The organism is Kitasatospora sp. NPDC024654, assembly GCF_055559155.1.
In genome coordinates this window covers 1-56,480 of record NZ_JBVHLF010000033.1, presented here as the reverse complement: position 1 = coordinate 56,480, position 56,480 = coordinate 1, and the positions used below count along the sequence as shown (strand labels likewise).

General features: G+C 70.6%; 53 protein-coding genes and 6 pseudogenes (1 of these 59 running past the window's edge). 34 read left to right on the top strand and 25 right to left on the bottom strand.

The window, feature by feature from the left end:
* The 8 genes in view from ACZ38L_RS20575 to ACZ38L_RS20540 are tightly spaced (at most 58 nt apart) and all read left to right on the top strand, a layout consistent with a single transcriptional unit that may run on beyond the window.
* Positions 1-1,011: the 3' portion of a Rieske 2Fe-2S domain-containing protein gene (locus tag ACZ38L_RS20575; RefSeq protein ID WP_465695341.1), read on the top strand. 201 nt of this gene lie to the left of the window's left edge; only the last 1,011 of its 1,212 coding nucleotides appear in the window; its start codon lies beyond the left edge, outside the window; the stop codon is at positions 1,009-1,011.
* A gap of 58 nt (positions 1,012-1,069) precedes the next feature.
* Positions 1,070-1,519: a cupin domain-containing protein gene (locus tag ACZ38L_RS20570; protein ID WP_465695339.1), complete on the top strand. Its 450-nt coding sequence runs from the start codon at positions 1,070-1,072 to the stop codon at positions 1,517-1,519.
* Positions 1,516-2,718, top strand: coding sequence for a GTP cyclohydrolase II (locus tag ACZ38L_RS20565; protein ID WP_465695337.1), 1,203 nt, complete (start codon positions 1,516-1,518; stop codon positions 2,716-2,718). Before ACZ38L_RS20570 ends, ACZ38L_RS20565 begins: the two co-directional genes overlap by 4 nt.
* Complete coding sequence (locus ACZ38L_RS20560; RefSeq protein WP_465695334.1) at positions 2,715-3,380, top strand: DUF6939 family protein; 666 nt, start codon at positions 2,715-2,717, stop codon at positions 3,378-3,380. The genes ACZ38L_RS20565 and ACZ38L_RS20560 overlap by 4 nt, the downstream gene beginning before the upstream one ends.
* A 14-nt stretch (positions 3,381-3,394) precedes the next feature.
* On the top strand, positions 3,395-4,777 hold the full coding sequence (locus ACZ38L_RS20555; protein WP_465695332.1) for a phenylacetate--CoA ligase family protein: 1,383 nt from the start codon (positions 3,395-3,397) through the stop codon (positions 4,775-4,777).
* The gene (locus ACZ38L_RS20550; RefSeq protein ID WP_465695330.1) at positions 4,764-6,326 is read left to right on the top strand and encodes a hypothetical protein; all 1,563 of its coding nucleotides are present in this window, start codon (positions 4,764-4,766) and stop codon (positions 6,324-6,326) included. Before ACZ38L_RS20555 ends, ACZ38L_RS20550 begins: the two co-directional genes overlap by 14 nt.
* Positions 6,323-8,062 (top strand): Ldh family oxidoreductase, encoded by a 1,740-nt coding sequence (locus ACZ38L_RS20545; protein WP_465695328.1) that lies wholly within the window; start codon positions 6,323-6,325, stop codon positions 8,060-8,062. Before ACZ38L_RS20550 ends, ACZ38L_RS20545 begins: the two co-directional genes overlap by 4 nt.
* Positions 8,044-8,823 carry an HpcH/HpaI aldolase family protein gene (locus ACZ38L_RS20540; protein ID WP_465695326.1) on the top strand — a complete coding sequence of 260 codons (780 nt, stop codon included), beginning with the start codon at positions 8,044-8,046 and terminating at the stop codon, positions 8,821-8,823. The genes ACZ38L_RS20545 and ACZ38L_RS20540 overlap by 19 nt, the downstream gene beginning before the upstream one ends.
* An 87-nt stretch (positions 8,824-8,910) precedes the next feature.
* On the opposite strand, the gene ACZ38L_RS20535 is transcribed toward ACZ38L_RS20540, so the two are convergent.
* The gene (locus ACZ38L_RS20535; RefSeq protein WP_465695324.1) at positions 8,911-10,281 is read right to left on the bottom strand and encodes a phenylacetate--CoA ligase family protein; all 1,371 of its coding nucleotides are present in this window, start codon (positions 10,279-10,281) and stop codon (positions 8,911-8,913) included.
* Positions 10,282-10,352: 71 nt separating this feature from the next.
* Between ACZ38L_RS20535 and ACZ38L_RS20530 the strand changes: the two genes are divergently transcribed.
* Both ACZ38L_RS20530 and ACZ38L_RS20525 read left to right on the top strand, forming a co-directional pair.
* On the top strand, positions 10,353-11,357 hold the full coding sequence (locus tag ACZ38L_RS20530) for a JmjC domain-containing protein (RefSeq protein ID WP_465695322.1): 1,005 nt from the start codon (positions 10,353-10,355) through the stop codon (positions 11,355-11,357).
* A 629-nt stretch (positions 11,358-11,986) separates the two neighbouring features.
* On the top strand, positions 11,987-13,693 hold the full coding sequence (locus ACZ38L_RS20525; protein WP_465695320.1) for a proline--tRNA ligase: 1,707 nt from the start codon (positions 11,987-11,989) through the stop codon (positions 13,691-13,693).
* A gap of 20 nt (positions 13,694-13,713) precedes the next feature.
* Here ACZ38L_RS20525 and ACZ38L_RS20520 read toward each other — a convergent pair whose 3' ends face one another.
* Positions 13,714-14,022, bottom strand: a complete 309-nt coding sequence (locus tag ACZ38L_RS20520; RefSeq protein ID WP_465695318.1) for a PIG-L family deacetylase — start codon at positions 14,020-14,022, stop codon at positions 13,714-13,716.
* The gene (locus tag ACZ38L_RS20515) at positions 14,019-14,165 is read right to left on the bottom strand and encodes a hypothetical protein (protein ID WP_465695316.1); all 147 of its coding nucleotides are present in this window, start codon (positions 14,163-14,165) and stop codon (positions 14,019-14,021) included. The genes ACZ38L_RS20520 and ACZ38L_RS20515 overlap by 4 nt, the downstream gene beginning before the upstream one ends.
* Positions 14,166-14,375: 210 nt before the next feature.
* Here ACZ38L_RS20515 and ACZ38L_RS20510 point away from each other — a divergent pair, with 210 nt between their 5' ends.
* Together ACZ38L_RS20510 and ACZ38L_RS20505 are read left to right on the top strand one after the other, a co-directional pair.
* Positions 14,376-14,681, top strand: coding sequence for a hypothetical protein (locus tag ACZ38L_RS20510; protein WP_465695314.1), 306 nt, complete (start codon positions 14,376-14,378; stop codon positions 14,679-14,681).
* A 32-nt stretch (positions 14,682-14,713) separates the two neighbouring features.
* Positions 14,714-15,031, top strand: a complete 318-nt coding sequence (locus ACZ38L_RS20505; RefSeq protein ID WP_465695312.1) for a hypothetical protein — start codon at positions 14,714-14,716, stop codon at positions 15,029-15,031.
* Positions 15,032-15,193: 162 nt separating this feature from the next.
* On the opposite strand, the gene ACZ38L_RS20500 is transcribed toward ACZ38L_RS20505, so the two are convergent.
* Together ACZ38L_RS20500 and ACZ38L_RS20495 are read right to left on the bottom strand one after the other, a co-directional pair.
* Entirely contained in the window at positions 15,194-16,069 is an 876-nt protein-coding gene (locus ACZ38L_RS20500) for an ABC transporter permease subunit (RefSeq protein ID WP_465695310.1), read from the bottom strand.
* Positions 16,070-16,432: 363 nt separating this feature from the next.
* Positions 16,433-16,918 carry a MarR family winged helix-turn-helix transcriptional regulator gene (locus tag ACZ38L_RS20495; protein ID WP_465695307.1) on the bottom strand — a complete coding sequence of 162 codons (486 nt, stop codon included), beginning with the start codon at positions 16,916-16,918 and terminating at the stop codon, positions 16,433-16,435.
* A 98-nt stretch (positions 16,919-17,016) separates the two neighbouring features.
* Here ACZ38L_RS20495 and ACZ38L_RS20490 point away from each other — a divergent pair, with 98 nt between their 5' ends.
* The 3 genes from ACZ38L_RS20490 (at position 17,017) to ACZ38L_RS20480 (ending at position 19,017) form a co-directional block, all read left to right on the top strand.
* Positions 17,017-17,391, top strand: coding sequence for a cupin domain-containing protein (locus ACZ38L_RS20490; protein WP_465695303.1), 375 nt, complete (start codon positions 17,017-17,019; stop codon positions 17,389-17,391).
* Positions 17,392-17,467: 76 nt separating this feature from the next.
* Positions 17,468-18,055, top strand: a complete 588-nt coding sequence (locus ACZ38L_RS20485; RefSeq protein WP_465695300.1) for a nuclear transport factor 2 family protein — start codon at positions 17,468-17,470, stop codon at positions 18,053-18,055.
* Between the two features lie 656 nt (positions 18,056-18,711).
* Positions 18,712-19,017 carry a hypothetical protein gene (locus ACZ38L_RS20480; RefSeq protein ID WP_465695298.1) on the top strand — a complete coding sequence of 102 codons (306 nt, stop codon included), beginning with the start codon at positions 18,712-18,714 and terminating at the stop codon, positions 19,015-19,017.
* Positions 19,018-19,196: 179 nt separating this feature from the next.
* Here the strand turns inward: ACZ38L_RS20480 and ACZ38L_RS20475 are convergent, their stop codons facing one another.
* On the bottom strand, positions 19,197-20,171 hold the full coding sequence (locus tag ACZ38L_RS20475) for a GlxA family transcriptional regulator (protein WP_465695294.1): 975 nt from the start codon (positions 20,169-20,171) through the stop codon (positions 19,197-19,199).
* Positions 20,172-20,214: 43 nt separating this feature from the next.
* On the opposite strand from ACZ38L_RS20475, the gene ACZ38L_RS20470 reads away from it, so the two are divergent.
* Both ACZ38L_RS20470 and uppS read left to right on the top strand, forming a co-directional pair.
* The gene (locus tag ACZ38L_RS20470) at positions 20,215-21,249 is read left to right on the top strand and encodes an alpha/beta hydrolase (RefSeq protein ID WP_465695291.1); all 1,035 of its coding nucleotides are present in this window, start codon (positions 20,215-20,217) and stop codon (positions 21,247-21,249) included.
* A gap of 729 nt (positions 21,250-21,978) precedes the next feature.
* Entirely contained in the window at positions 21,979-23,595 is a 1,617-nt protein-coding gene (gene uppS, locus ACZ38L_RS20465; protein WP_465695287.1) for a polyprenyl diphosphate synthase, read from the top strand.
* Between the two features lie 20 nt (positions 23,596-23,615).
* On the opposite strand, the gene ACZ38L_RS20460 is transcribed toward uppS, so the two are convergent.
* Positions 23,616-24,245, bottom strand: coding sequence for a hypothetical protein (locus ACZ38L_RS20460; RefSeq protein WP_465695285.1), 630 nt, complete (start codon positions 24,243-24,245; stop codon positions 23,616-23,618).
* A 479-nt stretch (positions 24,246-24,724) separates the two neighbouring features.
* A complete protein-coding gene (locus tag ACZ38L_RS20455) occupies positions 24,725-25,318 on the bottom strand; it encodes a choice-of-anchor C family protein (RefSeq protein WP_465695281.1) in 594 nt (197 codons plus the stop codon).
* A 282-nt stretch (positions 25,319-25,600) separates the two neighbouring features.
* On the opposite strand from ACZ38L_RS20455, the pseudogene ACZ38L_RS20450 reads away from it, so the two are divergent.
* Positions 25,601-25,966 (top strand): annotated as a pseudogene (locus ACZ38L_RS20450) (hypothetical protein); the annotation flags it as partial.
* 53 nt (positions 25,967-26,019) lie between these two features.
* On the opposite strand, the pseudogene ACZ38L_RS20445 reads toward ACZ38L_RS20450, so the two are convergent.
* The 6 genes and pseudogenes from ACZ38L_RS20445 to ACZ38L_RS20420 all read right to left on the bottom strand — a co-directional run.
* Positions 26,020-26,265: pseudogene (locus ACZ38L_RS20445) on the bottom strand (beta family protein); the annotation flags it as partial.
* Between the two features lie 329 nt (positions 26,266-26,594).
* Positions 26,595-27,131 carry a hypothetical protein gene (locus ACZ38L_RS20440; RefSeq protein WP_465695278.1) on the bottom strand — a complete coding sequence of 179 codons (537 nt, stop codon included), beginning with the start codon at positions 27,129-27,131 and terminating at the stop codon, positions 26,595-26,597.
* A 481-nt stretch (positions 27,132-27,612) separates the two neighbouring features.
* Complete coding sequence (locus tag ACZ38L_RS20435; RefSeq protein ID WP_465695274.1) at positions 27,613-28,587, bottom strand: AI-2E family transporter; 975 nt, start codon at positions 28,585-28,587, stop codon at positions 27,613-27,615.
* Positions 28,588-28,888: 301 nt separating this feature from the next.
* Entirely contained in the window at positions 28,889-29,095 is a 207-nt protein-coding gene (locus ACZ38L_RS20430; protein ID WP_465695270.1) for a hypothetical protein, read from the bottom strand.
* Between the two features lie 215 nt (positions 29,096-29,310).
* Positions 29,311-29,466, bottom strand: a complete 156-nt coding sequence (locus ACZ38L_RS20425; protein ID WP_465695265.1) for a DUF6131 family protein — start codon at positions 29,464-29,466, stop codon at positions 29,311-29,313.
* Between the two features lie 156 nt (positions 29,467-29,622).
* The gene (locus tag ACZ38L_RS20420) at positions 29,623-30,318 is read right to left on the bottom strand and encodes a TetR/AcrR family transcriptional regulator (RefSeq protein WP_465695261.1); all 696 of its coding nucleotides are present in this window, start codon (positions 30,316-30,318) and stop codon (positions 29,623-29,625) included.
* 244 nt (positions 30,319-30,562) lie between these two features.
* Here ACZ38L_RS20420 and ACZ38L_RS20415 point away from each other — a divergent pair, with 244 nt between their 5' ends.
* Positions 30,563-31,498 carry an ATP-dependent DNA ligase gene (locus ACZ38L_RS20415; RefSeq protein ID WP_465695258.1) on the top strand — a complete coding sequence of 312 codons (936 nt, stop codon included), beginning with the start codon at positions 30,563-30,565 and terminating at the stop codon, positions 31,496-31,498.
* Positions 31,499-31,657: 159 nt separating this feature from the next.
* A complete protein-coding gene (locus ACZ38L_RS20410; protein WP_465695255.1) occupies positions 31,658-31,879 on the top strand; it encodes a hypothetical protein in 222 nt (73 codons plus the stop codon).
* Between the two features lie 842 nt (positions 31,880-32,721).
* Here ACZ38L_RS20410 and ACZ38L_RS20405 read toward each other — a convergent pair.
* From ACZ38L_RS20405 to ACZ38L_RS20390, 4 genes are all read right to left on the bottom strand, one after another.
* Positions 32,722-32,925 (bottom strand): cold-shock protein, encoded by a 204-nt coding sequence (locus tag ACZ38L_RS20405; protein WP_465695251.1) that lies wholly within the window; start codon positions 32,923-32,925, stop codon positions 32,722-32,724.
* Positions 32,926-33,846: 921 nt separating this feature from the next.
* A complete protein-coding gene (locus tag ACZ38L_RS20400) occupies positions 33,847-34,167 on the bottom strand; it encodes a DUF4236 domain-containing protein (protein ID WP_465695425.1) in 321 nt (106 codons plus the stop codon).
* Between the two features lie 369 nt (positions 34,168-34,536).
* On the bottom strand, positions 34,537-35,139 hold the full coding sequence (locus ACZ38L_RS20395; protein WP_465695249.1) for a superoxide dismutase: 603 nt from the start codon (positions 35,137-35,139) through the stop codon (positions 34,537-34,539).
* A gap of 234 nt (positions 35,140-35,373) precedes the next feature.
* On the bottom strand, positions 35,374-35,778 hold the full coding sequence (locus ACZ38L_RS20390; RefSeq protein ID WP_465695421.1) for a Fur family transcriptional regulator: 405 nt from the start codon (positions 35,776-35,778) through the stop codon (positions 35,374-35,376).
* 252 nt (positions 35,779-36,030) lie between these two features.
* Between ACZ38L_RS20390 and nicT the strand changes: the two genes are divergently transcribed.
* The 5 genes and pseudogenes from nicT to ACZ38L_RS20365 all read left to right on the top strand — a co-directional run.
* Positions 36,031-37,104 (top strand): Nickel transporter NicT, encoded by a 1,074-nt coding sequence (gene nicT / locus ACZ38L_RS20385; RefSeq protein ID WP_465695418.1) that lies wholly within the window; start codon positions 36,031-36,033, stop codon positions 37,102-37,104.
* A 300-nt stretch (positions 37,105-37,404) separates the two neighbouring features.
* Positions 37,405-38,463: a tRNA (adenosine(37)-N6)-threonylcarbamoyltransferase complex transferase subunit TsaD gene (gene tsaD / locus ACZ38L_RS20380; RefSeq protein ID WP_465695415.1), complete on the top strand. Its 1,059-nt coding sequence runs from the start codon at positions 37,405-37,407 to the stop codon at positions 38,461-38,463.
* 175 nt (positions 38,464-38,638) lie between these two features.
* Positions 38,639-39,058, top strand: a complete 420-nt coding sequence (locus ACZ38L_RS20375; protein ID WP_465695247.1) for a GNAT family N-acetyltransferase — start codon at positions 38,639-38,641, stop codon at positions 39,056-39,058.
* Between the two features lie 7 nt (positions 39,059-39,065).
* Positions 39,066-39,299: a hypothetical protein gene (locus ACZ38L_RS20370; RefSeq protein ID WP_465695244.1), complete on the top strand. Its 234-nt coding sequence runs from the start codon at positions 39,066-39,068 to the stop codon at positions 39,297-39,299.
* 30 nt (positions 39,300-39,329) lie between these two features.
* Positions 39,330-40,389, top strand: a pseudogene (locus ACZ38L_RS20365) (alanine--tRNA ligase-related protein); the annotation flags it as partial.
* 171 nt (positions 40,390-40,560) lie between these two features.
* Here the strand turns inward: ACZ38L_RS20365 and ACZ38L_RS20360 are convergent.
* Positions 40,561-41,286, bottom strand: a complete 726-nt coding sequence (locus tag ACZ38L_RS20360) for a hypothetical protein (protein WP_465695242.1) — start codon at positions 41,284-41,286, stop codon at positions 40,561-40,563.
* Between the two features lie 556 nt (positions 41,287-41,842).
* Here ACZ38L_RS20360 and def point away from each other — a divergent pair.
* Positions 41,843-42,510: pseudogene (gene def, locus ACZ38L_RS20355) on the top strand (peptide deformylase).
* On the opposite strand, the gene ACZ38L_RS20350 reads toward def, so the two are convergent.
* The 5 genes from ACZ38L_RS20350 to ACZ38L_RS20330 form a co-directional block, all read right to left on the bottom strand.
* Positions 42,488-43,084, bottom strand: coding sequence for a DUF5134 domain-containing protein (locus ACZ38L_RS20350; protein WP_465695240.1), 597 nt, complete (start codon positions 43,082-43,084; stop codon positions 42,488-42,490). The pseudogene def and the gene ACZ38L_RS20350 overlap by 23 nt on opposite strands.
* 250 nt (positions 43,085-43,334) lie before the next feature.
* A complete protein-coding gene (locus tag ACZ38L_RS20345) occupies positions 43,335-44,315 on the bottom strand; it encodes a cytochrome c oxidase assembly protein (protein WP_465695412.1) in 981 nt (326 codons plus the stop codon).
* Between the two features lie 141 nt (positions 44,316-44,456).
* Complete coding sequence (locus ACZ38L_RS20340; protein ID WP_465695238.1) at positions 44,457-45,107, bottom strand: copper chaperone PCu(A)C; 651 nt, start codon at positions 45,105-45,107, stop codon at positions 44,457-44,459.
* A 136-nt stretch (positions 45,108-45,243) separates the two neighbouring features.
* Positions 45,244-46,029 (bottom strand): ferric reductase-like transmembrane domain-containing protein, encoded by a 786-nt coding sequence (locus ACZ38L_RS20335; RefSeq protein ID WP_465695236.1) that lies wholly within the window; start codon positions 46,027-46,029, stop codon positions 45,244-45,246.
* 567 nt (positions 46,030-46,596) lie between these two features.
* Positions 46,597-47,451: a hypothetical protein gene (locus ACZ38L_RS20330; protein WP_465695233.1), complete on the bottom strand. Its 855-nt coding sequence runs from the start codon at positions 47,449-47,451 to the stop codon at positions 46,597-46,599.
* A 357-nt stretch (positions 47,452-47,808) separates the two neighbouring features.
* Between ACZ38L_RS20330 and ACZ38L_RS20325 the strand changes: the two genes are divergently transcribed.
* Complete coding sequence (locus ACZ38L_RS20325) at positions 47,809-48,018, top strand: cold-shock protein (protein ID WP_465695229.1); 210 nt, start codon at positions 47,809-47,811, stop codon at positions 48,016-48,018.
* Positions 48,019-48,290: 272 nt separating this feature from the next.
* On the opposite strand, the pseudogene ACZ38L_RS20320 reads toward ACZ38L_RS20325, so the two are convergent.
* A pseudogene (locus ACZ38L_RS20320) lies at positions 48,291-49,065 on the bottom strand (helix-turn-helix domain-containing protein); the annotation flags it as partial.
* 144 nt (positions 49,066-49,209) lie between these two features.
* Between ACZ38L_RS20320 and ACZ38L_RS20315 the strand changes: the two are divergent.
* The 7 genes and pseudogenes from ACZ38L_RS20315 to ACZ38L_RS20285 all read left to right on the top strand — a co-directional run.
* A pseudogene (locus tag ACZ38L_RS20315) lies at positions 49,210-50,320 on the top strand (IS3 family transposase); the annotation flags it as partial.
* 126 nt (positions 50,321-50,446) lie between these two features.
* Entirely contained in the window at positions 50,447-51,532 is a 1,086-nt protein-coding gene (locus ACZ38L_RS20310; protein ID WP_465695410.1) for an integrase core domain-containing protein, read from the top strand.
* A 119-nt stretch (positions 51,533-51,651) separates the two neighbouring features.
* Positions 51,652-51,954, top strand: coding sequence for a hypothetical protein (locus ACZ38L_RS20305; protein ID WP_465695226.1), 303 nt, complete (start codon positions 51,652-51,654; stop codon positions 51,952-51,954).
* Positions 51,955-52,022: 68 nt separating this feature from the next.
* Entirely contained in the window at positions 52,023-52,328 is a 306-nt protein-coding gene (locus tag ACZ38L_RS20300; protein WP_465695221.1) for an ArsR/SmtB family transcription factor, read from the top strand.
* 519 nt (positions 52,329-52,847) lie between these two features.
* On the top strand, positions 52,848-53,102 hold the full coding sequence (locus ACZ38L_RS20295; protein WP_465695217.1) for a hypothetical protein: 255 nt from the start codon (positions 52,848-52,850) through the stop codon (positions 53,100-53,102).
* A 1,315-nt stretch (positions 53,103-54,417) separates the two neighbouring features.
* Positions 54,418-55,242: a papain-like cysteine protease family protein gene (locus ACZ38L_RS20290; RefSeq protein WP_465695215.1), complete on the top strand. Its 825-nt coding sequence runs from the start codon at positions 54,418-54,420 to the stop codon at positions 55,240-55,242.
* A gap of 16 nt (positions 55,243-55,258) precedes the next feature.
* Positions 55,259-56,098, top strand: a complete 840-nt coding sequence (locus ACZ38L_RS20285; RefSeq protein ID WP_465695213.1) for a hypothetical protein — start codon at positions 55,259-55,261, stop codon at positions 56,096-56,098.
* Positions 56,099-56,480 lie beyond the last annotated feature (382 nt).

The window sequence follows — 56,480 nt, the reverse complement described above, 5'->3', positions numbered from 1 at the left end:
CGCTGCCCGCACCGCGGCACCTCGCTGGCGTTCGGCATGGTCGAGGAGCGCGGCCTGCGCTGCCCGTACCACGGCTGGCTCTTCGACGGCCGGGGTGCCTGCCTCGACCAGCCGAACGAGGACCCGTCGCTGGGCTTCAAGCACCGGGTCACCCAACCCGCCTACCCCGTGCGCGAGTTGGGCGGCCTGGTGTTCGCCTACCTGGCCCCGGGGACGCCGCCCGAGCTGCCCAGGTTCGACCTCATGGTGGAGAGCGACGTCGAGGTCTCCATCCGCACCGCGGTGATCGACTGCAACTGGCTGCAGATCGTGGAGAACGGCCTGGACCCCGTCCACCTGGAGTGGCTGCACGGCCACTTCGCCAACCACCAGAACCGGCGGTCCGGCCACCAGGGGCTGTACGAGGTCGCCCACCACGAGGAACTCGGCTTCGACACCGACGACCTGGGCATCATCAAGCGCCGCCTGCTGGAGCAGCAGGACCGGTCCGAGGAGGACTGGTCGGTCGGGCAGCTGGTGCTCTTCCCGGCCGCGATGTACGTCAGCAACCGCTACTTCCGCTCGCTGCAGTTCCGGGTCCCGCTGGACGACGTCCGCACCTGGCACATCTGGTACGAGGTGCGCGGCCGGGGCGCGGCAGCGCCGGCCCTCGGCGCCGAGATCCGCTTCCCGGGGCGGCCGGGCGCCGGGCGCAGTTCGGACGACACCGCCGGCGGCACCCGTTACCACGTCTCCGAGGCCGAGATCAAGCACGCCGACGGCTCGTTCAACCTCGACACCATCGACGGCCAGGACGTGATGGCCTGGGTCACCCAGGGTCCGATCGCCGACCGCACCCGCGAGCGGCTCGGCGGCGCCGACCGGGGCATCACCCTGCTGCGCCGGTTGCTCTTCGAGCAGCTGACCGCTGTCGAGCAGGGCCTGCGCCCGCGCTGGTCCGACCTGGGCGCGGACGTCATCGTGATGCCCCGCCGAACGCACAGCCGCCCGATTCTCAGCGAGCTCACCTGAGACCGACCGGTCCCACGTGCCTGTTCAGCCCCTGTCCCGCAACCCGAGGAGTCCCGCCGTGACTCAGCTGTTCCGTCCCGAAGAGCACATCGAGAACGTCCTGGAGGGCGTGCGCCGCACCATGTTCGACGACTCCGGGCTGCGCCTGGAGTCCATCACCGGCGTGCCCGGCGCCAGCGGCCGCACCGCCGCCGGACTGCCGATCGGCGTCGACCGGATCATCATGCAGCCCGGCACCGCCTTCCCGCTGCACGTCCACGAGGGCGCCCACCTGCTGTACGTCCTGAACGGCCTGGGCGCGCTGCACATCGACGGCAAGGACTACGTGCTGCGCACCGGCGACTCGATCTACGTGCCGGCCGACTACCCGCACGGCGTCCAGGGGCCGCTCAACGACGAGGAGTTGGAGTTCCTCGCGTTCGGCGTCCCGCACCACCCGATCGACTCGCACACCCGCATGACCATCGTGCGCGAGCAGGAGGCGGTCATGGAGGTGCTGTCCAAGTGAGCACCCTCCCACTGCCCGTCCCCGACGGCCCGGCCCACCTGCCACTGCGCTGGGACGGCGGCGAAGCCCCGTTCGTCCTGTGGCACTTCGACTTCGGCGGAGGCAACCGCTGGGTGGCGGCCTACACCGGCGAGCTGCACAGCGGCGAGCCGATGCCGCTGCGCATCGAGTCCGCCTGCATCTTCGGCCACGTGCTGCGCTCGGCCCAGTGCGACTGCGGCTACCAGCTGGAGCAGGCCATGGACAGCTTCGCCCGCAGCGGGCGCGGCCTGCTGCTCTACGGCGTCGACCAGGACGCCCGCGGCCTGGGCATCGCCGCGCACTTCGCGATCTACGCGATGCGCCAGCAGGAGAACCTCGACACCGACGCCGTCTACGCGCGCCTGAACGCCCCGGTGGATGCCCGCAGTTACGAGCCCGTGGTGGCGATCCTGCGCCATCTCGGTGTCCCCTCGGTGCAGTTGCTCAGCAACAACCCGCGCCGCGAGGCATTCCTGCGCGAGGCCGGCTTCGAGGTCGAACTCGCCGCGCTGGAAGCCCCGTTGGACATCCACAACATGAGCACCCTGATGCTGGAGAAGGAGGACCTGGGCTACCGATGGTCCTTCGAGACGCACGCGGACTGGCTGCAGCCGCTGCAGGACGGGGTGGCCGGCGAGCCCGAGCGCTCGGTGGCCTGCCTGGCGGTGCCCGGCGGCGGCAGCGCCGGGACCCCGCTGGCCCAGGTCGACAGCGCCGACTGGGACCTCGCCCGGCGCCTCGCGGCCGCCGCCCCCGCGGCGACCCCGGCCGGCACCCCGGTGGTCTACCTCACCGACCTGCCCCGCGCGGACGACCTCGCGGTGTACGCGGGCCTCGGCGCCGCCGCCGTCGTGGTGCCCTTCGCCGACCTGCCCGAGCCGCTGCGCGAGGCGGCCGCCGCCGCCGGTCTGCGGCTGGTCGACTGGGAACGCCGCAACGCCTACCGCGCACCGCGACCGCAGTGGCGCCTGGAGCACCGGCTGCCCGGCCTGGACGTCTACGGCCGCGAGGGGCGCCTGCGCCTGGTCGCCGCCGGTTCCGCCGCGGCGCATCAGGCGGTGCGCGCCGACTGCGAGCGCGAGCCCGCCCGGTACGGCACCCTGACCCGCACCGGCGAAGGCTGGTTCGAGCTGGACCCGGCCCCCGGCGCGCTCGACGCCGTCCTGACGGCGCGATGACCGGCACCACCCGCGCGGTCAGCCGTGCCGAGGGGCTCACGCTGACCGACCGGGACGCGCTGCCGGTCGACACCGCCCTCGCGGCGCCGGACGGCATGCGCCGCTTCGTCACGCTGAACCCTTTCCACTTCGACCCGCACTGGCGCATCCCGGTCCCCGGCCTGGATGCCCTCTCCTGCTCGGTCGAGAGCGTCTGGCAGGCGCTCAAGCTGGTCGACGGCGCCACCGACCTCACCCTGCTGGCGCGCCCGGCCGTCAAACGCCCCGCCGAGGACCAGCGCGGCGCCGGGTTCGACTACCCGGCCTCCACGCTCAGCTACGCGGGCACCACGATCGACCTGGTGACCGCCCGGTACGCCGTCTACCTGCCCACGTACCTGCACCTGCTCGACCGGCTGGTGCCGGACGCGGTGCTGGACGAGCTGCGCGTGGCCCTGGACCAGGGCCGGGACGTCGTCTTCTACGACTGGGACGACAACACCGACATCGAGGACGCCCGGACCTCCTTCAGCCACTCCGCCGTGCTGGCCGCCTGGTTCGGCGGCCGGATCGAGGAGTTCACCGGCCGGCTGGCCCGGTGGCGGGCGCTGCACCCGGACTCGGCGCACTGCCTGCGCGCCGACCTCCCCCTCGACCGCTATCTGCGGTTCCACCAGTACTGAAAGGTTTGCGGGCCATGCATCTCCCCCGACGACTCGCCGGATCCCTGTACTGGCAGGAGCAGCGGCTGCGCGGCAGAGCAGGCGTCAAGGAGCGCCTCCAGTGGCTGCGCGCCAACCAGGAGCGGACGCCCGCCGAGATCGCGGAGCTGCAGTTCGACAAGCTCCGCGCCACCGTCCGGCACGCCTACCGCACCGTCCCGTACTACCGCCGGGTGATGGACGAGCGCGGCATCCGGGACCTGGAGTCGGTGGCAGACCTGCGCAAGCTGCCGCTGCTCACCCGCGATGTGCTGATCAGGGAGCAGGAGCAACTGGTCTCCTCGGAGGCCGACCGCGCCACCCTGCAGACCAACTACTCCTCCGGCTCGACCGGCCGCCGCGCCCAGTTCCAGCAGGACGCCGACTTCCGGATGTGGATGCGCGCCCACCAGCTGCGCACCTACGAGTGGTGCAGCGGCTGGCAGTTGGGAGACCCCTTCGTGCTGCTGTGGGGCTCGGAGATCTACTGGTCGCTCAAGCAGCTGGTCGACCGGGGCGAGAACCTGCTCTCCAACCGCCGGGAGTTCAACACCTTCCGACTCTCCCCGCAGCTGGTCACCTCGGTCACCGACGAACTGGTGCGCTTCCAGCCGACGTTGGTCAGCACCTACTCCAACGCGATGCACCTGATCGCCAAGGAGGCCGAACGGCGCTCGCTGCGGATCCCGGGCCTGCGCGCCGTCCAGGGCACCTCCGAGCCGCTGCCGCCCGCACTGCGCGCCACCATCGCGCGGGTGCTGGAGTGCGACGTGTACGACAAGTACGGCATGCGCGAGACCAACATCGTCTCGCACGAGCAGCCCGGCGGCGGGGCGATGCTGATCCAGGCCGAGAACGTCTTCGTGGAGTTCCTGGACGAGAACGACGAGCCCTGCGCGGACGGACAGACCGGCCGCATGGTGCTCACCACCCTGAACAACAGCTCGATGCCGCTGGTGCGTTACGAGACCAGCGACCTCGCGGCGCCACTGCCGGCGAGCACCGCCACCAGCCTGCCCTACCCCGCGATGACCTCGGTCGCCGGACGGCTGCAGGACCTGATCGTCACCCCGAGCGGCGACCACGTGGACGCGTACCTCTTCTCGTACCTGTTCATGCGCTTCCCCGAGGTGCACTGGTTCCAGGTCGTGCAGAGCGAGCCGCACCGGCTCTCGGTGAAGGTCTACACGCCGCAGGGGCTGAGCCGGCAGACCACCGAGACGCTGACCGAGCGCATCCACCACCACACCGGTTTCCCCTTCGCGATCGACTTCGAGTCGCTGGACCGGATGCCGGAGTCCTCCACGGGCAAGTTCCGGCTCTGCGTCTCCGAGCTCGGCGCGGCCGCCACCGCTGGGAGTCCCCATGCCCGAGCTTGACCCCGCCGGGGTACTGCCCTGGGACGAGGCCGCGCTGCCCTCGCCGCCCACGCCCGCCGCGCCGACCCTCCCCTGGGAGCCCGCGCGCGGCGGCGCCAAAGTGGTGGCGCTCACGGACGCGGCCGAACCGCACCGCGAGGGCTTCGACCTCGGCCGCTTCGCCACCTGGCTGCGCGAGGCGGACGTGCTGGACCAGGGGCCGATCGAGCTGCCCGGCGCGACCGTCACCCTGCCCTACGGCATGCGGATCATCCGCCGCTTCAACGACGTCGTCGCGGGCGCCTGCGAACAGGCCGGCTTCGAGGAGTTCGACTACCCGATGCTGGTACCCGACTCGGTGCTGGAGCCGACCCGGGAGATCATGCCACTGAAGGGCTCGCTGCTCTACGCCGGCAGCGACGAGGACTGGGCGGCCGGGCGCAAGCGGATGGTGCTGACGCCCACCGGCGAGGGCGCGGTCTACACGCACTGGGCGAGGATGGTCCGCAGCCGCCGCGACCTGCCGATCCGCGCCTACCGCAAGGCGCGGTACTTCCGGCCCGCGCGCGCCGGGCGCAGCGTGTTCCGGGCGATCGAGGCCCAGGACATCTACGAGTTCCAGGCCTGCTACGCCGACCGGGCCGGTGCCCTCGAGGGCTTCGAGCAGGCGACAGCGATGGCCCGGCAGGTCGGCGGGCGGCTGCACGTCCCAGTGCTGTGGTCCACTCGCCCGCCGTGGACCAACAACACCCAGGTCTCCGACAGGACCATCGGCGGCGATGTCGCGCTGCCGCACGGCGCGACCCTGCAGGTGGGCTGCCTGTACGACCAGGCCCAGCGGTTCTCCCGGCTCTACGGGGTGGGCTTCCGCGAGGGCGCCGAACAGGTCTACACCCACCATGTGACCGGCGCGCTCACCCGGCGGCTGGTGCTCACCCACCTGATGCTCGGCATGGACAGCGAGGGTGAGCTGCTGCTCCACCCCGACCTGGCACCCGTCCAGGTCGCCCTCACGCTCACCAGCGACGATGCCCAGGAGCTGGCCGACGCACGGGAGTTGGTCACCCGCCTGGCCGCCCGCGGGGTGCGCTGCGAGCTGCGGACCGAGGCGGACCGACGCGCCGTCGGACGGCTGCACAAGCGCTGGCGGCGCCAGGGCGTGCCGCTGCGGGTCTACCTGCAGGCCCGCCGCGGCGCCGGTGACCGCACCCGGGCCGTGGTGGTACGCGCGGACACCCGGGAGGAGGCCGTGCTGCTGCCAACGGAACTGTCCGCGCTGGCCGAGGTGCTGCCGGGCGCGCTGGCGGAGGTCGGCAACGGGTACCTGCGGCGTGCCTGGGGCTTCGCCCAGCGCCAGTGCCGGACCGCCGACAGCGCGAGCGTGCGGCGGATCCTGACCGAACGCGCCGTCGCCGTGGCGCCGTTGGAGGCGAGCGAGGAGGCGGTGGGCGCGGTGTCGCAGTGGCGGCTCGGCGAGGTGCTGGGGTTCCGCCAGGCGCCGCGGCCGGCGCCGTGCGTCGTCACCGGCCGCACCGTGACGACCGTCGCCTACCTCTCCCCGCGCACATGAGCGTGTCGGGGGGCGCCGAGGTCGGCGTCGGCGCGGATGCGGATGTGAGGACGGAGACGGAGACGGCCCGGGTGCGGGTGGTGGTGCTGACCGGCGCGCCGGGGGCGGGCAAGACCGAGACCGGACGGCGCCTGGTGCGCCGCTACCAGGTCCCGGCCGCGCTGATCGACACCGACGCCGTCGCCGACGTCTACCCCTGGCAGGCCGACGAACGGCTCTACGCCGTGCTCGGGCGCAACCTGCGGGCCTGCCTGGACTCCTACCTGGAGTGGGGCGCGCGGGTCGTGGTGCTGAGCGGCGTCATGCTGCCCGGCCGGACGCTGGACCAGTTCGCCGACCTGCTCGCCGATCCCCGCCTGGAGTGGGTCTTCTACGGGCTGCGCGCGCGGCCCGAGCAGTTGGCCGAGCGGATCCTGGCCGACAGCAAGGTGCAGGAGGCGGACGGGCGGCTGTCCTGGAGCCACCTGGACGAGGAGATCGCCACCGTGCCCGGCGTTCGGCAGGTGGAGACCGGCGCGCTGACGGCGGCGCAGGTGGTCGACCTGATCGCCGCGGCCGAGGCCGCCGACCTGCCACCGGGCACGCTCACGGCGCCCGCGCCACCCGGACCGTGGCCGGTGACGCCGGCGGACGCGACGGAGAGCGCAACGGCGGGCGCGGCGGCAGGCGCGCGGTCCGTGACGCCGGTCAGCGCCGCGGACGCGCGGTCGGCGTGCACGGCCGCGCTCGGGCGGGCCGGCTTTCCGCCGCCCGTCGCCGAGCAGGCCGCCGCCGAGCTGGTCGCGGCCGAGGCGGACGGCCAGCCCTCGCACGGCCTGCTGCGCGTCCCCGAGTACGTCGCCGCGGTGGCGGCGGGCGAACTCTGCCCGACCGCCCGCCCCCGGGTGCACCGCACCGGCGAGCGCGCGGTGCTGGTGGACGGCGGCCGGGCGCCGGGCGTCCTGGTGCGCCGGCTGCTGGCCACCGAGCTGGCCCGCGCCGCGCAGGGCGGGCCGGTGGTGGTGGGGCTGCGCGACTCCGGGCACCTGGGACGGCTGGCGCCGCTGGGCCGCGAGGTCGCCGGGCAGGGGCTGGTGCTGCTCGGCTTCGTCAACTTCTGCGGCGCGGGCCGCAAGGTCGCGCCGGCCGGCGGCACCGACGGCCGGTGGGCGACCAACCCGCTGCTGCTGGCCTGTCCCGCGCCGCCAGGCGCGCCGCTGGTGCTGGACATGAGCACCAGCGCGGCCGCCGAGGGCGTCGTCCGCGCGGCGCTGCTGGCCGGCACCGAGGTGCCGCCCGGCCTGCTGATCGGCACCGACGGAGCGCCCGTCACCGACCCCCGGCTGCTCTACACCGAGCCGCCGCGCGCCGCGCTGGCACCGCTGGGCGGTGTCGCCGGGCACAAGGGCCACGCGCTGGCCGCCCTGGTCGAGACGCTGGCGGGCGCGGTGGCCGGCGCCGGGCACGCGGCCGCGCCGCGGGGGCCGGGTAACGGCGGCCTGTTCGTCGCCTTCCGGGTCGACGCGCTGGGACGCTCCGGTGCCGCGGTCGGCGCGGCGGTCAGCGCCCTCGAGCAGCACCTGCTGGCCGGCCCGCGGGTGGACCACGAGCGGGCGCCGCGGCTGCCCGGCCGGGCGGTCCGCCCGCCGCACGCCCCCGACCTGCTCACGCCGCCGGCCGCGCTGTGGCAGCGGATCCGGCAACTTGCCTCCACCGACCCGACGAAAGGGATCGCACCATGTCCCACCCCTTGCTGAGCCCGGTCCCCAGCCTCGCCGAGGCGGTCGACGCGTCGTCCGGCCCGGCGCTCGGCCTCTTCCTGCTGAGCGGCAGCAGCCTGCTCGCCGAACTGTGCGGCACGCTCCCCCTGCAGTGGGTGGTGCTGGACATGGAGGCGTCGGCGATGTCCAAGCAGGACGCGCTGCACATGCTGCAGGCGCTCACCGGGTCGTCCTGCGCGCCGATCGTGCGCGTACCCTACCTGAACCACCATCTGATCGAGCACGCGCTCGACCTGGGCGCCGCCGGGGTCATGGTCCCCAAGGTGGACACCCCGCAGGCGGCCGCGGCCGCCGCCGCGGCCTGCCGCTTCCCGCCGGAGGGGCAACGCGGCATCAACCCGGTGCGGGCGTCGGGCTACTTCGCCGACGTCGCGGGCTATCTTTCGCGCGCCAACGCGCGGACCTCCTGCGTGGTGCAGATCGAGTCCGCGCTGGCGGTCGAGAACGCCGACGCGATCGCGGCCACCCCCGGCGTCGACGCGCTCTTCCTCGGGATGGGCGATCTGGCCTGCGCGCTCGGGCAGCCCGGGGTGATGACCGGACCCGCGATGGACGACGCCCGCGCCGCCGTACTGCGCGCCGCCCGCGCCCACGGCAAGCGGGCCGGGATCTTCGCCTACGCGCCGGAGCTGGCCCGCGCCTACGCCGCCGAGGGCTTCGAGCTGATCGCCTTCGGCAACGAGGTCAAGCTGCTGCGCGACGCGATCCTCTCGGGCATCGACACGCTGGCCTCCTGACGGCCGACGCACGATGGTCCCGACCACGGTCCGGCCGGACCGTGGTCGGGACCATCGGCGTTCCTCCGGTGGTCAGGTGCCCCGGACTCAGGCGCCCCGGACGGTGAACGGGTCGGCCGCGCGCCGGTCCGCGGTGAGCTGGACGTGCAGCTCGCACGCGCCGGCCTCGGCCAGCTCGCGCAGCTCGGGCGAACTCCGCAGGACGACGCCGCGCACCCGCTCACGCAACTCCTCGGTCTGGCGCGGGAACAGGTGTGGGGCGAACGCGGTGACGGCCGTCAGCTCCAGCCGGGCCGGCGCGTCGGGCGTCGCCGGGTGGAACTCCGCCCTGGCACGCGGGGCCGAACCGGGCAACACGTCGTAGGGGGCGATGGCGGCGTGCATCGGCCCGCGCTGCAACTCCGGCAGCGACTCCAGTGCCCCCCGCAGGGCGATCGGGCGAAACGCCGGCAGCCGGCGGCCGGCGTGCTCGACCAGCGGGACGTGCGCGCGCCGGCCGACCAGCGCGACGGACACCTCGCCGGGCTCGCACGGGCTCTCGAAGACCTCGACCAGGTCACCGGTGTCGTACCGGATGAAGGGCTGGTACTGCGAGAACGGGAACAGCTCGGTGAGCACCAGCCGTCCCACGCCCGAGGTCAGCGACTGCTCGCCGTCCAGCGAGACCACCTGCGGCACGACATGGACGTCGAAGTGGAAGAGGCCGCAGCGCTCGCAGCGGGTGGCCCCGCCCACCACCTCCGAGAGGCTGTAGCGGTGCACGATCCGCGCGTCGGGGAAGCAGCCGGCCAGGAAGTCGCGGTGCCCGTCGGTCAGGTAGTCGGCCAGCGCGGTGACGGTGCGCGGGCGCAGCCGCTCCAGCAGTCCGGCCGCCTGGACCGCGTGCGCCAGCACGACCAGGTCGTCCGGGGTGCCGCTGAGCTGGATCAGCGGGTCGACGAGGTCCGGGAAGAGCTGGGGGCGGCGCAGCAGGCCGAGCGCCTTGACCAGGTCGCGCTCCGACAGCAGGCCGAGCGTCACGCTGCGCTCCACCGCCAACGCGCCGATGGAGTTGCCGTGATGGCGCTTGGAGATGGTGGACAGGTGCACGATGGGCCGTGCCTCGTTCGTCCGCTCACGGGCCCGGGCGTTGAGGTTCGACAGCAGCGCGGTGAGCTCCTGGACCTCCTCGGCGCTGCGGTAGCGGGTGAACGGGTGGCCGGTGGTGCCGCTGCTGTGCATCAGGACGGACGGCGTGCGGTCCGGGTGCCCGACCACCGACATCCCGCCCGCCGGCTCGTACTTCCCGACGACGGGCAGTGCGGCCAACTCGGCCACCGTGCTGACCGCCGTCGCCTGCGGGCGGTCGGCCCACAGCTCGCGGTAGTACGGAATCGCGTGGGCGTGCTCGATCGTGCCCGGCACCAGCTTGTTGCGTATGCGGGTCTTGGGGCCCACCACAGCTTCGGTTATCGACATGCAACAATCTTGACAGCTACCATAATAGGCAGTCAATATTAGTCACTATCATCTGTCATATACTTGCTCGCGTGCTGAAGGTCGAAGGCCTGATGCTGATTGGGGACCTCGTGGCGACCTCGACTCCAAGCGGACTGGCCGAACTGATCGACGACGCGCAGCCCTTCCTCCGGGACCACTGGCGCCGCCGGCCCGCCGTACTGCGCTCCGGCCCCCTCCCCACCGGATCGCTCACCCTGGACGAGGCGGACGCCGCACTCAGCGCGGGCGCACTGCACTCCCCGTACGTGGAGATGGTGCGCACCGACCGGATCATCCCGCGCGAGGCGTACTGCACCAGCCGCACCGTCAACCGGGTCGAGTACCCCGGCTACGCCGACGCCACCCGGATCCGCGCGCTGCTGCACGCCGGAACCACTCTGGTGCTGCGCTGCGTCGAGCAATGGCACGCCGGCACCGCGGAGTTCACCCGCCGACTGGGCGAGGACCTGGGCCGCAAGGTGGAGGCGTTCTTCTTCGTCACCCCGCCCGGCGCCCAGGGCCTGCGCCTGCACCGGGACGACGCGGACGTCTTCGTGGTCCAGCTGAACGGCAGCAAGCAGTGGTACGTCCACCAGGGACCCGACAGCCCACAGTGGCGTCCGGGCCCGGCTTCCGACGGCGAACCGCCGGTGGTGTCACCGCTGTTGCGGGCCGGCGAGGTGCTCTACATCCCGCGCGGCTTCGCGCACTACGCCACCGGCGACAGCGGACTCTCGGTACACCTGTCGCTCACCGTCCGGGACATCGCCACCGACGACCTCCAACGGGCCGCCCAGCAGTTGCTGTTCGACGCCGCACCGGCCAACCGGCGACCGCTGGACGATGACTCCCTGCTCGCCGACGCCCGCGCCATGCTCGATCAACTCGCCACCCGGCTGCCCACGTTGACCCCCGAGCAGCTGCTCACCGCCGCCCGCGCCGCACAACGCGCCGAGGCCCTGGCGCAGCTCTCCCCCGGCCTGACCGCCCTCGCCGCCTCCCTCGAAACGTCCCCCCACGAGGCCGGGCCCGACTCCGGTCACGGTGGCTCGTAGCAGGTCCGCGTGCCGGCCGTACTGGAACGGGCCCCCGGAGCTGGAAGGACCACTCTCGCCCTCACCCCGGCATGGGAGTGTCGTGAGTGGTGGTAGCCCAATTCGGCTCTGTTCCGTAGTCGATGGTGACGATGCGTGCTCGCCGCTGGAGCGGGGTGCGGTGGCGGATCCGAATCACCTCGCCATCGCGTGCCACATCCTTGAGGACCGGGGGTAGAAAGCCCGGAGAACACCTTGTTCACAAGGGAGTTGCCATCGAGCAGGCCCCATCGTGGCAGCTGGATGCAGAACGTCACCACGGACTACGGAACAGAGCCGGTAGTCGGCCGGGAAGCGGCGATGGATCTCGTAGGAGACCCTGCCCGCGGCCTCCTTCGTGAGGCGGTCGCTCCCGCCCTCGGCGAGAGCGTCGCAGCAGCGTCGGATGGCTTCGACAGAGCGATCACCGCAGTGCGCTTCACCGGGTGCGCCGGCCATCTGCCTCCGTCTGCGTACCAACGCGGGAGCACTCGGCCCGTGGGCCCTGACCTGGGCTTCCCGTAATGGGCCGAGTCGGGCGCGGCTCCGCCACTAGAATAGAATTCTCTGCGATACCCCACAGCTTCACCGAGAGGACGGTCTCCGGTCCCATGCGCTGGTCCCAGCTGTACGTGCCCACTCTCCGGGAGGACCCGGCGGATGCGGATGCGGTGAGCCACCGCCTGCTGGTGAGGGGAGGGTTCGTCCGGCAACTCATGGCCGGCCACTACTCCCTGCTGCCGCTGGCCGTGCGCGTCCGCGCCAAGATCATGGACATCATCCGCGAGGAGATGACCGCGATCGGCGCCCAGGAGTTCGTCCTGCCCGCCCTGCACCCGGCGGAGATCTGGCAGCGCAGTGGCCGCTGGGAGGCGATGGGCGAGGAGATGTTCCGCCTCAAGGACCGCAAGGGCGCGGACCTGGCGCTCGGCATGACGCACGAGGAGATCTTCACCGTCCTGTCCCAGGAGCTGCGGTCGTACCGGGACCTGCCGCAGATGTGGTACCAGTTCCAGACCAAGTTCCGCGACGAGGCCCGCCCGAAGAGCGGCCTGCTGCGGGTGCGCGAGTTCACGATGAAGGACTCGTACAGCTTCGATGTCGAGGCCGGTGGCCTCGACCGCTCCTTCGACCTGCACAAGGCCGCCTACGAGCGGATCTTCGCGCGCTTGGGCCTGCCTGCCATCGCCGTCCAGGCGTCCAGCGGCAGCATGGGCGGCAGCGCCTCGGTGGAGTTCATGAGCCCCTCGGAGGCCGGCGAGGACCTGGTGGTCCGCTGCCCCGGCTGCGACTACGCCGCCAACACCGAGAAGGCGACCTCCACGCTGCCCACCGTGGCGGACGGCCCCGGCCTGGACACCCCGGAGCGGTTCGACACCCCCGACGCCCGCACGATCGAGGAGCTGGCCCGCCAGCACGACGTGCCCGCGGAACGGCAGATCAAGACGCTGGTGTACGTCGTCGACGACCAGCTGACCCTCGTCCTGGTCCGCGGAGACCACAACCTGGTCGAGCAGAAGCTCATCGACACTCTTGCCGCCACCGTTGTTCGGCCGGCGACCGCCGAGGAGATCAAGGCGGCGCTCGGCGCCTCCCCCGGCAGCCTGGGCGCGGTCGGCGTCACCGAGCTGCCCGTCCTCGCGGACGAAGCCCTGCGCGGCCGTACCGACATGACCACCGGCGCCAACACCGACGGCGTCCACCTGCGCGGTGTGTCGGTCGAGCGGGACATCGCGGTGCGACGCTGGGCGGACCTGCGCGAGGTGAACGCCGGCGAGCCCTGCCCCCAGTGCGGTACGCCGCTGGAGGTCGTGGTCACCATCGAGGTGGGCCACATCTTCAAGCTCGGCCGCAAGTACACCGAGACCCTCGGCGTCTCCGTACTCGGTCGGGACGGCGAGCGCGTCACCCCGATCATGGGCAGCTACGGGATCGGCGTGGAGCGGGCGTTGGCCTCCATCGTGGAGACGCACCACGACGACAAGGGCATCATCTGGCCGGTCGCGGTCGCTCCCTTCGAGGTGGCCGTCGTCGTCCTCGGCAGCGGCGACGAGAAGGTGGCCGAGGCTGCTGAGACGCTGTACCGGCAGCTGCAGAGCGAGCGGGTCGACGTGCTCCTGGACGACCGTAACGAGCGGCCCGGTGTGAAGTTCCGCGACGTCGAACTGATCGGCGTTCCCTACCGGATCACGGTCGGCGCCCGCGGTCTGGCCGACGGCACGGTCGAGGTCACCAGCCGGGCCACCGGCGAGACCCAGTCCGTTCCGGTAGCCGAGGCCGTGGAACACCTCCGCAAGCTGCTGACAGCCGGGGCGTGAGGTACCAGATCCTCAGCTGGTCATCCGATGGAACGCCTCCCTGAGCAACGTTCCCGGACAGTACCGAAGGATCTTCGTGACGCTGCGCGCCTGGGCCTCGTACTGGCCCAGGCGCGCAGCTTCGCTTCCGGGCCATCTCCCACCGGCACCTCCCACGCGGCTGGGTACTCGCTGGTGCGGATGCCCAGGGTCCTGCCGGCACCGCCACGGGTCAGGGTGACGGTGACAGCGGTGCCGCCGGCCCGAGCAGCGCGATGGAGAAGCCCACCGCAGCGCAGGATCTCGTCGTCGGGGTGGGCGACGATCACGAGCAGGCCGGCCGGTGTCATGCCGTCACCTGCACGGCCGGGTCCTCCAGGGCTGCCAGGCCTTCGAGGATGCCGGCATCGCCGATGTTGCCGCTCAGGTGGCGTCGGTCGTTGTCATCCTCGCTCTGCCACGGGACGGCCTGCGACTGTTCCGGTGTCCACACGAGGCCGGCCGAGTCGATGAGCGGGTATCGGTGCTTGCGTCCACTGGCGCTCTTGGCGGCGATCCTGTCGTGTCCGGGGGGCGGCTGCCGGAGCAGTGGCCGTGGCGCGCTGGAAGTTGGGTTCGCTGATGAGGTAGCGCTCGCGGCTCGATCCTGGTCATCGACAAGTCGGCCCCGACGCCCGCCAACCCGGTCAAGAACTGGAGCGCGGTGTACACCGGCACCGACGGGCGGCAGGTACGCCTCGACGAGTACAACTCCCGTACGGCGACTCCTCCGGTGACCGGGGCCGACCCCGCGCTGTCCGCCGAGGAGTTGACCGCCGTGGTGACCAGCAGGTCCTGGGACCGGCTGGCCACGGCCCGTCCGGTCTCCGCCCCGGCATCCGGGAAGGCCTCGCCGAAGGCGCCACAGCCGGCCGACATCCTGGCCAACGCCGACCGGCTGCTGCCCGCCGGTGTGCAGCACGACAACGGCAGCACACCGCAGAACAGCCCCGGCGAGGCGCATATCTGACGGTCACCGCCGCCGGGCGCACCAGCGCGCTGGTGATCACGGTCGACCCCCGACTGGACCAGGGCGCCGGCGATCCCCGGCGGGCCCTCGAGGGCGGCGTCCAGCCCGGCCAGCAGCTGACCCGCGCGGCGAACGGCAGCAGCGTGATCACCTCAACAGCCGCCGTCACCACGGGCAGTGGCGGCCCCGCCATCCGATGGACGGCCGAGGTCATGCTGCCGGACGGCACTGGGGTCACCATCGACGAGACCAACGGCAGCAACGGCTACGACGTGCGGGGAGGCACGCCCGCACTGACCATCGACCAGCTCGCGGCCGTCGCCACGAACCCCAGCTGGCAGCAGCACTGACCACCCGCCCACCACACCCACCCACCGCCCGGGCCGGCCCGGCCGCCGGCATCGACGTCGTCCGGGCCGGGGACGGCCACCCCGGCGCGATGAAGGCCGCCGCCACCACCGCACCGGCGGCGGTCAGGTGCCAGACGTTCGCGCGGCCGGCCCGTGGCAGGGTCAGCCGCGCCGCCGCCGGACCACGGCGATGGTCGCCACGGTCAGCGCCGCCGCCAGGGCCAGGCAGATCCCCGACTCGACCAGTTGCAGCGGCCAGTAGTCCGCGGCGAGGTGCACATCGGTGAACTCCCGGGTGCCCGGCGCCTCGGCCGAGCAGTTCAGCAGCGCCGTCGCGCAGATGTCGTAGGGCAGCCGGTGCCCGTCCGGAGTGAGGAAGCCCTGTGCGAACCCCCAGACGTCGTTGGGCAGTTCGGAGCGGGCGATCAGTTCGGTGCGCCACCCCCACAGGTGCGGGCGCAGGGTGGCCAGCCCGTACTGGAGCAGCCAGACCACCCCGACGGACGCCGCCATCGCCGGCAGTACCCGGCGCAGCAGCGCCCCGGTGAGCGCGCCCGCCGAGAGCGCCAGGAGTACCGACGCCACCAGGACCGGGCCGCCCGAGGAGAAGAAGACCGTGCTGTACCAGGCGATGCCGGACACGTCGTTGGCGGACGGCTGCCAGAGCCAGCGGTAGAGCAGTGCCAGGAGGCCGGAGCCGACCGCGCCGATCAGTGCGGCCGAGAGCAGCTTGGCCATCACCCAGCGGTCCCGGCCGACCGGCTGCGTCAGCACCAGCTTCCAGGTCCCACGCTCCAACTCCTGGGCCAGCAGCGACGCGCCGAGGATGGCGCCGAGACCGGCGGGCAGCAGGAGCAGCAGCGCGCCCACCGCCTTGAGCAGCAGGCCGTAGTGGTCGCGGAAGACCATCACGGCGTTCTGCCGCCCGGGGTCCTGGCAGCTCGCGTTCGTACTGATCTCGGCGCAGCCCGCGATGTGGTGGTCGGCGATGTAGGAGGTCATCTGGGCCCGCAGCACCGGGGCGGCGACCGCCGCCACTCGGCAACTCCGGCTGGTAGGCCCCCGGTCGTCTCCATCAGCCGGGCGACGGCGTGCGAGAGACGGGCGAGGCGGACGGGTGGGGGCCGGGGGTCACCGGGTGCCTGCTTCGAGCTGCTGCCGGCCTGATCGGGACCGGGGTCAGCGACCGGGAGGTGGCCCGGAGTCCCGGGTGACACGGATGTCGGCACACCGCTGACAGCGGACGCTGGCCGCAGGTGGCCGGCGGACCCTGGTCTCCCAGGGACCGGTGGTGTCCAGTGCAAGCTCGACGCCGACCAACTGCGGTGATCGGAGCTGGCATTGGGCGCGGCTCCGTCCGCGTCCGGCTGACTGGCCCCGCCCGGGGCTTCGCCGGTGCGCTCACCACACCGGGCGGAAGGCGAAGGGCTGATCGCCGTGGACGTGGTCGATGTAGGCGCGCAGGTCCTGGTCGAGTGCGGCGAGGCGGTCCGGGCCGATGACCTCGGCGAGTTGCCGTTCGACCTCGGCCCACAGCCGGTCGGCCAGGCGCACGTATTCGTGGCCCCGCTCGGCGAGAGTGAGCGACTGGGCCCGCTTGTCGGCGGGGTGGGGTTGGCATTGGACGTAGTCCCAGTCCAGGAGCTCGGCAACGGCCTTGGAGGCAGCCTCTTTGGTGATGCCCAGGTGGGTGGCGAGGTCGACGGTGGTGACACCCGGGTGGGCGGCGAGATACCGGAAGGTGTAGCCGTGCGCGGGACGTAGTGGTTCGCGTCCGAGTTCGGCCAGGCGACTGTGGAAGTGGTCGGTCATCGCCCGATATGCCATGGCCAGCAGCAGGGGCACCTGCCCCGGGCGGTGCGCGGGGAGATCGGGGTTGGACGGCACGGCGCCTCCTCCAATTGGTCAACCCAGTTGACTTGTCTTCGTGTGCAACCTACCGTGAAGTGGTCAAGCGAATTGACCATATCGCCTGGAGAAGTGCCATGCCCTTGTCCACCCTCGTTGATGCACCGGTCTTCGACCGCGACGGCTTCACCTTCCGTCCGCTGGCCGTGACCTCCCGAGGAAGCGCCGAACTTGCCGTCTCGTCACCGGAGTTGGCACCGGGCGCGCGGAACGAGCCGCACCACGTGGACCGCGAAGAGGTCTTCGTCGTCCTCGACGGGCAGGTGTCGGCCAGCGTGGCGGGCGAGGAGGTGTTCGCCGGGCCGGGCGACGCCGTCATCGTTCCCGCCCACGCTGTCCTGCGGCTCCGCAACGCCTCCACGCAGGCCTCCGCGGCGATCACGGCGGTGACCTCGGCCGGCATGAAGGCGACCGTCGGCGGCGTCACCGTCCCGCCGCCCTGGGCCCAGTGAACCGATCGTCCACGGAGGGAGCACCGCCGCGAGTCCATCCAGCCGCGGCGAGCCCGCCCAGCAGAAAGGTCCGCTCATGGACGACGTCACCGAGGTGGCACAGCTGATCCTGCACGAGCGCCGAGGCCGCGATCGGGGCTGGTGGCAGGACATGGCGGAGTGCCTGGCGGCCGATGCGGCCATCCGCCTCAGCTGGTTTCGCGGCAACGGCGCCGACTTCGTCGCCGCGTCGCGGGAGATGGCCGCCCGCGGCGACAGCGCGACCCACAGTCTGGGCCCACCCGTCGTGGACGTCCTCGGGACCAGGGCCGTGGCGGAGGTGCCCGCCGTCATCCACCTGCGCAGCGCGCTCAATGGCGTGGAGGTGGACCTCGCCTCACACACACGGCTCCTGTACCGCGCCGAGCGGCGCACGGGCCGCTGGGTGATCGTCTCCTTGGACCCCGTCTACGAGCGCGACAACCTGCTCCCGAGCGTCCCGGGCACACACCTGGAGATCGCCCCGGAAGCCCTGGCCCGGGCACGGCCCTCCTACCGGATGCTCACCCACCTGCTCAACGCCAGAGGCTACGCCGTCGCGGACGACCTCTACGGTGACGACCGCCCCGCGCAGGTGCACCGGCTCTACCGGTCCCTCTTCGACTGGCTCGGCCCCAAGAGCTGAGCCACTGTCCGCCCGGGGGTGTGTCGAGCTGCTTCCTGTTCACCTTCGGGCGGCCGTGGATGTTGTGCTGCTTGACCTCTGAGTGCATCGCCTACGGCCGAGTTCGGCAAGTGACCCGAGCTGCGTGCGGCCGCCATGGACCGTCGCCGCTTTCCGTCCGCCAGTGTCCTGGGGGTGCGGCCAAGGGCCTGCTCTCCACCGACAGCCGGCCCGGCCGGCACCACGACCAGTCGGCGGAGTCGGCGCAGCAGGGGCTCCAGGACCTCCGGTGCCAGCTCCCGTCAGCGCGCCCACCGGCACCTCAACTCAACGGGGCGCAGCAGCCAGGCCCGGGTTCAACTGGCGCACCTTCCGCGTCGACCGCCTCACCATTCCGTCGCCCACCGGCCACCGCGTCACCCCGCGCGAACTGCCCGGCAACGACCCGTCTGCCAGGAGCCGCTCCTACCGGCTCCCGCTCACCTCCGCGACGACGTCCGCTTGGTGCAGAAGCTGCTCAGGCCGCAGCTTCTTCCGAACGGCACAGGGCGCTGCCCTGGCCGAGAACCTCATCCGCCCTGGTGGGAGACACCGTGTGAAGGTGCACAGGTGCCGACCTCGTCGGTCGGTTGGGCGCTCTGGCGGAGCCGGCGAGCTCAGCGGCATGATGATCGACCGTGTTGCTGCGACTGGCGCGCCTGACCATGACGAACGCGTTCGCGATACTTCGACTGCTGTCGATGAGCGACCGTGAGGAGGACGTGGAGATCCTGGCCGCGCGTCATCAGATCACCGTGCTGGAACGGAAGTTGAGCGGAGAGTGGGTCCGCTTCGAACCAAGCGACCGGGCGTTCCCGGCCGCACCGTTGCAGGGGCTGCCGGCGCGGGTGCCGCACCGGATGCGGTTGCCGGCGCGGCCCGAGACCGTGCTGCGCCGGCACCGCGGCTGGCCGCCCACTGCCACGCCGCCCGGTCTCAGCTGAGACGCTGCCGACAAAACACCTCGCAGGTCGGCGAGGCCCGTGTGCCCTCGGCGGGTGCACCAGCCCAGGCCGTGCCCGAGGCCATGCGGGAGATGAAACGGGTGCTGGATGGTGAGCTGCGTGGCGTGTACGAGGACCGGTTCATCTCTCGGAAATGGAGGGCGACCAGCCAGTCTCGGTCAGGACCAGGGTTCTGTGAGGGTGGTGCCGGTTGAGCGGAATGCCTTCCGGTAGGCGGAAGGGCTGGTCCCCAGGGTGATCCGCATGTGTTGCCGCAGGTTCGTGCCGCCTCCCAGGCCGGTTTTGGCGGCGATGTCATCCACCGGCAGGTCTGTCGATTCCAGCAGGTGGCGAGCGTGTTTCAACCGGGCGGAGGTGAGCCATTCAGCCGGGGAGAGGCCTGTCTCCTGCCTGAACCGCCTGGTGAACGTCCGCACGCTCAGGTGGCAGTGTGCTGCGAGGTCTTTGAGGGACAGTCGCCTGTCCAGGTGCTCCGTCATCAGGGTTCGGGCCCTGGCCGTCGACGTCCCCGCGTCCTCCGGGACCGGGAGGTCGATGTACTGGGCCTGTCCCCCTTCCCTCATGGGCGCGACGACGTTGTACCGGGCCACTTGATTCGCCACAGAGCTGCCGTGGTCTTCCCGGATCAGGTGCAGGCACAGGTCGATGGCTGCCGCGCCACCGGCGGAGGTCAGGACCCCGCGATCGGCGACGTAGAGCGGATGGGTGTCGAGGCTGACCGTCGGGAAGAGCCGCGTGAACTGATCCGCGTAGCGCCAGTGCGTCGCAGCCCTGTGACCCTCCAGCAATCCGGCAGCCGCGAGAACGAACGCCCCGGTGCACAGGGACACCATCCGAGCCCGACGCCGAGCCGCCCGCAACGCCTCCGCGATACAGGAGTCCACCACACCGTCGTCGAGCAGCTTCGGCGAGCGGGTGCCCGCAACGATCACGGTGTCGGCGTGCTCCAGCAGGGAGAGGTCCCCTTGGGGAGTGACGCCGAATCCGTTCACCGTCGGCACCGCGGAGCCGTCCGGCGTGACGGTCTGCACGTCGTACGCCGCGCCCCCCGCGCGGGAGGCAACCGTGGCAAGCATCTGGGCGGGAATGCTGAGGTCGAACGCGACCACCGGTGCGATGGCGAGAACCGTCACCCGATGAGGAGCTGCAACAGTCATGGCCCGATACTTGCACATAATGGCTCTCGGGCCACTTCTTTCGTACTCGGAGACCGGAGAAGCTGATGACGTTTCCTTTTCCGCACTCCCACACACGAAAGGTGGCGGCCCGGTCATGCCCGTCCCCCCTGTCGATTCCGAGATCCAGTCGCTGCTCGAAACTTCCGACGCAGGAGCTTTCCCCTTCTACGACCTGGATTCCGTCCTTGCCGCATCCGAGCTGTACCTGCCTCTGCGGGAGCACCCCGATACACCCGTCGACGACCGTGTGAAGGTTCGGAACCTGTTCATCCAGGGGCCCGGAGGACAACTGCGTCTGCGCGTCTACCGACCCGACACGGACGACGATCTGCCGGCCATCCTCTACCTGCACGGCGGTGCCTTCACCTACGGTTCTCCTGAGGCCGAGGAGGAGCACGCCCTGCGGTACGCCCGGGACGCCGAAGCCGTCGTCGTCTCCGTCGACTACCGCCTTGCGCCTGAGCACCCCTACCCGGCCGCGGCCGATGACGCCTACGCGGCTCTGACCTGGCTGGCCGGGCACGCGGCGCAGGTCGGCGGCGACCCGGAACGCATCGCCGTCGTAGGAGGAAGCGCCGGCGGCAACATCGCAGCCTCAACCGTCCTGCGCGCCCGCGATCTCGGAGGACCGGATGTGACCTTCCAGCTCCTGATCTACCCGGCCGTGGACAGCAGCATGACCAGTGCCTCGATGCGTGAATCCACCGATACACCGGTCCTCAACCGGGGCGCGGTGGAGCTGGCCTGGCGCCACTACGCCGAAGGCCACGACCGCGCACCCTACGCGTCCCCGCTTCAGGCCGCCGACCTCAGCGGGCTGCCCCCCGCGCTCGTCGTCGTGGCAGAGGTCGACCCGCTGCGCGATGAAGGCCGCCGCTACGCCGAGCGTCTCAGCGCCGCTGGAGTCACCACCGAGCTCATCCAGGCCCCGGGGGCCGTGCACGGGTTCGACCTGCTGTTCCCGAAGGCCCGGGTCAGCGAGCGCAACCTGGCGGACCAGGTGCGGGCCCTTCGCGAAGCACTCCATCCGTAACTGGGCACTTCTTCGCTGGTGACGGCAGAGGCCGCCACCGGGGACCCTGGTGACGGCGGTAGGAGACCGCCGCTTTCGGCAAGAGTGCGACGCTGGCGAGGTTCGCCAGGCTGCGCTTCACGTGTGCCCACAGATACTCGACTGGGTTCACCGGAAACTCGGCGCTCGCGGCGGCCGGCCACCGTGCTTCGCCCGGCCGACCACCGCGAGCGCCACGCAGTCGAGTGCGGGATCAACCGCCTCAGGAGGCGCCGCGCCGCCGCCACGTGGTGTGACAGGCTAGCGGTCCGCTACGAGGCAACCGTCCTCGCAGCAGCCATCAACGAGTGGCCGTGACTCACAGCCGTCACGCGGAGGGCTCCACGTTCCACGCCTCGGGCGGAGCGTGGTCAGCGCGCACGGCGGCACCGAAGGCGTCAACACCACCAGAAAACTGATCGAGCGCCAGATGTACGGCCGATCCGGCTTCCGCCTCCTGCGCCACCGCATCCTGCTCAACTGATCGGCAAGAGCCGCTCGTGATAGAGCCTCATCGAGATCGCGGGCCAGGGCGCGGACGACCTGGTCACTCCTGCAATCGATCTCTCACGGGATCGACACCGGTCGGCCGGCGGCTCGTTGGTGACGGTGGGGCCCCTGCCGTGGGTTGGTGAGGAGGTGTCGCCGCCCGCCGCAATGCCGGGGCTGCGGGTCTCGTGCCGGCAGCGTGGTCGAAGGTGAGGTCCAGAAGTGTTGGAGAACGAGGCGGCGTTCTGCAGTTCGCCCGAACTGCGTGTGTCCTACGAGCTGTGCGCGGCTGAGGTCGGGCAGTTCCTGGCACCGATGTCGACGGCAACAGAGATGCTGCCCGCCGCGATCCGCCCCCACTTCCAGGCCGTGCACGGCTTCACCGTGCGGACCGACCGCATCGCCGACGAGGGAGCACAGGCCGATCGCGAGAAGCGGATCGCCCGATGGCGCTCCGACACCCTGGAGGAACTCCGCTCCGGTCGCAGTGAGCACCCGTTGCGGCGGGCGTTCGTGGACACGGTGTGGCGGCGGGATCTGGACCGTGCGGTGATCGAGGAGTTTCTCGACGCCGTTCAGGCCGACTGCGTCTGCCCGCCCGTGTTCGAGACGTTCGCGGATCAGCGGCGCTATCTGCGGGGAATCGCGGGGACGACCGCCGAGATGTGGGCTGCGCTGCTGGGCGCGAGGGGGCCGGAGGTCTCGTCGCTGTTCTCCGTGCTGGGCGAGGTGTGTCAGCTGGTCGACATCTTCGAGGATCTGCCGGTCGACCTCGCCGCCGGCCGGTGCTACCTGCCGCGCGAGGACATGCGCGGGCTGGGGCTGGAGGTCGGCGACCTCCAGTGTGGCGAGCCGCGGGAGGCGCTGGACGAGTTGCTGGGCGTCCAGCTCGGCCGCTGGCGTGGCCTGCTGGAGCAGGCGGTGCCGGTGACCGGGATGGTGGGTCCCGAGTACCAACCGTTCCTGCACAGCCTGCTCCTGGGGACGCAGTTGCAGTTCGACGAGGTCACGCTCCAACAGGGCCGGGTCTTCGTCGACGGCGTCGAGCCGCTGACGTCGACCGGTGTGGCGCGCCGCCGTCCGGCAGGGCCGGACGTGGGTGCGGTACCGGGCCATGTCGCGGTGATCATGGACGGTAATCGGCGGTGGGCCACGCTGCGGGGCCTGCCGGCCGCCCAGGGCCATCACGCGGGCGAGCGGGCCGCGCTGCGCCTGGTCAACGCCGCCCTGCGGCTGGGAGTGCGGCACCTGAGCATCTACGCGTTCTCCACCGAGAACTGGGACCGTTCCCAGGAGGAACTGGCCGCCCTGTTCGACACCCTGGCCGACGGGATCGCCCAAGGCGCCCAGTGGCTGCACGAACTCGGCGTGCGGGTGCGCTGGTGCGGGCGGCGCGACCGCATCGAGCCCTCGCTCGCCTCCGCCCTGGCGCTGGTGGAGAGCATGACGTCGAACAACGACGTGCTGTCGCTGACCCTCTGCGTCGACTACGGCGGACGCGATGAACTGGCCGCCGCCGCCCGCGCGCTGGCCGCCGAGGCGGTCGCGGGGAGGATCCGGCCCGAGGACATCGGCCCCGCCGACCTGGCCCGGAACCTGTACGTCCCCGGCCTGCCCGACATCGATCTGCTGATCCGCACCTCCGGCGAGCAGCGGATCAGCAACTTCCTGCCCTGGCACCTCGGCTACGCCGAACTGGTCTTCGATCCGACCCCCTGGCCCGACTTCGGCTTGGCACAGTTGCGGGAGGCCGTCACGGCGTACGCTGGCCGCCAGCGCCGCTTCGGCGGCGACCTTCCCGCCCCCGCCCGCCCGATGGAGCCGGCCCAGCCCTCTTGAGCCCGGGGCCGACCCTCACATCACGGCTTCGGCGGGGTGTACACGCCCTCCGCACTCACGTACGCCAACACCGTGTCAGCGGCGAACGCGGGCGCCCCGAAGGTGGCGGTGTACACCTCCAACATCTCGGGGGTGGCACGCAGCGGCACCTCGCTGAGCTGGACCTTCAACGGCTGACCCACCGGCACGCTGTCGGCGGTCAGCAGACCCTCGGCCAGACCGCACCGGACCACCGAGTGGTGCCCGACGTCGACGCCGTTGACCACGCACTTCCCAGACGCCACCCCGTCCTGCAGGACGCTCTCCAAGTCGACCAGCCGGAAGGTGCCGCTCGGCGTACGCACCGCGACCCCGCCATCGAGGACGCCGTCGCCCTGGGCCTTGGGGAGGCTCGTCAGCGAGGGATCGCCCGTACCCGCCCGCACGGGGAACCGCACCGCCGAGCCACGGGAGTCCTCGACCAGCTGAGCCGGAGCCACGGCCTCGACCACGGCCCCGAACCGATCCAGCAGCGCCTGGGCCTGCGCAGTCCAGCGGACCTCGACCCAGCCGTCGGAGACCGTGCCCCACTTGCCGTCGGCGGTGGCACCGGACGCCGTCCCCGTGAACTGGGCCAGCAAAGGGGCGGCCAAGGCCGCGCTCAGAACCATTCGTCGCGTCGTGCTCATCGGTGTGTGCACCACCCTTCCTCAGGCCGCAGGACACGGCCCTATGAAGATCATCTGGCCGCCGGGATACCCGGGCGGCAGAACACGCTGGGAAATGCCCGGGGGGACAGACCACTCAGCCAGGGGGATGTGTCAACCGCTTCGGTGTGTTCCTCGCCACCGGTCGGCCACCCGATCTACCTGGGTGTCCGACCGGCACGGCGAGCATCCCTCCATCAGGGTCTCGCCCCGGTTTGGTCTTGAGCGACGGCGAGCCCCTGGACCAGCGGCTCGGCGCCAGCTTTGCCCTGGCCAGGGGGTCCTGTTCGTGGTCGCTGGACGACTCGGCGACAAGCCCGCTGCGGCCTCGTCCGACTCGTGCCGCGACGCGCCCGACCGGGCCCCGGCCGCCGCGGGGCGAACCGGCTGGGCGAACGTGGTCTCGCACCCCTTGATCCCGCCCAGCCCGCGTGCCGAGTCTGTCAGCCGTTGCCGCAGGTCGGGCAGGGCGCGCAGCGCTCGATCCGGACGTCGTCGACGACCGGCCCGTACGGGCTGTTCGGCGTCGTGCTGGCGAAGGCGATGGTGGTCGCGGAGTTGGTGGCCTGGAAGGTGAACTGCCGGTTGACGTATCCCATGTTCGTGAACGTCTTGCCGGTGACGTCGAAGGAGAAGTCCTGGAAGTCCTGCCCGTCGATGAGGGCCTGACCGGTCTTGAGGGTCGGGGCACCCGCGGGGTTGCCGGCCAGGGCGTAGGTGACGGTGTAGGTCGCGCCCGGGACGGTGGTGAAGGTCTGGGCCACCGCGCCGGGATCGGCGCCGTTGAGGTCGACGGACTGGTCTCCTTCCGCCGCCTGCCAGAAGCCGGCGCCGATCAGGTCGACGGTCCCCGCGGTGACCTGCCACGGTCCGATGGCCTGCCCTGCGGACAGTTCAGCGAAGCTGCCGGCTGTCGCCCTCGGGTACTCGAAGCTGCCATCGTCGAAGCGGCTGACGGTCTGCGCCGAGGCCGTGGCGCCGGCACCGGCGAGCAGGACAGAGGTGGCGGCGATGGCACAGGCGCGCATGGCAAACATGGATTTCCCTCCCGAACGGCTGGCATCACACCGAAGTGATGTGTCCACGAATAAGATAGGTAGATATGAGGTCGAGAAAAAGACTCTGAAATAAAGACGTATAATCACATCTAATACTCTGATCTCGGACTCCCTGGACCCTCCCGAGCTCTTCCCGAGCTCCCCTGTACTGTTCGGAAACTCATCGTTGCTGCTCAGAGTGGGCCTGGCGCGTTGCGACGGCCTGATGGAACCCTGTCCGGACGGTCGTCTCATTGGTGTACCGGGTGACGCGGAAGCCGCTCGGACGACGCCCGAGCCGACCTCGTCCACCGGGCACTGACCGTCACCGACCCTGACATCAGTCAGCGCACCGCGCACGCCATCGCCCTCTACCGTGGTCGCGGCGCGTCCGTCGAGGAGAAGCGCTCCGCAGTCATCGCCCTGGCGGGCATCCTCGAGGAGCGACGTGACCTGATCCGCTCCGAACTCGGCAAGCCCGACGACGGCGCACTGTTCCAGATCGCCGACAAGTTCGAGATCCGTCACCGCGACGCCTCCCAACAGGAGGACTACGACCCGGCGTTCGTCGACTGGATCTTCTGGTGGTACCTGTCCACGGTCGAACTCACCACCACACTTGCCGAACGCCAACAGGTCCGCGGCTGAGCAGCGCGGCCATGGCCGCGTTGTCGCCGGCCCCTGTGGTGCCGGCAGCACGGTCAGGGCCTGCCCCGCTCGGCGATGGATCGGGTGACGGCGGCGAGGTGGTGGGAGGTCTCCCAGGCGCGCCGCTGGCTGGGGCCGCCGGGACCGTCCGCGAGACCAACGGCTCGGATACGGATTTCATCGTCTCCCCAGGACAGGTCGGTGTGACTGTCGCGCCCGACATCGGCCCGGGTGAGTTGGCGGCACAGCCGGAGGGTGTCGACGCCTGCCGTGCCGACGGCTCGCACGACGCGCCAGTGGCGGCCGCTGGTGCAGCGCGGGTTGGCCGGTGCGGCTCACACGCGGGCGGGGACCGGCGGGTCGGGGTGGGTGACGTGACGCCAGGGCAGTGTGCGTGCCCAGGTCAGGACCTCGAGTGCTCGTGGGACGAGGGCGGTGACCGTGTCGGTGTCGGGGAGGTAGCCGGCGTCGAGGAGAAGGTCGGTGTCCTGCGGCTTGAGGCACTGACCAGACGGAAGGTGTGGATGCCGAAGCCTTCCATCACCGTCGGGCCCACGGCGCGTGCAGCCAGCGGGCAAGCATCGCGCGCGGCTTGATGTGGGAGCGCCACCGTTGTCCGGGGTCGCCGTCACTGGTGGTTCGTCGTCCCGGGGGAGCGGGTCGGGCCGTCGTGGTGACCGAGGACGTCGGCGCTGACCGCCTGGTGCCAGCCGTTCAGCAGATGGGCCTGGTCGCGGGCTCGTTCCGCGAGGCGCTCAAGGGCCTGCGGGTCCAGCCGTGGCTCGTCGGCGGCGATGGCGCGCAGTGCCCGCCACAGAGCCGCTTTGCCCTCCACCCCGGTCCGCATCGCCTCCAGCTCGAGCAGGTCGCTGAGCGGGGAGCGATGGAACAGCGTGCCGTTGGGCTTGAGCCGCGCGGCGCGCTCACCCGCGACGCCGAGCCAGGTCCGCCAGTGGCGCACGGGCACACCCAGGCGCTGCATGACGCGTATCAACTCGTCGCGGTCCTGGGCCACGTCGTCGGCCAGGCGGCGCAGCTCGGCGCTACGGCGGCCGTCGGGGTGCGTGTCGGCCATGCGGCGGGCGAGTGCCGCGCCGCCGAAAGCCCCGGTGAGGTGATCGTTGAGGTAGGAGGGCAACGGCTCGGCCAGCTGTTGGGGAGACATCGGGTCCTCCAGGGGTTCTGTGCCGTACACCGGGCCGGACGTGTCTCCTCCATCGTGCGCTTCTCCGCCGGTGTGTGCATGGGTGCGACGGCATCGTCGGCCACACCGGTTTCCGGCCCGTGTCCGTGCTGGCGGCGCGAGTGCGCGGTCTCGCACGGGCTGCCGCGCCGGTGGCATGCTCGCAGCACTGTTGCCGACGGCGATGCGGAGGTGACGCGGGAGTGGAAGCGGTTCATGGCCGGGTGGTCGGCGTGCTGAGGGCCGCGGGTCGCCCGGAGCGCCTGCGCGTGAGGCCCGCGGACGGGCGGCGCCTCGTGACGTCTGAGCTGAGCGACGAGCAGAGCCGCGTTGTCAGGAGGGCGGGTACGTCGATCCACCCCATGCCACGAGACCCCTTGTGCCTCTGGCAGACGGCGACGGCGACGCGGACGTTGGTGCGGGCCGGCCGTGCTGCGTGGGGTCGCCGAGTCGATCGAGTTGCTCAGCACCGCTCGATCCACGGGAACACCACCTCGTCGAGGACCAGGCCGACCGCGGCCGCCGTAGGCACCGCCACCAGCGCGCCGACGATTCCCAGCAGCGCACCGCCGACCACCACGGCCAGGATGGTGACCAGCGGGTGGACCGCGACGGCGTACTTCATCGCCCGCGGCATGATCAGGTAATCCTCGGCGATCCGGAAGCCCACGTAGAACGCCGCAGTGGCAAGGGCCACCGGAAACGACACCGACAGCGCCACCAGGGACACCACGATGCCACCGATGGTGGATCCCACGACCGGTATCAGATCCATCAGGGCTACGAAGAGGCCGAGCACCACCGGGTAGGGAACTCCCCAGGCTTCCAGCCATACGAAGGTGGCGAGGCCCGCGATCCCCGAGGTGGCGAGATTGGCGAGCATGAAGCGTCCGGTGCTCGTCAGCACCTCGTCGACCAGCGCGGTCACACGCCGACGACGACTGCGCGGCACGAAGCGGTGGCCGAAGCTCTTGATCGCGGGCAGTCCGGCGAGGAAGTACACGGTGAGTACGCACACCAGGGCCACGGCGGTGAGGGTGGTCAGCAGCAGCCGCCCCGCGCCCAGCGCCCCGTTCAGCACGGCCGTGGCGCTGCCGCCGCTGACCAGGCGCTTCACCCGCTCAATCAGGTGGAACCGGTCCTCCAGCCGTCCGAGGGTGGACTGGTGGTCATGCAACTGCTGCAGCCAACCCGGCACCGCCCGGGCCAGCGCGCCGGCCTCCTCGGTCACCGGCGGAACGATGAGCGCCACGAAGCCGGCGACCAGAGCGAGCAGGAGGACCACCACGGTGACCACGGCCCACCCGCGCCGCAGTCCTCTGCGAATCAGCCAGGAGATGACCGATTCGAGGCTGATGGCGATGAACAACGCCAACAAGGTCAGGATCAGGACCTCACTGATCCGCAGCACCTCCCGCACCAGCAGATAAGCCAGCACCCCACCCAGACCCAGACCGAACCCGGCAGCGAACCACGAGCGCGGCGGCGTCCTGCCGGCTGCGGGCTGTCCGCCGCGCCCGGGGCGCGATCGGCCCTGGCTCCTCAACGGTTCTCTCATGGGCACGGTGAGCGGCTGCCCGATCCTGAGGAAGACAATCCCGACTCGTCTTCCCGCACGTGCGCCCACGACATATCGAGCACGGTCTCCCCGGCTGATGGACGCGGGCAGCCCTCATCACCGGCCCTGCGCGGTGCCGCGCCTTGTGGTGATCGAGCCCGTAGCGGGTGGGGACGCCTTTTCAGGGAGCGGTTTCGGATTGCCAGACGATGCGTTGGACGGATGCGACGGAGATCCAGGTTTCCTCCGAACCGTCGCCCGGCCGCAGTCGCACCCATCGGCCGGTGACGCGGACCTGGCCGGTCAGATGCGAGACGGCGCTGTCGGGGCCGGAGACCTCGCCTTTGCGACTGTAGACGGTGGCCGTCGCCCAACGCTGCTTTGCCATGAATCCAGCGTCGCGCACGTAGCCCTGCGGTGCACGGTCGGCAGTCGGGGCGTCCGGGCCCGGCCCAGCCAGTTGGATTCAGGGCTGCTCTTGCCATCACGCCACGTTGACGAGCGCCCCGCACCCAGGCCGACGCGCGGCACGCGGAGCGCCGAGCATCGGCCTGGGTGTGGACGGCGTTGTTGTGAAACCTTGGGGGCGTCGATGGCCGATGTCTACCAGTAGTGGCGGCGGCCGGCGACCTCGTGGCCGGCTGCGCCCATGACCCACAGGGCGAGGCCGATGAGGGCCAGGACGATGCCGATGGTCCACAGGATGGAAATGCCGGCGACGAATCCGATGACGAGGAGGATGACTCCGAGGACGATCATGGTGATCTCCGTTTCTGCTCCCCCGTTGACGTGGTCCTCCGCCGATGCGGAGCGAATGCTGCACCTTCCCTGTTGTCGTGTCTTCGGTCTGGGGATCGCGACATCCGTTCCGATCGCGATCGACGATGTTCGCTCCCGCCGTCTGGCACGTGTGCGCTACGCGGGTGTGGTGGTCAGGCCGGTGAGGAGGATGTCGAGGCCGCGTTCGAGTTCGGCGGCGCCGTCGTAGGAGGCGAGGACGGTGGCGAGGCCGCGCAGGAGGGGGAATTCGCCGATCGGCAGCCGGTGCAGGCCCAGGCGCAGCAGGTCGTCGGTCTCGTCGGGGTTGTCGACGAGTTCCTGCAGTTCGTTGACCACGTGGCCGTGGAGCAGTCCGAACAGGGCGCGGTAGATGTGCAGGGCGTCGGCGCCGGTGAAGCCGGCTCGGGTGAGCAGGGTGAGGATGGCTTCGAGTGGGCGCAGGGTGCCGCGGGGGCGTAGGGCGAGTGGGGTGGCCAGTGGGCGGGTGACCAGGAGCGGTACGACGTTGGGGTGGGCCAGGGCGAGTCGGCGGTAGTGGCGGGCGACGTCGCGTAGTTGGGCGGCCCAGTCGGGGTCGGTGGGGTCGACGGTGAGCTCATTGAGGACGGTTTCGGCGACACCGTCGAGCAGGGCCGCCTTGTTCGGTGCGTAGCGGTAGAGGCTCATCGGGTCATGGCCCAGCGCGCGTGCCAGGCGGCGCATGGACAGCTTCTCGATGCCCTCGCGGTCGATGATCTCCAGCGCGCAGGCCAGCATCCGTTCCCGGCTGAGCCTCGCGCTCGGCGGCGGACGGCTGTCCTCGACGGTCGGGCCGACTGGGGGATGGACCATGTCGGCACCTTCTCTCGCTGTGTGTGAGCACCGGTGGCCATAAAGTTCGTAGACCTACGGCGTAGACACCAGTGTAGTCCGGGAGCTCACCGAGCACTACGAAGGACCGAGCCGGCCCGCGCGGATCGTCGTCGATGTCTGGGAGCCGGATGGTCAGGGGCGACCGGAGGGCCACGGAGGCTGGCCCCCGTAGATCGATCGACGCCCAGTGGTGCGCCCTGGGCCCGGCTGATAGGACGGCAATGTGATCCCGTTCCAGCTGCCCGTGGAGGTGGCGCTCTCCGCGCCGGTGACCGAGCTGCCCATCGGGCCGGGCTGGGCGTTCGAGCCGAAAATCGACGGGTGGCGCTGCATCGCCCACACGGGCGCGGGCCGGCTGTGGTCGAGGCAGAGCACCGAGCTGACCATGGCGTTCTTGGACGTGGCCGCCGCGACGCAACGCCTACCCGAGGCCGTCCTCGACGGCGAACTGGTCGCACTCGACGCTGACGGCGAGATCGCGTTCTCCCGGCTCCAGACCCGCAGTAGCCGCGGGCCGCGGGCCGGCGAGGACTGGACCGCCCATTTCGCCGCGTTCGACCTGCTGGCGACCAGCGGCATCGACTGGCGAGGCAGGCCCTACTCCGAGCGCAGAGCCGAGCTGCTGCGTGTCCTCGACGGCGGCCCGCCGCAGATCCGGGCTCTGCCCAGCAGCGGTGACCGGCAGCTCGCCTACTCGTGGCCCGGCGCGCTCGGCGGCGGAATTGAGGGCGCGGTCGCGAAGAAGCTCGACTCGGCGTACAGATCGGGCCGGGCGAGCGGCTGGGTGAAATGGCGGCAGCGCCATACGGTCGACGCGGCCATCGTCGGCGTGACCCGCTGCGCACCGGCGCACCAGGCCCTTGTCGTCGCCCGGCCCGATACCCACGGCTGGCTGCGTCCGGTCGGTGTCACACTGCCGATCGGGCCCGCGCTCCGGGCGGAGATCGCACCGCTGCTGCGCCCGGCCGGGCCCGCGCAGGAGCTGCCCGGGAATGTCGGCGGGCTGCCTGGCGCGGATCCGATCCCGTACCTGCCCGTCGAGCCGTCCGTGGTGGTGGAGCTTGAGGCGGACCAGGCGAGCTCGACCGAATTTGGTCGCTACCGCCATAGGCCACGGGCCGTCAGGATCCGTACCGACCTGACCACCGACGACCTGTAGGTACTCACTCGTAGTAGCTCAGTAGCGCCGCATGTCGGCGTCCGGAGGGTCCCGGGAGTCCGGTGCAGACGCACATGCGTTGGTCCACAAAGGTGAGCCGACCCAGCGGGAATGGGCAGCCTCGACCGGCCCCCGGAAGCCCAGTGTTACGTTCCGGCCATGACTGCCGTCAACGCGATGGAGCTACTCGAACGGATTCGCAAGGCCCGGGACTGGGCCGAAAGCGAACACCGGCGGTTCGACACAATGGCCAACGACGGCAGCGTCGAGGGGGGACTGCCCCCACTGTTTCTTGCAGCGGCACACCTGGTGGTCCGGTGCGCGCTGGACGAGATCCTGGAACCCGGATCGAACTCGGCGGCCGAGCCCGACGGCCGCTGAGTCGCCATCAAAGAGGCACACCATAGACGACACGTACGCGCACTGGGCCATGCGAGCGGCTGCCACCTTCGGGGTCGTAGCCGCCGCGGCGGGGGGCGTGGGCCGCGATGCGCCGTCGCAGCAGCGGCCGGCGCGAGAGCCGCCCGGGCCGGATTGAGGCACGCCCTGGGGCAGCGCCGCTGACAGCCCCTGGCCCCGAGGTGCAGTCCCATCAGCCGCTACCGGCGCCGGCCGCGGGTAACCATGATCAGGGCCGACAAAGCCGTCGATGACCCCTGAGCCAACACCGCCCCAGGTGCAGGATTCCCCGTCATAGCACAGGGTGATGGCATGAGCGCGATCGTACACATGTCAATCGCGGGCCCCCTGCCAGTGGCCCAGCTGGTTGCCGACACAGTTGCCCAGTCGTTCAGGCTGACCTCCGTCCCGGGACCTGGAACGGCCAGAGACTACGTCTCCCCGTCGACTGAGACGACCCGCACACGGTGGCAGATCGACACCTCGGCACCAGTCCCGGGCGCAGCCAAGCAGCTTGCCCGCGCGGGGCGGGGCACGGGCTCGGTGAAGGTGGAGCTGGGAGGGCATCCCGGCGCGGTGGCGAAGGTCGCGGCGTTGATCCGCACCCGTTTCAGAGCCGGCCCACCGGTCGGGCCGACGGGCGCCTTCGAGGTCTGGCCGGAGGATCCACCGAACGGCGCCTGACCGCGCGCCGGGCTACTGCAATCGGAGTACGGCGACGCCGGCCTGCCCACAGATGCCCCGGTAGGTCGAGCCTGGGGCGGCCGCACGACAAGGTGCCCCGCACACGGTTCCGTGCAGGGCACCCGCCTGTGCGCTGAAGGTCAGACAGGCCGGATGTGCTCGGCCTGCGGGCCCTTCTGACCCTGCACGACATCGAACGACACCTTCTGGCCTTCCTGCAGTTCGCGGAAGCCCTGCGCGTCGATGTTCGAGTAGTGGGCGAACACGTCAGCGCCGCCGCCGTCCTGCTCGATGAAGCCGAAGCCCTTCTCGGCGTTGAACCACTTCACGGTTCCGGTAGCCATTGCCTGTCTCCTGTTCGGGGCGGTTGCCGGGCCGGCACGATTGCGGGCCCGCGCGGAGGTGATCGCCAAGGTCCGGAGAGGGTATGCGCTGGACAGCGAAAACGCCCGCGGCTACCACCGCGGGCGAACGACTTCGGAACCACGACTGCTGTCATCGACGCTACACCCGGTTCGACCCCAGGGCGAGGTGGCCACGCAGGCCGTGTCCATAGGCTGTGGGTGCCCGGATCCCAAGGGGAATCCGGGCATCGTGCCGGGCGGCCACCTCTGACGGCGAAGTGTACGGACCTCGGGTGGCGGGCCTTGGCTTGGGCTTGAACAATCGGGTCATGGCGGACCTTGAGGGCCCCGGCACAGTGCATCTGGCCCACGGGGCGGGCTACGTCAGTCCCGGTGTTGCGCTCAGCGAGTCGGTCGAGGGCAGTATCCGCATCGACGACCGCGGATGGGTGCACGTCGTCCAGGGAGACGGGTCTCGGGTGTCGTTCCCACCGCATGCTGTGGAACGCGTCAACTGGGGCGAGCCCACTGAGCGTTTTCAGTGATGCGGCTCCAGGGTGAGGACCGCCTCGGCCACTGACGTCAGCCAGTTCGGGCCGCAGCGGGCGACGGAGGGTCCGCCAGCGCCTGACGTGCCACGCCCCGTTCGGCATCGACATCCTCAGCCGCTATATCGTCGGCCACACCATCGAGCTGACCGAAACAGCCGAGCAGGCAGAGGAGTTGATCCGCGAGAACATCGCGCGCAACGGCAGCACCCCGAGTGCGCGCACACCGATCGGGGCACCTCGATGACCTGCAGGAAAGTCTCCCGGTCGCTGATCGGTCTCGGCGTCACCAGGAGTCACGCGCGCCCCAGGGCCTCCGACGACAACCCCTGGCAGCGAGGCCCCAGTTCAAGACCAGCAAGTACCTGGCCCGTCATCCCGCGCGCTTCGACTCCCCGCCCGATGCCCACGGACGGTTCGACGCCTTCAACTCGTACTCCAACCACGAGCACAGACTTGAAATCGTCCGGAGGGGGCGCGACGGTGGCCGAGCTGCGTACGCCGCCAGGCGGCCCGCCCAGCCTCGGTTTGGAGGACGGCGCTTGGTAGCAGCGGCCACGCGCTCCACGCGTACATAGGTGCCTCGAGGCCCGGTAGCAACTCTGAAGCTCGGCACGCCGCTGGAAACGCCGATCCCGGGCTGTGACAAGCTGCAGCGGAACGGACCGGCTGTGAGGCTCTTTCGAAGATAGATGCCCCGTGCCGCGCATGCCGGTGGTCCTGGCCAGCCGACCGCCTGCTGACCCGATCGTTTTCCAGGCCCAGTCTGTTGTCACAGTGCCGCGTTCCGACATTCAGGTGGGGCCGGTACCGCGAGATCGGCAGTCAGCCAGGAACTCCGCAGTTCATCTCGCCCAACCGTCCGCCCACAACCACGCTGACGTGGGGTCGATGCGCGCCCGCATCGCGTCGGCCGATAGACGGGGCGACATCCCGCCGGCGGCAGCCAGGCGACCTCGTCTGACGCGTAGCGGCGGGGCGGCAGTTGCACGTGGGGCCTGGTGCTGCCGGTGACTGCGGCGAGCCTTCGCGGGGAGGCTCGGCTCGCCACAGCCGCGCCGGGTCAGGCGTTCTTGGCTGCCGCGAAGCGGGTGGCGACGTCCTGCCAGTTGACGACGTCCCACAGGCGGGTGACGTAGTCGGGGCGGACGTTCTTGTACTGCAGGTAGTAGGCGTGCTCCCAGGCGTCGAAGGCGAGCAGCGGGGTGGTGCCCTGGCCGACGTTGCCGTGGTGGTCGTAGACCTGCTCGACGATCAGGCGCTTGCCGAGCGGTTCCCAGGAGAGGATGCCCCAGCCGGAGCCCTGGACGCCGGTGGTGGCGGTGGTGAGCTGCTTCTTGAAGGCGTCGAAGGAGCCGAAGTGCTCGGTGATGGCGTCGCCGAGGGCGCCGTCGGGGCGGTCGCCGCCCTCCGGGGAGAGGTTCTGCCAGAAGAGCGAGTGCAGGACGTGGCCGGAGAGGTTGAAGGCCAGCGTCTTCTGCAGGCCGACCAGGCCGCCGAGCTGGTCCTTGTCCCGGGCCTCGGCCAACTGCTCCAGGGTCAGGTTGGCACCATTGACGTAGGCCTGGTGGTGCTTGGAGTGGTGCAGCTCCAGGATCTCCGCCGACATGGCGCGCTCGAGTGCGGAGTAGTCGTACGGCAGGTCGGGAAGCGTGTAGGTGCCCATCAGGACACGGCCCCTTTCAGGCGTGGATGATCGTGCCGGCAAACACACTATTGCGCATGGCTTGCAATAGCCACAGTAGTGCTACAGCATGTCTGACGCGGGGTCGGCCCGTCAGCCAATCGGAAGCACTCCCCCTGCGGGCGCGCCTCCCTTCCTGACGATCGTCTTCCCAACCGGCGCCCGCCGGGACGCAGGCCGACCCCGCACCAGATCCGGTCTCATGGTGGACGGCAGTCAGACCAGCCGGCAGGTGGGGCACAGCCCGCTGAAGACCAGGGACTCCACGCGGTAGACCGTGGCCTTCACGGCCGCCGCCAGGACCTGCGCCGCCTGGGACCCGGGGATCTCCTCGATCGCGCCGCAGCGGCTGCACACCGCATGGTGGTGGTCGCCCGCCAGGCCGTAACTGGCTTCCCCGCTTCGCCCGGGCACCGCGTGCACGATGCCGAGCCCCGTCAGCTTCTCCACCGTGCGGTAGACGGTGGAGATATTCAGCTTGCCGCCGGCCTCGACCAGCAGGCGGTGGATCTCCCCCACGCTCAGATGGCCCGCATGGTCGGCCAGCACTCCCATCACCTGGATCCTGGGGGCGGTGCAGCGCGCCCCGTGCTCCCGCAGCCTCTCCCGGCACCTCTCCACCGCGAAGGCCGCATCCCTCCCGGCAAGCCGCTCGCTCCCCACCCGAACGCCGTCCACCGCGCCTCCCGCGCTCCCGGTGCGCCCCCGGCGACGCGCACTCGTTATTGCCAGTATGTTGCAACTGCTAGTTCAAGGCGTCTAGGTTGTGCGGTCGTCACCGTGAGTAGAGGAAGAAGGACGCCCATGACCACCGCGCCCATAGCCCCCGCCCCGGAGCCCGGCAGAGGCGGCTGGCGCCGCGCCGCGGCCTCCATGACCCGCCGGGAGTGGACCAACCTGGCCGGGATGGCCGGGTTCATCATCGCCCTGCACGTCGTCGGCTGGTTCACCCTGGTGGCGATCGTCGCCCCGCAGCACCTGAGCCTGGGCGCCAAGAGCTTCGGCATCGGCATCGGTGTCACCGCCTACACCCTGGGCATGCGCCACGCCTTCGACGCCGACCACATCGCCGCGATCGACAACACCACCCGCAAGCTGATGCACGAGGGCAAGCGGCCGCTGTCGGTCGGCTTCTGGTTCTCCCTGGGCCACTCCACCATCGTCTTCGGGCTGGCCTTCCTGCTCGCGCTCGGCGTGAAGTCCCTGGCCGGCCCGGTGCAGGACGACAACTCCCAGCTGCACGACGTCACCGGGCTGATCGGCACCACCGTCTCCGGCACGTTCCTCTACATCATCGCCGCCATCAACATCGTCATCCTGGTGGGCATCTGGAAGGTCTTCCGCGAGATGCGCTCCGGCCACTTCGACGAGGCCGCCCTGGAGGAACAGTTGAACAACCGCGGTTTCATGAACCGGCTGCTGGGCCGGGTCATGAAGTCCATCACCAAGCCGTGGCAGATGTACCCGGTCGGTGTCCTGTTCGGCCTCGGCTTCGACACCGCCACCGAGGTCGCCCTGCTGGTGCTGGCCGGCACCGGTGCGGCCTCCGGCCTGCCCTGGTACGCCATCCTCTGCCTGCCCGTCCTCTTCGCGGCCGGGATGAGCCTGCTGGACACCATCGACGGGTCGTTCATGAACTTCGCCTACGGGTGGGCGTTCTCCAAGCCGGTCCGCAAGGTCTACTACAACCTCACCATCACCGGCCTGTCCGTGGCCGTCGCCTTCATCATCGGCACCGTCGAGCTGCTCGGCCTGCTCGCGCAGCAGCTCAACTGGCAGGGTGCCTTCTGGGACTGGGTCCAGGGCATCGACATCAACATGCTCGGCTTCGTCATCGTCGGCCTCTTCTTCGCCACCTGGATCATCGCCCTGGTGGTCTGGAAGGTCGGCCGCATCGAGGAGAAGTGGTCCGCCAACATCCGCCCCGGCGAGGACACCACAGCCTGACCGCGCTCGCCGGCTTCGCGGCCCCCGGCCCCTGATCACCACCAGGGACCGGGGGCCGCGCGCCTTCTCGCGCGCGGTGACCACGTCACGGCTGTAACCGGCGGAGCTGGCACCCCATGACTGAGTCGACCGTCGCCGCCCGGCTCCATCCCGGCCCCGGGGTCATCCCGCCGGTCCGGGGGCTGCGAGCGCTTCGAGTCGGACCGGACGGGCGCCGCGCACGCACCCATGTCCTACTGCACAATATGTGCAACTGCAATATCTAAGCAGAAGCGAGGTGGGTCGGTGCCGGGATCACCGGTGGTGCTGGGGATCGAATCGTCTTGTGACGAGACCGGGGCCGGGCTGGTACGCGACGGCGTGCTGCTCGGTCAGGCGGTGGCGTCCAGCATGGACGAGCACGCCCGCTTCGGCGGAGTGGTGCCGGAGATCGCTGCCCGGGCGCACGTCCACGCGATGGCACCGGTGGTCCGCGAGGCCCTGGACCAAGCCGGACTCACCTTGGCCGACATCGGCGCCGTCGCGGTGACCACCGGTCCAGGGCTATCGGGCGCCCTGCAGGTCGGAGTGGCCGCCGCCAAGGGCTACGCGTTCTCCCTCGGCGTCCCGCTCTACGGGGTGCACCACCTGGCCGGACACGTTGCCGCCGCTACGCTGGAGGGCGGGCCGCTGCCCGACCCGTGCATCGTGCTGATCGTCTCCGGCGGGCACACCTCGCTGCTGCTGGTCCGTGACCTGGCCCGCGACGTGATCGTCCACCTTGGCGACACCCTGGACGACGCGGCCGGTGAGTGCTTCGACAAGGTCGCCCGGATCCTTAATCTGCCCTACCCGGGCGGACCGGCCATCGACCGGGCCGCCCGGGACGGCGACCCACGAGCGGTTCGCCTGCCCCGTCCGCTGAGCGGACCCAGCGATCCCCCCTACGCGTTCTCCTTCTCCGGCCTGAAGACCGCCGCCGCCCGCTGGGTCGAGGCCCAGCGCGCAGCCGGCACCGAGCCGCACGTCCCCGATGCGGCCGCAGGCCTCCAGGAGGCCATCGCCGACACCCTCACCCGCAAGGCCGTGCGCGCCTGCACCGACCACGGCATCGACACCCTGGTCGTGGTCGGCGGCGTCGCCGCCAACTCCCGCATCCGCGCCCTCACCGAGCAGCGCTGCGCCGCGGCCGGCATCACCTTGCGGGTGCCGCCGCTGCGGCTGTGCACCGACAACGGGGCCATGATCGCCGCCATCGGGGACCTGCTGGTCCGCTCCGGCGCCGCCCCCGCCCCACTGGACCTGTCGATCGACCCGTCCGCACCCCTGGAGTACGCAGCGCTGACCCCGCTCGCCACCCCGTCGGTGCGCGTCGCGTGACCACCCTCGACGTGGGGAGGCTGAAGCCGGCCGCGCTGCTCTGCCGCGCCCGGGAGATCCGCGCGGTGCACGCGGCCGCCTTCGCCCGGCCACCGTGGAACGAACCGGCCAGCAAGGCCGACGACTCCTCGTCCGCCTTCTCCACGACGCGCGCAGGCCGGGTTTCACTGCGGCCGTGGCCCACGACGGGGACGGCCGCATGGTCGGCTTCGCCACCGCCTGGACCACCCCGGACCCGTTCCCCGCCGACCGCTGTTATCCCTACGCGAGCGGCGAACTCGGCCACCACCGCACCCGGTCCTGGTTGTGCGGGACCCGGGAGACAGACGAGCTCGCGGTCCACCCCGACCACACCGGTCAAGGCCTTGGCACCACCCTGCTGGAAGCCGTCAGTGCCGATGCGCCCGGCGAGCGGTGCTGGCTGCTCACCACTGCCGCAGTCGGCGGCCCGCTGGACTTCTACCAGCGGCTCGGCTGGCACCAGGCCACGCGTCCGGCACCGCACGCGAACGGCCTGGTCGTCCTGCTCAGTCCCCGTCACCCTGCAGCCTCCGAGGTCCGGGATGCGCTGCCATCACCCGTCCCGATCCGGTGAGTCGTTCATGCCCACGTCCATCCGTCGCTCCCTCGCCACTCGTTGCCAGGCCCTGCGCGCCCTCATCCGCGATCTCACAGGCGCGGGTACCGTTCCCCGCCCCCGGGGCACCGAGCCCGTCGCCGTGGCGGAACTGGCCGCCGAGGCCGCACGACTGTGCGGCGGCGGTGGGCCCACCCCGGCCCCGGTCGAGGGCGCGGCCTGCAGCCTGTCCGAAGTGGCGCAGCGCTACCTGAACTGAACCGCCCCCCTGCCCGTTCTGGAGCACATCGTGCAGACCGCCGAGATCCGCCGGCGCTTCCTCGACCACTTCGCCGAGCGCGGCCACTCCGTCGTCCCGTCCGCGCCCCTGCCGGCGCCGGATGCGACCCTGCTGTTCGTCAACGCCGGCATGGTGCCGTTCAAGCCCTACCTGACCGGCGAGGCCGAAGCACCCTGGCCGCGGGCCTCCAGCGTGCAGAAGTGCGTGCGCACCCTGGACATCGAGGAGGTCGGCAGGACCACCCGGCACGGGTCGTTCTTCCAGATGAACGGCAACTTCTCCTTCGGCGACTACTTCAGGGAGCAGGCCATCGCCCATGCCTGGGAACTGTCCACCGGCACGCGGGCCGAGGGGAGGTTTCGGGCTCGACCCCGGGCGGATCTGGGTGACCGTCCACCGCAGCGACGGCGAGGCGGCCGCCATCTGGCGCCGCGTCTCCGGCCTGCCCACGACGCGGATCGTCGAGCGCGGTGACGAGGACAACTTCTGGTCCATGGGCATGCCCGGGCCCTGTGGTCCCTGTTCCGAGCTGTACTACGACCGTGGACCCGCGCTCGGCCGCGAGGGCGGCCCAGCGGTCGACGAGGACCGGTACATGGAGTTCTGGAACCTCGTCTTCATGCAGTACGAGCGGGGCGAGGACGCCGGCAAGAGCGGCTACCCGATCCTCGGTGAACTTCCGCGTCGCAACATCGACACCGGCATGGGCCTGGAGCGCATGGCCACCCTCCTCCAGGACGCCCCCAACCTCTACGAGCATGCCGCGCGACTGGCCGGCATCCGGTACGGTGCCGACCCGCAGGCGGACGTGCGGCTGCGAGTGGTCGCCGACCACGTGCGCACCGCCCTCATGCTCCTGGCCGACGGCACCGCCCCCGGCAACGAGGGACGCGGCTACGTGCTGCGCCGCATCCTGCGCCGCGCCGTGCGCTCCATGCGGCTGCTCGGCTTCCGCGACCCGGCGCTGCCCGAGCTGACGCCCGTCGCCCGCACCTGCATGGCCGACTCCGATCCGGAGGTCGCCGCCGACTTCCCGGGCATCGCCCAGGCCCCGCGCGACGAGGCCGCCGTCCTGGTTTCCGACCTTGACCTCGACCAGCGCCACGACTGGCTCGAGCTCTTCCCCTTCAACACCACTCGCCGCCCCGACGCCTACACGCCGCTGACCGCCACCCGGTGAGGCGCACTGCCGCACACCCCGACGGTGCCGGCAACACCACCACCGGCGCCACCCGCGGTCCTACTTGATGCTGCAGAGCTCGGAAGCGGGCTGCTCGTCGGCGAGGAAGATGGTCTGAGCCATCATCCTGAGACCGCTCATCCGCTCACGGAACGTCTCGATCGACTCCTCCGGGTGCACCGAGTCGATGACCGCGTGGGGACCGTGGGCGTTGAACTGATGGCTGACAGCGCGCGGGATCTGCATGTCGGCCCAGGAGTTCTCCGGGATGACCAGATTGTACCGTGCGCGCCGGTGGCCGACTGGAACATCGGGAGCATCGTCCTCGAACGTCTCAGGCCGGAAAGGCGTGACGCCGGCTATGTGCGTCACGTCGATCGGAGAGAGACTGGAAACCAGGATCCGTGTGCCCGGGCCCGTCATCATTCGGACGAATCGCAGACCGGTATGGAGGTGCATCCGGGCGCAGATGTCACGCTCCCCGACATCATAGAAGTCCATAAGATAACGGTCCGCAAAGAACCCCTCGAAAGGAGTACTGAGCAGGTAGACGTCACCTTCCTCGAAGGTCTGCGACCGTACGATCCCCTCGACTCCGGGGCTGGTGGCAGCAGGTGCCCGACGAGCCTGCTGAACGACACCGCAGAGCGCCGCGGTCACCGCGAGGGCACTCTCGGGTGGCAACTGGAGGACGGGAGTGACACGGCAGCGACCCGGGTCAGTGAAGTTCAGGACGTCGTGAACTTCGTTCTCGTCGTCCGGTACGTGCTTCATGGACTCGGCCATGACGATCCCTCCGATTGAAACAGCCCGTTCTGGAAAATACGTGCCGACTCATCATGCGAACCAATACTGACAATATTGTGACTGCCTTGAACTGTAGAGTCAAGAAGTGCAGTCAATACATGCCCTCGCCAGGAGCGAGGACGGCCGGGCGACCGCTCGCGGGCCAGCCAGGTCCGGACGTCGACCCCGTCGGGTGGCGCCAACCGCGCCGGTGGCGGCGGTAGGGCGCGGCTTCCCTGCTGACAGCTTCGCGAGCCGCCACAGAAGATCCGGGTGCGGCTCGTTCGATCAGGCGAGACCTGGACAGCGTCGAACGACAGCCTGTACTTGCCAGCGCGGTCGCGCAGCAAGAAGCGCATCGACTCCATGCGCACGCCCAGGCCGGCAGTGACGTTGCGGGCCTGCTGCACGGCCCATGAACCTGAACCGCAGGTCGCGAAGAATTCTCCCCGCCGACGCGGGGGTGGTCCGGTGAAGGCCGCCTCTGTGGCCTCGTTCGCCGCAGATCAGGACCCGCCAAGGCCCAGCACCACCGACACCCACACCAGGTCGGCGAATGGTACAACTCGGTCACCGACACCCACCCCTACCCGGCACCGAGGCTGCCCGGGGGCGGGTCCTGCGGATCACCGAAGTCGGCGAGGACATCCTGCACCGCCCCTGCCGACCGGCGACCGAATTCGGCACCGCTCAACTGTCCAGGCTGATCGACGACATGTTCCTCACCATGTACGTGGCCCGAGGTGCCGGACTCGCCGCGAACCAGGTCGGCGTCGACCCGCGCCTGTTCGTCTACGACTGCGCCGACGACGACGGCATCCGACACGTCGGCCACATCCTCGACCCGGTCCTCGACGAACCCACCGGACCCCGGCGCCTGCTCGACGCGAGCGCGAAGGCTGCCTGTCCGTCCCCGGCTCGCGGCGTGAGCTCGGCCGCGCCGACCACGCCGTGGTCCGCGGCCTCGACAAGGAAGGCAACCCACTGGTGATCGAGGGCACCGGCTACTTCGCCCGCTGCCTCCAACACGAAACCGACCACCTCGACGGCAAGCTCTACATCGACCGCCTCCCCAAGCGCGTCCGCCGCGAGGTGCTCACCGAAACCGCCGAACAGCGGGCCGAGGTCCACGCCCAACGCCACGCCCGCGCCGAGGCCATGGGCGCCCGGCACACTCGCGTCGGTGACCAGCAGCGCTGGCCTACATCGCCAGCAGCATCGTGAACATGCCCACGCCCAGTACCAGGTGACATGCCTCGGGCCACTGCGGCGACCACAGCACCCCGACTCCGCTGTGCCGTCGGGCAGTGGACGGGCCCACGGCGAAGTCGAACAGGCGGGTGCAGCTGACGACTGCGCCCGCGCCGAAGAACACCAGCAGCGCACCGGTGAGCCAGGTGGTGCCCGCCACAGGTGCCATGCCGGGCATCACCGGCATGGCACCGGCCGCGTTCGTCATCCGCCCGGCCATGGACACGGCCATGTAGACCATGGCCAGATGCCCGACCGCATGCACCAGATGGTGCCGTCGGTGGTCCGCGGAGCGCACGGCGGCAGCCGCCGACCACAGGCCGGCCGGCACCAGGACGGCCACCCACAGGCCTTCGGGTAGGGCCAGGCCGGTACCGATTGGGAGGGCCATCACCGCCATGCCCAGCCCCTTGAGTGCCGAGGATGCCTCCAACCTCCCCTCCTCACCGACCAGTTGGGATGCCAGACGGCATCGGGCCAGGCAGAGCAGCCCGGTCGCGGTCATCAACGAGACGAAGAGCCATGCCACCAGCTCGGGTTGTCGCATCCGCGTGCTCCCCCTTCCTCCGCACCATCCAGGGTGGAGGGTCGTGAGAGCCCGGAGCACGGGGGCACACACCGCGCACGGAAGCACAAGGGGTGTGCAAGCGGCGTGCGACGCGGTCGAGTTCGCATTCGCAGCCCGCGGCCCCGGGACGGGGAAGGCCGAGTCGGTTGGCGCCTGCACGGGGGAAACGCCTGCCGGGACCGCTCCCACCTCTCCCCTCTCGGACCGTTCCGGGTGGTGCCCCGTCCGGTCAGTCGGTCTCCACCAGGGGGACACCGCCGGCGGCGGTGCGACGACCGGCCAGGCCGGTGAGGTAGGCGTTGTAGGCGGCGAGTTCGGCGTCGTTGTCACGGTCGGCCTTGCGGTCCTTGCGTGCGGCGTCGCGCCGGTCTGCGGCGAGCCACTGGACGAACAGGGCGAGCAGGACGAGCAGGGTGGGGATCTCGCTGAAGGCCCAGGCGATGCCGCCGCCCGTCTTCTGGTCAGAGAGTGCGCTGATCTGCCAGGCCGTCGGCGGAGTGGCGTAGTAGGTGGTGAGGAGGCTGGTGGACATCATGACCGCGACGCCGAAGAAGGCGTGGAAGGGCATGCCGATGAACAGTTCCAGCATCCGGATCAGGTGGGGGGTCCTGCGTGGGGACGGATCGATCCCCATGATCGGCCAGAAGAACAGCAGTCCGACCGCGAGGAAGTGCACGAGCATGAACTCGTGCCCCAGCCAGCTGCTCATGAGCCAGTCGAACAGCGGGGTGAAGTAGAGGCCGTAGAGGCTGGCGATGAACAGCGGCAGGGTGAAGAGCGGGGAGGAGACCACGCGGACGTAGCGGCTGTGGAGCAGGCGGACCAACAGCTCGCGCGGGCCGGTCCGACCACGGTGGGCGGTGGGCAGGGCGCGCAGGGCCAGGGTCACCGGCGCGCCGAGGAGCAGCAGGATCGGGGAGAGCATCGAGAGCACCATGTGCTGGACCATGTGGACGCTGAACAGTTCCATGCCGTATCCGCCGATGCCGGTGCAGGTGACGGCGAGGATGGTGAGCAGGCCCAGGGCGAAGGCGGTGGTCCGGCCGGGCGGCCACTGGTCGCCTCGGTGCCGCAGCCGGAGCAGGCCCCAGCCGTAGAGCGTGGCGAGCAGCAGGACGGCGGCGAGTTCGGCGGGCGCGGGCTGCGGGTGCCAGGCCAGGAGCCGGGCGAGGGTGGGCGGATCGGTGGGCATCCACATCGGCCCGCTCATCGAGGGGGTCATGTGGCCCATGTCCATGCCGGGCATGTCTGACATGCCCGGCATGGATCCGGCCAGTCGGGCGACGTTCATCGCACTCCTTGCGGGGAATCCCCAGTCGTGGGTCGGGCGGGAGCGGTGTCCTCGCTCGGACTACATGCCGGGCATGCCGGGCATGCCGGGCATCGGGGGCATGCCGGGCATCGGGGGCATGGTCGCCGTGCCTCCGCCAGCTGCTGCGAGGGTGGGGAGCACCGGCACGGTCAGCGAGAGGGCTCCGGCGTGCGCGAAGTGCAGGACGAGGACGACGCTCGCGCCCGGCTTCCACTGCTGGGCGGGTTGATTGATCATCACGTGGATCCCCTGGGCGGGTGCCAGGGTCACCGATCCGTGCGCGGGGACGGCCAGTCCACCGCTCAGGGGGACCATCTCCTCCGAGCCGCCGCCGGTGGAGACGGTGGTGTGCAGGGCGACCGAGGCGGCCTGGGAGGAGTCGAGTGACTCCAGCGTGTCCGCCGTCCCGGCCGTGTTGGCGATGGTGAAGTACGCGGTGGCCACGGACGGGGAGGCGGGGGCGGGGAGGTAGGCACCGGTGACGCTGATCGCGCCGGTGGACGCGTGCCCTGTGGCGGTCGATGGCGCCGGGCCGGCGCTCGCGCTCGCCGCGGCGTGACTGCTGCCACCGCCCTGTGACGAGCAGCCGAGGAGGGCCGCGCCGGACAGGCCGAGGATGCCGAGGAGCGCGAGCCCGCGGCGGGTCAAGACCGAGCGGGCGGCGGACGGGGTGGGTATGGACCGGGCCATGGCGTGGGGGTCTTCCTGTGCGAGGTGGGCTGTGGCGGATCGTGCGGGATCCGCATGTGCCTGCGAGGCCGCGCGGGGCGGGCAGTCGCTACAGAGGCGGATGCGACTGCCCGCTCCGCGCGGATGGCGCGGTGGGTCAGATGTTGGCGATGAAGGCGGAGTGGCCGGTGACCACGATCACGGCGTCCAGTACGACGGCGATCACCGCGGCCGAGACGAGCACGTACCGGACCACGCTCGCCCAGGCGGCCGGCCGCGTGCCGGTCTTGCCCTCGCCCTTGCGGGCCGGCTGCAGCAGGCGGCGGGCGAACAGCATCAGCAGCGGGATCTGGGCCAGCCAGATCAGCGGGCGGATCCAGCTGTAGTGGCCGACGTCGGCGCCCAGGACGAGCGTGTGCCACACGGCGAGGATGTAGAAGACCAGGACGAACCGGTGCAGGAAACGCCACCGGTTCGCACCGATGCCCCGGCGGACGTAGAACGTCGGTGCGAGCAGCAGCAACAGGTAGAACGCGACGATGCCGAGGTCGTAGCCCCATTCACCCTGCGGCCAGCTCTGGTGCGCCCAGCTGCCCGGGATGAACACGCTCTTCCAGTCATCGCCCATCGCGTCGAACAATGTCGCCACGACGTGCACCAGCACCAGCCCGATCACCAGCAGCGAGATCTGCCGGTGCAACCGGTCCACCTGGCGGTACGACATCCGCGCCCAGGCCATCGCGCGGCCCGACTGCTGCAGACCGAGCAGCACACTGAGGAAGGAGAAACACAGGCCGGTCAGCCCGGAGGCCTGAAGCACCGGGAACGCCCAGAACTTGCCCATGTCCTGCATGCCCATACTGGGCATGGACAGCGCCGCCGCACTGCGTCCGTGGGCCTGCAGGTGGGCGATGTACAGGTAGAGCGCGAGCGTGGACAGCACGCCGACAGCCAGGACGAGCGTGCCCTGGAGCCTGGGGGGCAGCCCCCGCCTCGGCCTGGCGGGGTTCGGCGCCTCGGCCGTCACACCGTCGGCCGGGCACGGCGACTGCGGTGACTGTGGCAACTGCGGTCGTGCCGCAGCGGTACGGGTGGTGGGCGGACTCTGGATTTCGGTCATGGGAACTTTCACTTCGTCTTCGGAGGAACCGTCGACGTCCAGTGGCACGCCTGCGTGGCGATGCGGCCCGGAGGGCATGCGGCATCGCGGTACGGCGGTGTGCCGGACGGAGCCGTGGCGGCCGCAGGGCCGTCCACGGGCTCGGTGACGGATGACCGGCAAGGGCGGGCGGAGGCAAGCGAGCGTCCGCGGGCCCGGCGGTCGGGAAAGCTGACGACGCGTCCACCGAGCGCATAGCGCCGCACCCGAGCACCCCGCCGAGCCGCGCAGGCACGCGCGGGCGTGTCAGCGCATGCGGGCACGGGCGCGTGGGCGGGTACCCGGCTGACGGTTGGGGTCGGCGCGGTGGCGCCAGGAAGTGAGTGACGTCGTCAGAAGTGGCTGCCGCCGTCAGACGGCGGCAGGGGTTCCCAGCGGAGGGCCTCGGAAGGCCAGAGCACGAACCAGAAGGAGGGAACGCGGCGGATGGACGCTGCCGAAGCGATCGGCGCGCACCTGCGGCCGGTCCTGCGGCTGCGGGAGAAGCCAGGCCCAGCACCAGCGGATCAGGCCGAGCGCGAGGCGTCGACGCGCGGCCAGCGTCCGGACGAGCCCGAACACCACACGCTCGCCATGCGCGAGCCACAGCCCGCACAGCAGCGCGGCCACCAAGTGGGCCGCGAACATCCCGAGCATGCCGTGACCGCCCGGGGCCATGCTCATACCGGCCATCGAACCGGGCGGGGGCGCCGAGCTGGCGCCGGGAGGGGAGCCCATGCCGCTCATCCCAGCCATGGAGGCCATGGACGCCATGGACGCCATCGCATCGGCGGCAGCGGCGGCGCCGTGCCCGGAGGACACCGGCGGCGGCCCGAAGATCCCGGAGGCGCCGACCACCTGCGCGGCCAGCGCGCTCGGCAGGCGTTGCCCCGTCGGCGCGCAGACCAGGAGATGCGCCCAGGCGTCGGTGAGCCGCTCCGCGCCGCCTTTCCCGCCCCCTGAGGTCGAAGCGGTGGCCTGGCCGAGGGAGAACCAGGCATGCAGCAGAAGCTGGACCGTCACGGTCGCCGCCGTGACGAACACCGACCCGCGCTCGCGCCCGGCGAGCACCCAGGCGACCGCGCAGGTTCCGACCAGCGCACCCGCCAGAGTCCAGGCCGGCACGCCCACACCGGACATGAGGACGTGCCCCACGGCGGCGAAGAGCACACACACCACCGCGAACATCCCGGTTCGCGCGGCTCGAAGGTGCTGGTACGTGGTCATAGCGGACCTGATTGTGGCACGGCAGCTCAGCACCGCCGCCGGTGGGGAGCAGTCAGAGGAACCGACCGCGGGAGAGCGGCGCCGGCAACCGTCCTGGCGGCCAGGACGCGGGCAAACCGCACGCCTGCTCGAATCGACCCACAGGCCGGCGTCCTACACGACCTCGACGCTCCCTGCCCTGCCGCACCGAAGCCCAGCGAACCTCACCGGAGGCTGACGACTCCCGGTTCGTCCCACTCGACCTTGAGGGTGCAGGTCAGAGTGCCATCGGCTCACCCCAAGTGATCACAGGGTTCGTGGCGGCCCGGCCGGGGGAACATAAGCCGAGCAGTGGACACTCAGTGTGAGGGACGTGCGATGGCGACAGGAACCGTGAAGTGGTTCAACGCGGACAAGGGATTCGGATTCATCAGCCAGGACGACGGCGGGCTGGACGTCTTCGTGCACTTTTCTGCGATCCAGTCCCACGGCTTCAAATCCCTCATGGACAACGACAGGGTCGAATACGACCTGGTGCAGGGAGCGAAGGGGCCACAGGCCGAGAACGTCGTGGTGCTCGAGCAGTAGGCCACACTGCCGACGGCATGGGGCCGGGCGCAGCCGGCCCGGTCCCCATCTGGAGCCGCCCCTCGACCCGCACGACGGCGACGCCTCGTGGGGGTTGCGTGGCGGACATGGTTCGACCGCTCAAGGGTCGATGAGACTGCTCAGGCTTGGGTGCGACAAGACACCCCCGACCTGACGAAGGCCGTCCGCGCCGAGACTGCCACCGAACTCGGCGGCCTCACCCGGCCGAGCCCGCCGTCCTCCCCTCCCTCAGCAGCTAGACGCCTCCTCGGTCATGCCCGCCCCCGCGCGCGCCGCCGCCCGAAGTCCGGAGTGTCGACCCGGTTCTCGCCCTGGACCGGGTAGGGGACGAAGCTGCTGACGTGCTGGTCGATCACCAGCGGGCGGCCGATGGGCGAAGCGGAGCGCTGCGGGCATGACGGGTGCTCGCAGACCTTGCAGCCCAGGCCGATGGCGAAGATCTTGCCGGGGCGGCCCCAGCCGGCGGGCGAGCGGGTCACCGCCCGGGCGGTCCACAGGTAGCGCTGCCCGTCCGGCTTGGCCGCGATCTGGACGTGCACGCGTCCGGGCGCGGCGGAGGCCTCGTAGACGTTCCGGAGCGGCAGGTGCCGCCGGTGCGGGAGAGGTGGAAGCCGGTGGCGGACCGCCGTTTGGAGACGTTGCCGGCCCGGTCGACGCGGACGAAGGAGAACGGCACCCCGCGCAGCCGGGGGCGCTGGAGGGTGCTGAGCCGGTGGCAGACGGTCTCGTAGCCGACGCCGAGGTGGTCCACGAGGTGTTCGATGTCGTAGCGGGCCGACTCCGCCGCGGTGTGGAAGGCGGTGTAGGGCAGCACGAGCGCGGCGGCGTAGTAGTTGGCCAGGCGATCCGGGTGAGCGACCAGGCCTGCGATCCCTCGGGGCTGTCCTGGGCGGCCGGTTTGGACAGCAGCCGGTCGTGCTCCGGGTAGGCGAGCTGGGTGGCTGTCCGGATGGCCCGCTGACCGGGCCTCAGCCGCGGTGCGAGGTGCAGTTGCCGGGTGGTCGGGTGGTAGCGGTGCAGCCGGTCGTCGTCGGGCGGTGCAGGTGCCAAGAACCACGTCCGTGCTGGTCAGTTGACTGTGGGCGCTGTCGCGAGGCCGGCCGGTCGAGTGACAGCGGAGGTCTCGCTCGGTGATTGCCGGCTGGCTCCGGCCGGTTCCAGGATGGTCCGGTGCTGCTGCGACTGCCCTACCTGGCGTGTGTGTTCGCCTTGATACGGCTCCTGCCGATGGGCGACCGCGACAAGGACGCCGAGATCCTGGCGCTACGCCACCGACTGGCCGTGCTACAGCGACAGACCGACAAACCGAAGCTCACCCGGCCCGACCGCGCGCTGCTCCGCCGCACTCCTGCACCACCTCCCCCGGACACACCTTCGGCAACTCCAGCTGATCGCCTCCCCCGACACGCTCCTGCGCTGGCACCGCGACCTGCTCCGCCGCCGCCACGCCAAGGCCTCCCGCCCCAAACGTCCCGGTCGTCCGCGCACCGTGCGCTCCGTCCGCGCCCTGGTGCTCCGGCTCGCCGACGAGAACCGCACCTGGGGCTACCGGCGCATCCACGGCGAACTCGCGACCCTCGGCATCAAGGTCGCCGCCTCCACCGTGTGGAACATCCTCAAGGAACACGGCATCGACCCCGCACCCGAACGCGACCACACCACCTGGGCGACATTCCTGCGCTCCCAAGCCCACGCCATCCTCGCCGCCGACTTCTTCGAGACCAAGACCTTGACCGGAGCGACCGTGACCGTCCTCGCGGTGATCGAGCACGCCACCCGACGCGCGCGGGTCCTCGGCGCGACCGCCCACCCCACCGCGGCCTGGATGACCCAGCTCGCCCGGAACATGGTCATGGACCTTCAGGACACGGGCACCAGGGTGAAGTTCCTGATCCGCGACCGGGACGTCCGCTACCCGGCCGCCTTCGACGCCGTCCTGCAGGCCGAGGGAATCGAGGTCGTCCAGACCGGCGTCCGGATGCCGCGCATGAACGCGATCACGGAGCTGGGGGTACCTCCCGGCCGAAGGCTGGGGGCGGGTGCGATCCTGCCGAACCGAGCTCCTCGACCGCACCCTCACCTGGAACCAGGCCACCTACTCCACGCGCTACACGCGTACGAGCAGTTCCACAACACGCACCGGCCCCACCGCAGCCTCGCCAGCGCCGCGCCCCTCCGCCCACTGGCCGAACCCATCACCGAACCCGACCGGCTCACCCACCTCGACGTCCACCGACGCGACCGCCTCGGCGGCATCCTGCACGAATACCAACACGCAGCGTGCCCAGCACGGACGTGGCTCTTGGCACCTACGGCCCTCAATCTCATCCTGTGCCGTTCGGAAACTCATCGCTGCTGCTCGGGGCGGGTCTGGCGAGCCGTCACGGCCTCCTGGAACCCTGTCCGAGTGATCGTCTCACTGGTGTACAAGGTGACGCGGAAGCTGCTCGCCGTTCCGGCAGCACTGCTGCGTCGGGACACGGCCAAGGACGCCGAACTCCTGGCGCTGCGGCATGAGAACGCGGTGCTGCGCAGGCAACTCACCGCACCAGTGCGGTACGAGCAGGCAGACCGGCTGTGGTTCACGGCACTGTCGTCGCTGATCCCCCGGCGCCGGTGGGCGCAGGTGTTTCCGGTGACGCCCGGGACACCGCTCGCGTGGCACCGAAGGCTGATCGCCCGGAAGTGGGACTACAGCAAGCGGCGGGGCAGGCCCGGCCGGCCGACGACCGCGAGCGCGGTGAAGGCGCTGGTGTTGCGGCTGGCCAAGGAGAATCCGCGCTGGGGCAGCCGTCGGATCCGGGGCGAACTGGTCCGCCTCGGGCATCCGATCGGCGCGACGACGGTCTGGGAGATCCTGACGGCGGCGGGCGTCGATCCCGCCCCGCGCCGCGGTGGGCCGACGTGGCGCGAGTTCCTGACCGCGCAGGCCGAGGGTGTCATCGCCTGCGACTTCGTGCACATCGATCTGGTCGACCTGCGCCGGGTGTACGCGCCGCTGTTCCTCGAGCACGGCACACGACGGTTGCACGTCACCGGGGTGACCGCCCACCCGACGGGCCCCTGGGCGGTGCAACAGGCGAGAAACCTCGCGGTCGAGTTGGGCGTACGAGTCGACTCGCTGCGTTTCCTGATCCGCGACCGGGACGCGAAGTACACCGCGTCCTTCGACGCTGTCTTCGAGGCTGAGGACGTGGAGGTCATCAAGACGCCACCTCGTGCTCCGCGAGCGAACGCCCACTGCGAACGAGCCACCGGAACCCTCCGGCGCGAGGCCCTCGACCACCTGCTGATATGGAACGAGACCCACGCCCAGCAGGTCCTCGACACCTACGCCCGGCACTACAACCGCCATCGCCCACACCAGGCACGAAATCAGCTCCCACCCCTCGCCCAAGAGCACCCCGCGCCAAGAGCCGACCTGGCCGCTCACCGGCTCCTCCGCGCGCGAGTGCTCGGCGGCGTCATCAACGAATACCGATACGCGGCCTGACCAGCAGCGACAAGTTTCCGAACGGCACACGCTCCCATCAGGCACAGGCGCCTACATATGCAAGGGTCGCCATATGCTAATGTTCAGTCTTGTCAGGCACCCACCAAGGAGGTTTGCGCATGTCCGCCACTGTCGAGCACCGTCCGCACCCCGACCACGCCCACACCCACGGCGAGGGCTGCGGCCACGTCGCCGTACCGCATGAGGACCACGTCGACTACGCCCACGACAACCACCTCCACCGCCCGCACGGCGACCACGTCGACGAGTGCGCCACCACCGGGCACGTGACCCACGACGGACACCAGCACCAGCACGGCCCGGACTGCGGCCATGTCGCCGTCCCGCACGGGGACCACACCGACTTCATCCACGACGGCCACCGCCACGCCGCCCACGACGGCCACTGGGACGACCACTGACCGGTCACCCTCCGCGGGCACCCGGGCACGAATAAGTGAAAGTCGTTGCCATATGCTAACTTCCGCATATGGCAACGACTTCCCCACAGGACGAGCCGAGCCCCGAACTCCAAGCCGCCAGCGACCTTCTACGCGCACTGGCCGCCCCCGTCCGGGTGGGCATCGTGCGCGAGCTGGCCGACGGCGGCAAGCGCGTCCACGAACTCGTCACCGCCCTCGGCGTGAGCCAACCCCTGGTCTCCCAGCACCTGCGAGTGCTGCGGGCCGCCCGGATCGTCACCGCCCACCGCCAGGCCCGCGAGATCGAGTACACCCTCAGCGACGCCCACATCGCCCACATCGTCCTGGACGCGATCCGGCACACCCAGGAGTAGCGCGCTTTTGGCATCACGACCGTCTCATTTGACTTGACACCTACCGGATCGCCTCGAGCACACCTGCTCCGCATACGGGATCCGTTCCCGGTAACATCGCCTGCAGACTAGCGACCACACCGCCGACACCCGCCTCGGTCACGACCTGGGACCCGCCCTGGGGGGCTGCTCAGCACGTCCAGGTCTGAAGCGGAGCGGCCGGCCGCGTTGTGAAGTTCCACCCTCGGCTCGACACCTGGACTGGGACAGGCGAGCCCGGAGGAAGTAGTTTCAGGTGGGAACCAAGAGCAACATGAGTAAGCGGTATACGGCGGAGTCCAAGCGGGTCGCGGTCGCGCTGGTACGCCCGTCACCGCACCGGAAGTCACCGAGATCGCCAGAGCTGGGGTCAGTCCGGAGGGTGCGGGTGCCGATAAATCATCCGCACAGGCCGCGGTCTTGATCGTCGATCTTCGGGCCCGCTCGGTGCCGCCCCGGCATCTTCACCTGCACGGGGCACTGACGGCATCATGACCTGTCATGCTGCTGCGCCCGGCCTACCCCGCCGCGGCCAACACCCTCGCGCTGCTGCGGCTGCTGCCGATGAGCGACAGGGAGAAGGGCATCGAGATCCCGGTGCTGCGCCACCAACTGGCCGTGCTGCGCCGGCGGATCGACAAGCCGAAGCTCACCCGGCCTGATCACGCGCTGCTCGCCGCGCTCCTGCACCGCCTCCCCGGGGTGCAGCTTCGCCAACTTCACCTGATCGTCTCACCAGACACGGTGTTGCGCTGACGCCGCGATATGCTGCGCTGACGCCACGCCAAGGCCTGCCGCCCCAAACGCCCGGGCCGTCAGCGCACCGTGCGACCGTCCGCGCCCTGGTGCTACGGCTCGCCAGAAGGAAGGCCCACACACACCAGCAGCGAATCGGGCGACAGCGTCTCACGGGGTGGGCTGCGCGGACGCAGGCGTCGTGCGGCAAAGCGAACTGGGCAGTGTCGTACGGCGATCGGCACGACGATGGGCTGCGGCAACGATGACGATCCCCCTCCGGACGAGGCGATCGGGGGCGTTGGCACAGAGATCCCCGGGCTCGTCAAACGTACCATTGCACATGTCATGTGCCCGGCGCGAGGGCGCGGTTGTGGAGTTTTCGTAAGACGTCGCGCGAGCCTGTGCGGGTCGGTGGAACCGCGCGTCAGACCCCCGCCGATCGACTGGGAAAACACCCGCCGATCAGCCGGGAATGGGCTTCGCCGTCTAGCTGACACAATGTCGCACAAGGCAAGGGAAGGCTGCGGTGGGAGTCGAAATCGGGTCGCTGTTCCCGTGCGATGCCGCACTGCATTCGGCCTCGAAACCGGGTGGTGCGCACCCGTAGAACTTGACTCGGGGCTCACCGCGCCGCTCCTCCTGCGGGCGCGGTGACGGCTGGCTCGCCTGCCTCGAGTCAGCCCGCGGTCGGGCACCGCGGAGTCCGGTCCGCATGCGTGAATGCCGACCGATCGTCGGCGAAGTGCGTATGCCCACATCCCGGCTGCGGTCCGTGGAAGCGACCACTCGGTCGCGTGGCAAGCATTCTGCTGGCGAAGTGCCCGACGGGCGTCGGCCGAGGCCAGAGGCGCCGGCAGGGCGACACGGGGGTCACTCGGCGTACCTGGTCGGTCACCTGTTCGCGAGGCGGATTTCCTGGCTCCAGATGCTTGACCAAACGCCTTGGCATGTCATTAACATGATCCGCCATCAGGCCACAGCGGGTTTCGATGCACCCCACGGTCTGCGCAACTCGGGCTCGCCGTCGGGCGGTCCCGCCACCACAGGCGTCGGGCCAGTGCCTCGCCATGCTGCTTTCGGGGGATCGTCATGAGGAAGCCGTACACAGACTGATGTCATGGCCACTTCGGCCATGACCAGAACCGCATTCCGGAACCACCTTGCCACGTCGCCCGATTGGGGCGATGTCGGACAGGTGCGCCCGAACTACTCCTCGTCGGTCGGGCTTTCCCGGCCTCCCATGGATATCCCTGAACGAAACACCTGGCAGCACTGCGTACAGCTGCCCGCGGTGCAGGTCCGGCACGCCTGTCCTCAGAGAAGGAATCGCTGCATGCACGGTTCTCCCCCCTCCCGTTGGCGGAGGGCACTCACCGCAGTCGCCACCGGCCTGGTGACCGCCGGCGCCCTGGTCGGCACCGCCGGGCCGGCCTTCGCGGACTCCACTGGCACGGTGACCGCTGGTCAGGGCAACTACTCGTACATCAACGAGCGCAGTGCGCCACACCTGTCCGCTTCCGTCGTGGGACAGGCGAACATCGGCAGCACGGTGAACATGCAATGCCAGACCCAGGGCGACACGGTCGAGAACGACGCGCGCTGGATCTGGTCCGGCTCGTTCTACATCGCCGACGCCTTCATCGCGGAGAACACCGACACCCTGCCCACCTGCGGCGACGCGGTCACCCTCAACATCTCCATGCAGAAGCAGGTCCAGGACGAATGGTGCTGGGACGCCTCCGGGCTGACCCTCGCCAACTACTGGGGCTACACCCAGTACAGCCAGTCCGACTTCTGCCAACTCGCGCACCAGTACAGCGGCGTCAGCTGCAACGACCAGCCCGCCACGCTCGACGACATGGCGGGCGCGCTGTCGGAGATGGGCTTCGCCAACACCGGCTACGACCTCGACCGCAGCGCGACCTTCGCGGAGACCGCCAACGAGATATCCAACAACCGCCCGTTCGCGGTGCGGATCGGCTGGGCGGCCGGCGGCGGGCACATGAACGTGATCTACGGCTACGACCCGTCCTCCAACATGATCGCCGTCGGCGACCCGTGGCCCTCCACCCAGACCTACACCTGGTGGAACTACAGCAGTTACGCCAGCAACAGCTCGTTCACCTGGACCCACTCCCGGATCGGGATCCACAACTGAGGAAGGCTCGCCCCACATGCGAAACCACCACCGCACCGGTCGGCGGGCAGCCCGCCTGGCCTCGCTCGCCATGGGCGCGACGGCGCTGCTCACCGCCGTCTGCCCGCAGGCCCTGGCCGATGACCGGCCGAGCGTCCAGGACCTGCCGGGCGCGCAGCAGGTCCTGGCCTCTGACCAGGTCCACAGCACCGTCTCCCGCTTCCTCGGTACGGTCGCCGCGGCCGGCAACGCCGTCCCGGCCATGCCGGCGGCCGGCACAGTCGCGGACAGCGACCAGCCGTTCAGCATGGACGCCCCCGTGGCGCTGTACGAGCTGTCACCGGACTTCGTCAAGGGCACCAAGCCCGCGACGGCCGACAACGTCGTGTGCCTCTCCTTCCTGGCCGCACCGGTGACCGGCAAGGACGGCCACCACGCGGACGTCCTGCTCAGCCACGGCCCCAATTCCTGGCAGCTGGCGGGGATCCGCGACGGGGACGAGGACGCCAGCTACGCCAAGAAGGCCACCCAGGGCAGCATGGTCTTCAGCGAGCCGCAGATCCACGCCTGGTACGCCCTCGCGGGCAACAAGGTCCAGCCGCTGAACCAGGAAGCGCGGGACGGGCTCGGCGGCCGCAGCAGTGTGTCGCTGACCGACTACCAGAAGCTCGTCCACCAGCGCTACGCCGACAAGACGCCGGGCTCCTCGTACGACCGCAACGGCCTGGCCGGCGGCTACGGCCTGGCCAACGCCGCACCGGCCCGTCCGTCCGGGCCGTCGACCACGGTGCTCGCAGCCGCCAGCGCCGCGCCGACCCTCGCCGCCGGCGCCGCGCTGCTGCGCCGACGTCGCTCGCGCACGGCCCGCCGGGCGTAACGTCTTGGGAGCGTTTGAGATCAGGGCGTGCCGGCCCGGCGATTCGGCTGGTGGTTCAGCAGTGGCTGCCCGGACGAGCACCAGTTCGATGCCCGTCCGGCCGGCGGATGGCCTGGGCGACGCAGCTGCGGACGCGCTGCTGCGCGAGGGGCACGAGAAGACCGCGCGGGCCTGGATCCACCGAGGCCTGCACAGCGCCGGCCGGCCCGCCGCCCACGCCGTGCTCCTCGTCCACTGGCGGCCCCCTGGTGCTCGGCGTGCATGTCCACCCGTCGCCGTACGGCGCGTGTCAATCCCCTGGAAACGTAGAGTCGTCTCTATGCGGCTTCGTCCCTCTGTCGGGTCTCGGCTCGCTGCTGGTTGATGATGCGTTCGAACTCGG

Bases quoted from the DNA above. Each gene is read 5' to 3' on its own strand.
- ACZ38L_RS20360 (WP_465695242.1), bottom strand. From the start codon at position 41,286: ATGGCCGAGTCCATGAAGCACGTACCGGACGACGAGAACGAAGTTCAC.
- ACZ38L_RS20340 (WP_465695238.1), bottom strand. From the start codon at position 45,107: ATGGCCCGGTCCATACCCACCCCGTCCGCCGCCCGCTCGGTCTTGACC.
- ACZ38L_RS20470 (WP_465695291.1), top strand. From the start codon at position 20,215: ATGGCTCTCGGGCCACTTCTTTCGTACTCGGAGACCGGAGAAGCTGAT.
- ACZ38L_RS20485 (WP_465695300.1), top strand. From the start codon at position 17,468: ATGGACGACGTCACCGAGGTGGCACAGCTGATCCTGCACGAGCGCCGA.
- ACZ38L_RS20285 (WP_465695213.1), top strand. From the start codon at position 55,259: ATGCGAAACCACCACCGCACCGGTCGGCGGGCAGCCCGCCTGGCCTCG.
- ACZ38L_RS20420 (WP_465695261.1), bottom strand. From the start codon at position 30,318: ATGGTCCATCCCCCAGTCGGCCCGACCGTCGAGGACAGCCGTCCGCCG.
- ACZ38L_RS20350 (WP_465695240.1), bottom strand. From the start codon at position 43,084: ATGCGACAACCCGAGCTGGTGGCATGGCTCTTCGTCTCGTTGATGACC.
- ACZ38L_RS20370 (WP_465695244.1), top strand. From the start codon at position 39,066: ATGCCCACGTCCATCCGTCGCTCCCTCGCCACTCGTTGCCAGGCCCTG.
- ACZ38L_RS20395 (WP_465695249.1), bottom strand. From the start codon at position 35,139: ATGGGCACCTACACGCTTCCCGACCTGCCGTACGACTACTCCGCACTC.
- ACZ38L_RS20345 (WP_465695412.1), bottom strand. From the start codon at position 44,315: ATGAGCGGGCCGATGTGGATGCCCACCGATCCGCCCACCCTCGCCCGG.
- ACZ38L_RS20405 (WP_465695251.1), bottom strand. From the start codon at position 32,925: ATGGCTACCGGAACCGTGAAGTGGTTCAACGCCGAGAAGGGCTTCGGC.
- ACZ38L_RS20490 (WP_465695303.1), top strand. From the start codon at position 17,017: ATGCCCTTGTCCACCCTCGTTGATGCACCGGTCTTCGACCGCGACGGC.
- ACZ38L_RS20330 (WP_465695233.1), bottom strand. From the start codon at position 47,451: ATGACCACGTACCAGCACCTTCGAGCCGCGCGAACCGGGATGTTCGCG.
- ACZ38L_RS20295 (WP_465695217.1), top strand. From the start codon at position 52,848: ATGCTGCTGCGCCCGGCCTACCCCGCCGCGGCCAACACCCTCGCGCTG.
- ACZ38L_RS20440 (WP_465695278.1), bottom strand. From the start codon at position 27,131: ATGTCTCCCCAACAGCTGGCCGAGCCGTTGCCCTCCTACCTCAACGAT.
- ACZ38L_RS20525 (WP_465695320.1), top strand. From the start codon at position 11,987: ATGCGCTGGTCCCAGCTGTACGTGCCCACTCTCCGGGAGGACCCGGCG.
- ACZ38L_RS20430 (WP_465695270.1), bottom strand. From the start codon at position 29,095: ATGGCAAAGCAGCGTTGGGCGACGGCCACCGTCTACAGTCGCAAAGGC.
- ACZ38L_RS20545 (WP_465695328.1), top strand. From the start codon at position 6,323: ATGAGCGTGTCGGGGGGCGCCGAGGTCGGCGTCGGCGCGGATGCGGAT.
- ACZ38L_RS20460 (WP_465695285.1), bottom strand. From the start codon at position 24,245: ATGGTTCTGAGCGCGGCCTTGGCCGCCCCTTTGCTGGCCCAGTTCACG.
- ACZ38L_RS20550 (WP_465695330.1), top strand. From the start codon at position 4,764: ATGCCCGAGCTTGACCCCGCCGGGGTACTGCCCTGGGACGAGGCCGCG.
- ACZ38L_RS20325 (WP_465695229.1), top strand. From the start codon at position 47,809: ATGGCGACAGGAACCGTGAAGTGGTTCAACGCGGACAAGGGATTCGGA.
- ACZ38L_RS20425 (WP_465695265.1), bottom strand. From the start codon at position 29,466: ATGATCGTCCTCGGAGTCATCCTCCTCGTCATCGGATTCGTCGCCGGC.
- ACZ38L_RS20535 (WP_465695324.1), bottom strand. From the start codon at position 10,281: ATGTCGATAACCGAAGCTGTGGTGGGCCCCAAGACCCGCATACGCAAC.
- ACZ38L_RS20300 (WP_465695221.1), top strand. From the start codon at position 52,023: ATGGCAACGACTTCCCCACAGGACGAGCCGAGCCCCGAACTCCAAGCC.
- ACZ38L_RS20410 (WP_465695255.1), top strand. From the start codon at position 31,658: ATGACTGCCGTCAACGCGATGGAGCTACTCGAACGGATTCGCAAGGCC.
- ACZ38L_RS20455 (WP_465695281.1), bottom strand. From the start codon at position 25,318: ATGTTTGCCATGCGCGCCTGTGCCATCGCCGCCACCTCTGTCCTGCTC.
- ACZ38L_RS20540 (WP_465695326.1), top strand. From the start codon at position 8,044: ATGTCCCACCCCTTGCTGAGCCCGGTCCCCAGCCTCGCCGAGGCGGTC.
- ACZ38L_RS20560 (WP_465695334.1), top strand. From the start codon at position 2,715: ATGACCGGCACCACCCGCGCGGTCAGCCGTGCCGAGGGGCTCACGCTG.
- ACZ38L_RS20555 (WP_465695332.1), top strand. From the start codon at position 3,395: ATGCATCTCCCCCGACGACTCGCCGGATCCCTGTACTGGCAGGAGCAG.
- nicT (WP_465695418.1), top strand. From the start codon at position 36,031: ATGACCCGCCGGGAGTGGACCAACCTGGCCGGGATGGCCGGGTTCATC.
- ACZ38L_RS20305 (WP_465695226.1), top strand. From the start codon at position 51,652: ATGTCCGCCACTGTCGAGCACCGTCCGCACCCCGACCACGCCCACACC.
- ACZ38L_RS20290 (WP_465695215.1), top strand. From the start codon at position 54,418: ATGCACGGTTCTCCCCCCTCCCGTTGGCGGAGGGCACTCACCGCAGTC.
- ACZ38L_RS20520 (WP_465695318.1), bottom strand. From the start codon at position 14,022: ATGACACCGGCCGGCCTGCTCGTGATCGTCGCCCACCCCGACGACGAG.